Genomic DNA, 56,674 nt, shown 5'->3' on the forward strand with positions numbered 1-56,674 from the left:
TGCGTCAGACCGCGCCCGGCGGTGGCCAGATCCCCGGTGAAATGCTGATTGCCGTTCAAAAAGGGGTCGATGAGGATGACGGACGTGCCCGTTTCGATGCGGAACGCCGAGTGACCGAAATAGGTGATCTTCATGGAAACGATGTCCTTGGCTGACGGGAAGGCTCGCGAGGGGCTATGACCCGGCGCGTCTTCGCGCCTATGTGAGCCGACGGCGGGCCGGGTCAAGCCGCGTCGTCAGGGATACAGGGTTTTCGGACCGCGGCATCCGCGGCAGGGAGAAGCGCGATGGCGATTGTGGACATCACCGAACTCAGGGCGCTCGTCCCAGCCGGCAGCATCGTCGCGGGTCTCGATCTCGGGACCAAGACGATCGGCATCGCCGTCTCTGATCTCGGCCTGCGGCTGGCGACGCCCCGAAAACTCATCCGGCGCAGCAAGTTCGCCGCCGATGCCGAAGCGCTGCTGGCGATCCTTTCGGCAGAGCGCTGCGGCGCCATCGTCATCGGCATGCCGCTGAACATGGACGGATCGGAAGGGCCGCGGGCGCAGTCGACGCGCGCCTTCATCCGCAACTATCTCCGGCTCGATTCCCGCCCGATCGTGTTCTGGGACGAGCGGCTGTCGACGGTGGCCGCCGAGCGCTCGATGATCGAGGCCGACGTCTCGCGCAAGAAGCGCGCTGACCGAATCGATTCGGCGGCGGCTGCCTTCATTCTGCAGGGTGCGCTCGACCGGCTCTCTTCCATTCGGTCCGCCGAAGCCAGCTGAGGCCGCGCGTCCGGGCGTCTGCGCACCAGACCAGCAGTCGTCGCCGCCGCCGGAAGGCGAGAATGCCGAGGACCAAGAGACCGTCGAGCGCGAAAGCTTCGGCGAAAAGCCGGGGAACACGCGTAGGCTCGACGCCGAGGGTCCAGCCGTAGACTGCCATGATCGCATCGTGGAAATCGCGCGAGAGGACGAACAGGCCGAGGCTGGCATCGTGCAGTGACACGACGAACCAGAGCCAGAAGGCCGCCGTCGCGCCCAGCCAGAGGAAAACGAGCTTCACCGGCCCGCCCGCTCGTTATACGGGGGCGTATAGAGCCGCGTCTGGCGCACCATCGCCTCGGTCACCGCTGCGAGGCCGGCATCGAAGGACTCCCAGTCGCCCTCCTCCTCCTCCTCGTCGACCGTGATCGCCCGGTCGACGAGGACTGCGAGCACCGAGGCCAGCACCATGAAGACCGTGGTCGTGGCCGATGCGGGCGGGCCGGCAGGTCCGGCCCCGAGCAGGAGAAACAGGCCGGACAGTGCGAGCGCGCCGAGGCTCACACCTTCGGCGATCGCGACGGCACGGGCACCTTGCGTAACGTGCAGCAGGAAGAGCGCGGCGCCGAAGAGCCCAGCCATCGCGAGAAAGCCTGTGGCGGCGATTTCGGCCGCGATGAAGGCGGGCAGTGTCTCGGCTGCCCCGCCGTCACGCGCGACTGCAAAGGCCCCGGCGGCAAGCGTGCCGGCCGACACGGCGCAGTAGCCGAGCCACGCCGCCAGCGTCACGGTCGTCAACAGACGCTGCATCACCAGCTCCCATGCTTAACAAAGCGTTCACGCCAATCTGGACCGGTGATGCCCGGTTAGCAATCGCTACGTTCCGTTAAGCTTAATTGCGGGGTCAGCGGATCGGTGGATAGAGCGCGTCGAGGATACCGCGGGCGTCGCAGCGCAGGTCCAGCATGCCGTAGCTGTGGCGCCAGACGCCGCCAAGGCGGGTTTCGATGAAGGCGTCGGCGACGGTTTCGAGCCCCAGGCGGCCGAGCTCTGCCGCCGCACCCGCCATCGCCAGCTGTTCGGTGAGGAGCCGGGCGGCGCCATCGTCGGCCGCGGCCATGGTCAGTGCCGCCCTGAGGACATCGACCGTCCGGTCGGCGGCGGCGCCGAGATCGCCGGCAATGGAATCGATGGCCGATTCGAAAGCTTCGGGCGACCGCTTGAGGACGCGCACGACGTCGAGCGCTATGACGTTGCCGGACCCTTCCCAGATGGCGTTGACCGGGGCCTCGCGGTAGGCGCGGGCGAGCCGGCCCTCCTCGACATAGCCATTGCCGCCGAGGCACTCCATCGCCTCGTAGACAAGGGCGGGTGCGAGCTTGCAGACCCAGTATTTCGTCGCCGGCGTCATCACCCGCGCCCAGGCCGATGCGGCCGCGTCCGCGCCGGCCCGGTCGAAGCTGCGGGCGAGGCGCAGCGCCAGAGCGCTGGCGGCGGCGACGTCCAGCGCCATGTCGGTGAGAACCCGTACCATCTGCGGCTGATCGATCAGGGGGCGGCCAAAGACATGGCGCTCGCGGCAGTGATGCACCGCCTCGCCGAGCGCGCCGCGCATCAGCCCGGCCGAGGCGACCGCGCAGTCGAGCCGGGTCAGCGTCACCATTTCCAGGATGGTACGCACGCCCCGCCCCGCTTCGCCGATCATCTCGGCGCTGGCGCCCTGCAGCTCGATCTCGGACGAGGCGTTCGAGCGGTTGCCGAGCTTGTCCTTCAGCCGCTGCAGATGAATGCCGTTCAGCGCGCCGTCGTCGAGGCGGCGCGGCACGAGGAAGCAGGTCGGCCCCTCGCCGGTCTGCGCCAGCATCAGGAAGGCGTCGGACATCGGCGCCGAGAGGAACCATTTGTGCCCTTCGAGACGCCAGCCGCCTTCGCCATCCGGTTCGGCGCGCGTCGTGTTGGCGCGCACATCCGTGCCGCCCTGCTTTTCCGTCATGCCCATGCCGAGCGTCACGCCCGACTTCAGGCGCGGCGGTCGCGCCGACAGGTCATAGCTGCGGCTGGCGATCTGCGGCAGCCAGGCCGCCCCGACGGCCGGCGTCGTCGCCAGGGCCGCGACCGAGGCATTGGTCATGGTCAGCGGGCAGAGATGGCCGCACTCGAACCCGGCCGTCAGGTGGAACCGGATGGCCCGCGTCTCGTGCCGCACGTCCGCCTCTTCGGCGGGTCCGGCAAAGGAGGAGCCGGCAAGACCCGCGGCGACCGAGCGGCGCATCAGGGCGTGATAGGCAGGATGATAGTCGACCTGGTCGATGCGCCGGCCCTTCTCGTCGAAGCGCCGGAGTTTCGGCACTTCGGTGTTGGCGAGCCGGGCGAGATCCTGTGCCTCCGCCGAGCCCGCAAAGTGTCCCATCCGCGCGAAATCCTCGCGCAGCCCTGGCGGCAGGGCCTCCGCCACCAGGCGCAACAGGGGATCGTGGCCGAAGGCGTTGAAGCCGGAATAGTCCGACGACTGGTTCGGCACTTCGACATGCGCATGGCGACGCTCTGACATTCTCTGCTCCCTTGCCGGCTTCGCTCCCTGCCGGCCTCATCTTTTTCTGGGGGAAGGCGGTGCCCGGCCCGCGCGAGCTTGCCGGCCCGGCCGCTTTCTCCTATACGCCCGCTTTAACATGAACGCGCCCGACAACCCCCCGGTCTTTCCGCATCGCCACCTGCTTGGGATGGCGAACCTGTTGCCGCACGAGATCGAGCAGTTGCTGGATCTCGCCGAAGCGGAGGTCGAGGTCAGCCGGCGCCGCGACAAGAAGAAGAGCGTCCTCAAGGGACGCACGCAGATCAACCTCTTCTTCGAAGCCTCGACCCGCACCCAGGCCTCTTTCGAGTTGGCCGGCAAGCGGCTCGGCGCCGACGTCATGAACATGTCGGTCGCCAATTCCTCGGTGAAGAAGGGCGAGACCCTCCTCGATACGGCGATGACGCTGAACGCCATGCGGCCGGACGTGCTGATCGTGCGCCATCACGCCGCCGGCGCCGTGGCGCTTCTGGCGCAGAAGGTCGGCTGCTCCGTCATCAATGCCGGCGACGGCGCGCACGAGCACCCGACGCAGGCCCTTCTCGACGCGCTGACCATCCGCCGCCACAAGGGCCGCATCGCCCGGCTGACGGTGGCGATCTGCGGCGACGTTCTGCACAGCCGCGTCGCGCGCTCGAACATCCTTCTCCTCAACGCGCTGGGAGCCCGCGTGCGCGTCGTCGCGCCCTCGACGCTGCTGCCCGCGGGCATCAGACAAATGGGCGTCGAGGTGTTCCGCGACATGCGCGAGGGGCTGAAGGACGCCGACGTGGTGATGATGCTGCGGCTGCAGCGTGAGCGCATGGCCGGCTCCTTCGTGCCGTCGGTGCGCGAATATTTCCATTATTTCGGGCTCGACGCCGAAAAGCTCTCCCATGCCAGGCCCGATGCCCTCGTGATGCATCCCGGCCCGATGAACCGGGGCGTCGAGATCTCGTCCGAGGTCGCCGACGGGCCGCAGAGCGTCATCGAGGAGCAGGTCGAGATGGGCGTCGCGGTGCGCATGGCGGTGATCCAGGCGCTGCTGCCGGGTCTCGGGAGCAACCTATGACGCGCCCGCTGGTCCTCGAAGGCATCCGCATCGTCGATCCCGACCGCGGCATCGACACGACGGGGACGATCATCGTCATCAACGGCGAGATCGCCGCGTCCGGTGCCGATGCGCTCGGCCAGGGGCATCCCGAGGGCGCCGAGGTCGTTGACGGACGCCGGCTCACTGCCCTGCCCGGCCTGATCGATGCGCGCGTCTTCATCGGCGAGCCGGGCGGCGAGCACCGCGAGACGATCCGCTCGGCGAGCCGCGCCGCGGCGGCCGGCGGCGTCACCTCGATCCTGACCATGCCGGACACCGATCCGGTGGTGGACCACGTCGCGCTGGCCGAATTCGTCATGCGCACGGCGCGCGAGACCGCCGACATCAACGTCTTTCCCGCCGCGGCGCTGACGCGCGGCCTGCTCGGCCAGGAGATGACCGAGATCGGGCTTCTCGGCGCCGCCGGCGTCCGGGCCTTCACGGAAGGGCGCAAGACCATCGCCAACCCGGCGCTGCTGCGCCGGATCATGACCTATGCCCGCGATTTCGACGCGCTCGTCATGCACGAGACGCAGGATGCCGACCTCACCGGCTCGGGCGTGATGACGGAAGGGCTGCTCGCCTCCTGGCTCGGCCTGCCCGGCGTGCCGCGCGAGGCCGAGGTGATTCCGCTGGAGCGCGACCTGCGCCTGGCCGAACTCACGGGCTGCCGCTATCACGCCGCCAAGATCTCGGTCGCGTCCTCGGCCGATGCGATCCGCCGGGCGAAGCAGCGCAGCCTGGCCGTCACCGCCGGCGTCTCGATCAACCATCTCTCGCTGAACGAGAACGACATCGGCGAGTACCGCACCTATTTCCGCCTGTCGCCGCCGCTGCGCAGCGAGGACGACCGCGTCGCCATGGTCGAGGCGGTCGCCGACGGGACCATCGACATCATCGTCTCCTCGCACGATCCGCACGACGAGGACGGCAAGCGCCATCCCTTCGCCGAGGCCGAAGTCGGTGCCATCGGGCTGGAGACGCTGCTGGCGGCAGCGCTGCGCCTGCACCATTCCGGCGACTTGTCGCTCCTGCGCGTCGTCGAGACGCTGACTTCGGCACCGTCGAAGCTCTTGAAGCTCGACCGCGGCACGCTGCGGCCCGGCCGGCCGGCGGACATCGCGATCGTCGATCTCGATGCGGCCTTCATCTACGGCAAGGCGGAAATCCGCTCGCAGTCGAAGAATACCGCCTTCGAGAACGCGCGCTTCCAGGGCCGGGTCTTGCGCACCGTCGTGGCAGGCCGCACGGTGTTTGCGCGGGACGGCGGGGGGAGCTGACGATCGGCATGCTGGAAGACCATGGCAGCTGGGTGGCCATTTCGGGACTGTTCGTCCTCGGCTATTTCTCCGGCACGATCCCTTTCGGCCTCCTGCTCACGCGGCTTTTCGGCCTCGGCGATCTGCGCAGCATCGGCTCGGGCAATATCGGCGCGACGAACGCGCTGCGCACCGGCAACAAGCTTCTCGCGGCCCTGACGCTCGTCGGCGACGTGCTGAAGGGGACCGTCCCGGTGCTCATCGGCTGGCAGTTCGGCGAGTTGCCCGCCGCCGCGGCCGGCCTCGGCGCTTTTCTCGGACACCTCTTCCCGGTCTGGCTGGGTTTCAAGGGCGGCAAGGGCGTCGCCACCTATATCGGCATCCTTCTCGGCTTCGCGCCGATCGGTGTTGCGGTCTTCGCCGTCGTCTGGCTGGGTATGGCGGCGATCTTTCGCTATTCCTCGCTGGCCGCACTGGCCGCGACGCTCGTCGTGCCCATCGCCTATCTCGCGCTCGGCAACCAGCCGGCGGCGCTGCTGACGGGGCTTTTGACGCTGATCGTCTACGTCAAGCACCGCCCGAACATCGAGCGCCTGCTCAAGGGAACGGAAGGCAAGATCGGAGCCAAGGGTTGAACCCGCCGGATGCCCCACCCCCGGGCATCCGGCTCGGCCCCGAGCAGCGCCTCGCCTGGCTCCGCCTCATCCGCAGCGAGAATGTCGGGCCGGTGACCTTCCGCGCCCTGATCAATCGCTTCGGCAGCGCGCAGGAAGCGCTGGAGGCCCTGCCCGCACTGGCACGCCAGGGCGGCTCGACACGGGCCGTCCGCGTCGTCGGTCTCGAGGCGGCCGAAGCGGAAATGGGGCTGGCCGAGCGCCTCGGGGCCCGCTTCGTCTGCCTCGGAGAGCCCGACTATCCCGCTATCCTGCGCGCGGCCGATGCGCCGCCGCCGGTCCTGGCCATCATGGGCGACGCCGCCGTGCTCAACCGGCCGACGGTCGCCATTGTCGGCGCCCGCAACGCCTCGCTCGCCGGCATCAAGTTCGCCCGCCACATCGCCGCCGAGCTCGGCCGCGCCGGCTTCGTCGTGGTCTCGGGCGTCGCGCGCGGGATCGACGCGGCGGCGCACGAGGCGAGCCTTGACAGCGGCACGATCGGCGTCTTCGCCGGGGGGCTGGATCGCCCCTACCCCCGGGAGAATCGCCCGCTGATGCGACGCATCGTCGACTCCGGCAGTTGCCTCGTCTCGGAAATGCCGTTCGGCTGGGAACCGCGCGCCATCGATTTCCCCCGCCGCAACCGGGTCGTTGCGGGCCTCGCCCTCGGCCTCCTCGTCGTCGAGGCGGCTTCGCGCTCGGGCTCGCTGATCAGCGCCCGGCTGGCCGCCGAGATGGGGCGGCTGGTTTTCGCGGTGCCCGGCTCGCCGCTCGATCCCCGGGCGGGCGGCACCAATCAGCTGCTGAAGGAAGGCAGCCTTCTGGTGACGGAGGCGTCCGACATCATCGATGTGCTCCGGCCCATGGACGGGCGGCTCGGACTGCGGGCCGGGCACGATATCGAGGAGGGGGAGGAGGAGATGATGGGCGCGGCGCCGACCGACAGCGAAAGACAGCGCATCATCGAGGCGCTCGGCCCGACGCCCGTCGCCGTCGACGATCTGATCGAACACACCGGCGCTTCGCCGGGCACGGTACATCTGACGCTGCTCGAACTCGATCTTGCCGGACGGCTGGAACGGCATTCAGGGGGACGCGTGTCGCTCCTCGCCTGAGATCATGATTTCGTTGCGGCGAAGTTTCTCTGCGGCCTCCTCACGGGCCAGGTCGATCAGGTAGACGAGAAAGGGTCCTCCCTCGGCGCCGGCCACCACCGCAAGCTGCCCCAACATGTCACGCACGTATCTCAGATTGTGGCAATCTCCGCGCGGTATGTGTGGCATGGGTTCCGACTCTGTGGGTTCGATCGGATGCGGCGACGTCGACGGCAGGTCCTCCGCCCCCTCGCCACAGGAGAGCATGATAATATATATGCCTCTCCTGGTTGCAATACCCGAATGGGTGGACTGCGCCGGGGGTTGACCCCCCGGCTTTGGCTGTCCATGTGTGGGCTTGCTGTGGCGCAGCGAGGTGACCCCCGTCCCGCGAGCCTGCTCCCCGTCATCAAACTCTAGGACCGCCTGCATGGATCTGGTCATCGTCGAGTCGCCGGCAAAAGCGAAGACGATCAACAAGTATCTCGGCTCGAACTTCAAGGTTCTGGCCTCCTATGGCCATGTCCGCGATCTGCCGGCCAAGGATGGCTCGGTGCTGCCCGACGACGACTTCTCGATGAGCTGGGATGTCGACAAGGCCTCGCAGAAGCGGCTGACCGAAATCGCTCAGGCGATGAAGGGAGCCGACAGGCTGATCCTCGCGACGGATCCGGATCGCGAGGGCGAGGCGATTTCCTGGCATGTGCTGGAGGTCCTTCGGCAGAAGAAGGTCATCGGCACCAAGCCGGTCAGCCGCGTCGTCTTCAACGCCATCACCAAGAAGTCCGTGCTCGACGCGATGGCCAATCCCCGGCAGATCGACGAGCCGCTGGTCGACGCCTATCTGGCGCGCCGCGCGCTCGACTATCTCGTCGGCTTCACCCTCTCGCCGGTGCTGTGGCGCAAGCTTCCCGGCACCCGTTCGGCAGGCCGCGTACAGTCGGTGGCGCTGCGCCTCGTCTGCGACCGGGAGTCGGAGATCGAGCGCTTCAAGCCCGAGGAATACTGGAACATCGGCGCGCGGCTCGCGACGCCGCGCGGCGACGAGTTTTCCGCCCGCCTCTCCGTCTTTGACGGCGACAAGATTCAGCGCCTGACCGTCTCCAACGGCGAGCGCGCGGAAACCATCCGCGCCATGCTGGACGGCGCGAGCTTCAAGGTCGCCTCGGTCGAGGCCAAGCCGACCAAGCGCAATCCCGGCCCGCCCTTCACGACCTCCACCCTGCAGCAGGCGGCCTCCGCCAAGCTCGGCTTCTCCGCCTCGCGCACCATGCAGGTCGCGCAGAAGCTCTACGAGGGCATGGACATCGGCGGCGAGACCGTCGGTCTCATCACCTATATGCGGACGGACGGCGTGCAGATCGCGCCGGAAGCCATCGAGGATGCGCGCGCCGCCATCGGCACGACCTTTGGAGCCAAATACGTTCCCGAGAAGCCGCGCATCTACACGAGCAAGGCGAAGAACGCCCAGGAGGCGCACGAGGCAATCCGGCCGACCTCTTTTGCCCGGCTTCCCAAGGACGTCGAGCAGCATCTCGACCGCGACCAGGCGCGGCTCTACGACCTGATCTGGAAGCGCACCATCGCCAGCCAGATGGCGTCTGCCGACATCGAGCGGACCACCGTGGACATCGCGGCCCGCAACGGCGACAAATCGGCGACGCTGCGCGCGACCGGCTCCGTCGTCCGGTTCGACGGCTTTCTCGGCGCCTATGTCGACCATCGCGACGATGGCGTTGTGGCTGTCGAAGGCGACGACGACGATTCGGCCCGCCTGCCGCTGATCGAGGCGAACGAGACGGCCGAGAAGCGGGCGATCGAGGCTTCGCAGCACTTCACCGAGCCACCGCCGCGCTATTCCGAATCCTCGCTGATCAAGAAGATGGAAGAGCTCGGCATTGGCCGACCCTCGACCTACGCCGCGACGCTGCAGACGCTGCAGGACCGCGAATACATCATCAACGAGAACCGCCGCCTGATCCCCGATTCCAAGGGACGGCTGGTGACGGCCTTCCTGCACAACTTCTTCGAGAAATACGTCGAATACGATTTCACCGCCGATCTCGAGCAGCAGCTCGACCGGATCTCGGCCGGCGAACTCGCCTGGAAGGACGTGCTGCGCGAATTCTGGAAGGATTTCTCCGCCCAGGTCGACGGCACCAAAGAGCTGCGCGTCACCGACGTGCTCGACGCGCTGAACATCGAGCTCGCCCCCCTCGCCTTCCCGCCGAAGGAGGACGGCACCGAGCCGCGCGCCTGCCCGCGTTGCGCCAATGGTCAGCTCAGCCTGAAGCTCGGCAAGTTTGGCGCCTTCGTCGGCTGCTCGAATTATCCCGACTGCAACTTCACCCGCCAGCTCGGCAGCAAAATGCAGGCCGAGGGCGCCGGCGATGCCGGCCTGGACGAGCCGAAGGTCATGGGCGACGATCCCGACAGCGGCGAGCCGATCACGCTGCGCTCGGGCCGTTTCGGCCCCTATGTCCAGCGCGGCGAGGGCAAGGAGGCCAAACGCTCGTCCCTGCCCAAGGGCTGGCTGCCGGCGGAGCTCGATTTCGAGAAGGCCCTGCAGCTGATCCGGCTGCCGCGCGAAGTCGGCCTGCATCCGGAAACGGGCAAGCCGATCCTCGCCGGTCTCGGCCGCTATGGGCCTTTCCTGCAGCATGACGGCGCCTACGCCAATCTCGAGACGATCGAGGACGTGTTCACCGTCGGCCTCAACCGGGCGGTGACCGTGATTGCCGAGAAGAAGGATCGCTTTGCCTCCCGCGGCACGCCGGCGGCGCTGGCGACGCTCGGCGAGCATCCCGATTTCGGCGGCCCCATCACCGTGCGCGAAGGCCGCTTCGGCCCCTATGTCAACGTCGCCAAGATCAACGCCACCCTGCCGAAGGGCAAGGATCCGGCGAGCGTGACGCTCGAAGAAGCAATCATCCTCCTCAACGAGCGCGCCGAAAAGGCCGGAAAGACGCCGAAGAAGGCGCCCGCCAAGAAGGCGCCCGCCAAGAAGGTCGCGGCTGAAAAGGGCGCCAAGGCACCCGCCAAGAAGGCGGCGGCCAAGAAGCCCGCGGCGAAGAAGGCCGTCGACGGCGAGACCAAGCCGAGCGCGCGAGCCGTTCCTAAGCCCGCAGCCGCAGCACCGGCCAAGGCCCCGGTCGTGACCACGCTGATCAAGGCCCCGAAGAAAGTCGCCAAGCCGGCGGCAGAGTAGACGGCATGGCGAAGCGCGCAAAACCTTTCGACATCAGCACCGTGCTGACACGGGAGGCGGTGCTGCGCTTCATCGCCGACAATCCGGAGAGCGCCGGCAAGCGCGAGATCGCCAAGGCTTTCGGCGTCAAGGGCGACAGTCGCCTTCTCCTGAAGGACATCCTCGCCGATTTGCAGGCCGAGGGCCTTCTCGCCGGCGGCCGCAAGCAGTTCGTGCGTCCCGGCGCCCTGCCAGAGGTCACCGTGCTGGAAATCCGCCAGCGCGACGACGATGGCGGTCTCCTCGCCGTGCCGCTCGGCTGGGACAATGCGCTCAACGGCGATCGTCCCTCCTTCCTGGTGCGCCAGACGCCCAGCGCCGGCCCCGTCGCGGGCATCGGCGACCGCATCCTGGCCAAGCTCGACCGCAGCGACCCCGATGCCCCGACGGCCTCCGTCGTCCGGCTGCTCGAGCGCAAGAAGACGCTTGCCCTCGGCGTGTTCAGGCCGATGCCCGGCGGTGGCGGCCGCATCGAGCCGGTCGAGCGTCGCCAGCTCGAATACAAGGTGGCGCCGGATGCGACCATGGGCGCCAAGGAAGGCGACCTCGTCGAGGTCGAGCCGTCTGAACGCTCGCGTGTCGGCCTGCCCATCGCGCGCGTCACGACGATCATCGGCTCGCTGCAGACCGAGAAGGCGATCTCTACGATCGCGCTGCACGCCCACGACATCCCGCATGTCTTCCCGCGCTCGGTGCTCGACGCTGCCGAGGCCGCGCCGGACAGCGTCGGCCTGAAGGATCGCGAGGACTGGCGCGACCTGCCGCTCGTCACCATCGATCCGATCGACGCCAAGGACCACGACGACGCCGTGCACGCGCGGCCGGACGTCGATCCGGCCAATCCCGGCGGCATGGTCCTCACCGTCGCGATCGCTGACGTCTCCTGGTACGTCCGCTCGGGTTCGCCGCTCGACACCGAGGCGCGGCTGCGCGGCAATTCGGTGTATTTTCCCGATCGCGTTGTGCCGATGCTCCCCGAGCGGATCTCCAATGATCTCTGCTCGCTGAAGCCGGACGTCGACCGCCCGGCGCTCGCGGTGCGCATGGTTATCTCGGCCGATGGCGAGAAGCGCCGTCACACATTCCACCGCATCCTGATGCGCAGCCATGCCAAGATCGCCTATGCCGAGGCACAGGCAGCCATCGACGGCGAGCCGTCGCCCGTCTCCGCGACGATCCTTGCCGACGTGCTGCGGCCCCTCTGGGACGCCTATGCGCTGCTGAAGGACGCCCGCCATCGGCGCCAGCCGCTGGACCTCGACCTGCCCGAGCGCAAGCTCATCCTCGGGGCCGACGGCAAGGTCGAGCGCGTGATGGTCCCCGAGCGGCTCGATGCGCACAAGCTCATCGAGGAGTTCATGATCCAGGCGAACGTCGCCGCGGCCGAGACGCTCGAAGCCAAGAAGCAGTCGCTGATCTACCGCGCGCACGATGCCCCTTCGCTCGCCAAGCTCGAATCGCTGCGCGATTTCCTGCGCACGCTCGACATCGCCCTCGCCAAATCCGGCGCGCTCCGGCCCTCGCACTTCAACGGCATTCTGTCGCAGGTGCGCGACGGCGAGCATGAGAGCCTTGTCAACGAGGTGGTGCTGCGCTCGCAGAGCCAGGCCGCCTACTCGCCGGACAATATCGGTCATTTCGGTCTGAACCTGATGCGCTACGCGCATTTCACCTCGCCGATCCGGCGCTACGCCGACCTTATCGTCCACCGCGCACTGGTGACGGCGCTGGGGCTCGGCGAAGGCGGCCTCACCCGCGAGGACGAGGAACAGCTGGAAGCCACGGCCGAGCAGATCTCCAAGGCCGAGCGCCGGGCCATGGCCGCCGAGCGCGACACGGTCGACCGGCTCATCGCCCATCATCTGGCCGCCCGCATCGGCGAGGAATTCGACGGACGCATAGCCGGCGTGACAAAGGCTGGGCTTTTTGTTCAGCTTCCGGCCTTTGGCGCGGACGGATTCATCCCCATATCCAGCCTCGGAAACGAGTATTTCAACTATGACGAGGTCAGCCACTCCCTCGTCGGCAGCCGCAGCGGCGGCGGATATCGCCTCGGGGACAGCGTCCTCGTGAAGCTGGTCGAGGCCATTCCTCTGGCGGGCTCGATGCGTTTCGAGATGCTGACGGAACCGCGGCCTCTGCCCGCGTCGTCCGCCTCGTTCCACAAGATGCGCGTGCGCCCCTCCGGCCGTCCCGGCCGGTCCAAGAACGTCGCGGCGAAAGTGAGAAAGAACCGATGACCCTCGAAAACACCGATGTCGCGACCTTCCACGGCGCCGCCGACAAGCCTGCCCGGCCGCTCTGGCGCTCCATCGGGCGGGGTTTCCTCTGCCGTTGCCCGAACTGCGGCGAGGGCAAGCTGTTCCAGGGCTACCTCAAGAGCGTCGACCATTGCGCCGTCTGCCAGGAGGAGTATTTCCACCACCGCGCCGACGACCTGCCGCCCTACCTCACCGTCTTCATCGTCGGCCACATCGTCGTGGGGCTCTACATGGCGATGGAGGAGATTACGCCGGCGTCGCTGCTGGTACAGCTCGCCATCTGGCTGCCCGTCACCCTGGTGATGTCGCTCGCTCTGCTGCGCCCCTTCAAGGGGGCGACGATCGGCCTGCAATGGGCGATGCGCATGCATGGTTTCGGCGGTCTGTCCGACGCAGCGGACCACTAGGCCTTGCCGGACAGCGCGGGTGCGGCAGGCAGCCTGAGTCGCGTCGCCCCGCCATCGGCACGTCGACAACTCATCCGACCGGCGGCCACGCTCATTCTTCTCGACGAGACCGGCGCCTCCCCTCGGATCATGATGGGGCGGCGCTCGCCGAAGCTGGCCTTCATGCCAGGTAAATACGTCTTTCCCGGCGGCCGTATGGAGGCGAGCGATCTTCGTCTCGCCCGGCAATTCCAGCTTCCCGCCGACGTCGAAAACCGTCTCTTGGCGGCTACGCCCGCCAGGTTCGGTGCCCGCCAGGCGGTCGGACTCGCCTTGGCGGCGATCCGCGAGACCTTCGAGGAAGTGGGTGCCATGCTCGGAACACCCGGCGCGCTCGGCGACGGGGATGCCGGGTGGAGCGGCTTCTCGTCCGCCGGCATCGTTCCCGACCCGGCCAGCCTCATGCCGGTGGCCCGTGCCATCACGCCGTCCGGAATGCCCCGGCGGTTCGACACCCGCTTCTTCTGCGTCTCGGCCGACAGGATCGTGTCCACCCTGCCCTTTGCCGAAAGGCCCGATCCCGAATTCGATTCGCTCGGCTGGTTTTCCCTGGATGAGATTGCCGCGCTTGATCTTCCCGCGATAACGCGTCAGGTGCTGTCTGACATCGAGGACAGGCTGCGTGACGGCAGCTGGCGCGACGGTAGCCGGCCCATGCCGTTCTACCGCTTCCTGCGGGGTCGCAGCGTTCGGGAAATGATCTGACCGACATGAACAATCATGAGCCGTCCGAACTCGTCGCCGAGATGAAGCGTGAAGCCGGTGCCATCGACTGGTGGGCGGCGGGCGCCGCGATCGCCTCGATCAGCGCCGTCGGCGTGGCGCTGGGTCTCGGCCTGCCGCTTCTCAGCGTGATCCTGGAGCAGCGCGGCATCTCGCCGACGATGATCGGCGCCAATACCGCCGTCGCCGGTGCCGCATCGCTGCTCGCCGCGCCGCTGGTGACGCCGATCGCCCGGCGCCTCGGCGTGCGGCTGACGATGGCGCTGGCGATCGTCGCCGCCGCCCTCTCGGCGCTCGGCTTCTATTTCTTCGTGCCGTTCTGGACCTGGTTTCCGCTGCGCCTGGTCTTCCATTTCGCCATCACCGCCCTGTTCATCCTGTCGGAGTTCTGGATCAATGCCGCGGCGCCGCCGGGCAAGCGCGGCTTTATCCTCGGCATCTACGCCACCTTCCTGTCGCTCGGCTTCGCCTTGGGGCCCTGGCTGTTCTCGCAGATCGGCTCGCAGGGATTCCTGCCCTTCGGCATCGGCGCCGGCGTCATCCTCGCCGCTCTCGTGCCGCTGATTCTCGCCTGGGACCGCCAGCCCGTGATCGGCACGGCCACGCATGGCGGCTTCTGGCGCTATCTCTATATCGTGCCGACGGCGACGGCGGCCGTGCTGATCTTCGGCGCCGTCGAATCGGGCGGCTTCGCGCTGTTTCCGATCTACGGCCAGATGGTGAACTTCAGCGAGGCGAGCGCGGCGCAGCTCCTCACGGCGATCGGCCTCGGCAACGTGCTGCTGCAGATCCCGATCGGCCTCTACAGCGACCGCGTCAAGGACCGCCGCAAGCTGCTGCTCTTCTTCGCCGTCGTCGGCTGCGTCGGCTCGCTCTGCCTGCCCTACCTCGTCGAGGACTGGTGGCTGATGGCCGGAACGCTGTTCATCTGGGGCGGCGTGGTCGCCGGCCTCTACACGGTCGGCCTCGCCCATCTCGGCGCCAAGCTCGAGACCTCGGAACTGGCCCCGGCGAACGCCGCCTTCATCTTCTGCTACTCGGCCGGCATGCTGATCGGGCCGCAGACGATTGGCGGCGCCCTCGACCTTTTCGGCCCCGACGGCTTCGCCTGGTCGCTGGCCCTGTTCTTTGCCGCCTACCTCGTGCTGACCCTCGTCCGCCTGACGTCCAGCAAAAATCACGCTTGACTTCAGGCCTTGCTCGGCTAGTGTCCGCGGCGAAAGCAGGGTCGGATGCTGCATCCGTCATGCCATGGCGTTGGCGGGTCGTACGCTCCCTCGGGAGGCATCCTGCTTCGGACCAGGCAGGCCGGCCAGTTTCAATTCAATGCCGCAAGCCGCGAGGAACCGTATCCGGGTCGTCGTCTTGCAGAGCTTCACACCGCAAGGCGATGGAATACCGATATGGCGAAGGCTACCACGATCAAGATCAAGCTGCTCAGCACCGCTGACACCGGCACGTTCTACGTCACCACCAAGAACAGCCGGACGATGACCGACAAGATGACCAAGACCAAGTACGACCCGGTCGTGCGCAAGCACGTCGAGTTCAAAGAGACCAAGATCAAGTAAGATCGGTCGCTTCGACCCCGGTCGACGAGATGCAGCGCCGCCCTTCAGGGCGGCGTTTTCGTTTGGGCTGGACTGGCCGCAAGGGACCGCAGGAGCCGCCGCACCCGTCTCACTATCGGTGCATGGCGACTTGATCGGCAGGGAAGGCCCCTGCTGCCAACGTCATCAGGAAGCTCTGGCGGTGACGACAATCGGCTGTGTGGCGGGCGGCGGGTTGGCGACCGGTACCCGGCGGCGGTGCGAGGACACCGTATTGGCCTGGATACCGGTCGCCGGCCCCACGGGACCCAGGAGTTGCGGCGGACCCGAGCACTCCATGGGGTGTCTCTGACGCCGGACATTCCGGCAGTTCACCCTAGGGCAAGGTCCCGCGAATCGCGCGGCTTTGCAATGGCGAGCTCAGTCGCCTCGTGACAATCTTTACGTTTGGTTAATCAGCTTGGGCGGCGCCAGTCTACGGCTCAGGCAGCGAGCGCGACGACCTGATTGCGGCCGTTGCGCTTGGCTTCGTAGAGACCGCGGTCGGCCCGTTTCAGCAGGCTCTCCCAGTCGTCCGTCGCCGGATCGAGGACCGCGATCCCGGCGCTGACGGTGACCAGGATGGCCTCTCCGGCGACGTCGAAGGGCGCGTCCGCGACGAGCGATCGGAGGCGCTCGGCGATGATCTGGGCCGTGCGGCCGTCGGCCTCGGGCATCAGGATGACGAATTCCTCGCCGCCGAACCGGCAGGCGAGGTCGCTGGCCCGAAGGCTGTCCTTCAGCCGGGCCGCGAACTCCTTCAGCACCGCGTCTCCAGCATCATGGCCCCACCCGTCGTTGATGCGCTTGAAATGGTCGATGTCGGCGATGAGGACGGAGAGCGGCTTGGCGTCGGTCCTCGCGCGCTCGATCACCACCGGCAGATGGCTTTCGAGGAACCGTCGGTTGTTCAGCCCGGTCAGCGAATCGGTGACGGCAAGGGCGATGGTTTCGCGCAGCGACTGCCGCAGCCCGTCGTCGTAGCGCTTGCGCTTGATCTGGGTGCGCACCCGCGCCAGCAGCTCGTTGCGGTCGAGGGGGCTGGCGAGATAGTCGTTCGCTCCGAGCTCCAGGGCCTTGGCCGTCCGCACGTCGTCGGCGAAATCGCTGACGAGGAGAATCGGCACCTGCCGCAGAAGGTCGCTCGAGCGGACCTGCGAGCAGAGGCGCAGGCCATCATAACTCGCCGTCGCCAGATTGACGACGAACAGATCGTAGGCTGACGATGCCTCGTCGTGAAGAACGGCAGCCGGCTCCCGCGTCGCTTCCACCACGTGCTCGGTCTTGAGGATTCGCTTGATTCGGCTGGCAAGGCCCGTGTCATCGTCGAAGACCATCAGGCGCCCGGATGGGGCGCGCCCGGCCAGTTCGGCCATCACATCGTGACGCGCGACGAGGCTGGCCGTCGTCTCGGTGCGGATCCGCAGCTCGTCGGTCAGGATTTTCAGACGCACGAGGCTGCGCACGCGGCTGAACAGCTGCAGGTCGCGCACCGGCTTGGTCAGGAAGTCGTCGGCCCCCGCCTCGAGGCCCGCCACCCGGTCGGCCGGTTGGTCGAGCGAGGTGATCAGGACGATCGGCAGGTGACGCGTCCTGGCGTTTCCCTTGAGACGTCGACAGACCTCGTAGCCGTCCATATCCGGCATCATCACGTCGAGCAGCACGAGGTCGATGGTCTCGCGCTCGCAGATCGCGATCGCGTCGGCGCCGCTCGTCGCCGTCAGAACTTCGAAATACTCCGCCGTCAGCCGCGCCTGCATCAGGCGCAGATTGACGTCCATGTCGTCGACGATCAGGATCCGGGCGGTCATGGGTGCTCTCAGGCATCTCCGAGGAAGGACTTGATGGTCTCGATGAACTTGGTGACGGAGATCGGCTTGGAGATGTAGGCCTCGCAACCGCCCTGGCGGATGCGCTCCTCGTCGCCCTTCATGGCGAAGGCCGTCACGGCAATGACGGGAATCTTGTAGAGATCGTTGTCGGCCTTCAGGTTGCGCGTGACCTCGAGCCCCGAAATTTCCGGAAGCTGGATGTCCATCAGGATCAGGTCGGGTCGGTGCTCGCGCGCCAGATCGACGGCTGCCAGGCCGCTGCGGGTCTGAACCGTCCGGTAGCCGTGCGCTTCGATCAAGTCGCGAAACAGCTTCATGTTCAGCTCGTTGTCTTCGACGATCATCACGGTCTTCGGCATTCACCCGTCTCCACTTTCCGACTATGCGACCCGGACAACGGCGAATTCGTCGGCGGATGCATCGAGACATAACCGAATTTGATTTAAGAATTGGGAATCGATCGAACCGAGTGTGAAGGACATTATCCTTGTTGAAAACAGGACGAGGCACTTCGACTGAAGAAGCCGAGGCGGCTGCACTGGAGATCGGGGTGCAGGCATTGACGTTCATTGCCGGCGACCCGGAACAGATGGAGCGCTTTCTGGCCCTGTCGGGGATGGAGGTCGGACAGGTCCGGGCCGCCGCGCGCGACCCGGCCTTCTTCGCCGGTCTTCTCGACTTTCTGCTCGGACACGAGCCGACGCTGCTCGCCTTCGCCGCGCAGGCCGGCCTTTCGCCCGAGTCTGTCGGACAGGCGCGGGACCGGCTGGGCGGCGCCTTCGGGGTGGACCCGTGGTGAGCCGTCCGCTCGTCACCGCCGGGCCCGCCATCGCCGACATCGCCCGGGACCGGTCGGCGCTGCTGGTGCTGGATATCGACGAGGTCGTGCTGCACTTCATCGCGCCCTTCTGCGCCCTTTTGGAAGAGAGCGGCGCGCGGCTCCACGCCGAGAGTTTTCACCTGACCGGCAATGTCCGCTCGATCTCGACCGGGGCGGCGCTCAGCGGCGGCGAACTCGATCAGGTGACGACGCGCCTCTATGCCGAACAGGAGACCCGCCAGCTGCCGGTCGAGGGGGTCGCTGCCGCGCTGCAGCGCCTTTCCGCGGCGGCCGACATCGTCTTTCTTACCGCCATGACCCCGGCCTATTACCCGCAGCGTCGCCGGCTGCTGGATGCTGCTGGGCTCGGTTTCCCCATGATCGCGACCGAGCGGTCGAAGGGCGCGGTGGTCGCGGAGCTCGGCGAGCGCTGGAGCGGGCCGCTGGTGTTTGCCGACGACCTGCCGCCGAACCTCGTTTCGGTCGGGCGCAGCCTGCCGCGGGCGCGCCTCGTGCATCTCATGGCCAACGCGGTGTTTCGCCAGCATTTGCCGCCGCTGCCCGCGGGCGCGGAGGAGGCGCGCAACTGGGCCGAGGCGGAGCCGATCATGGCCCGGCTTCTCGGCGGCTGAAAACGTCCGGCCCGGCATTCGGCGCTTGCGGCCCGGGGCCCCCTGCCCTTAGATCAGGCCATGGCGACGCCCGAGTCCGCTGACCTCCCGCACCCCAGCTTTTGCCGGGACTGCCTCTCCCGGCAGAGCGCCGGCGTGCGCCGCTGTCTGGCCTGCGGCAGCCCACGCGTGCTGCACCATCCCGAGCTCTTTTCGCTCGCCATCGCCCATCTCGACTGCGACGCCTTCTATGCCGCGGTGGAGAAGCGCGATCGCCCGGACCTGGCCGACAAGCCGCTGATCATCGGCGGCGGTCGCCGCGGCGTCGTGACGACGGCCTGCTACATCGCCCGGATCACCGGCGTGCGCTCGGCCATGCCGATGTTCAAGGCGCTGAAACTCTGTCCCGAGGCGGTCATCATCCGCCCGGACATGGCGAAATACGCGGCTGTTGGCAAGGAGGTGCGCGAGCGCATGCGCGCCGTCACGCCGCTGGTCGAGCCGGTGTCGATCGACGAGGCCTTCCTCGATCTTTCCGGCACCGAACGCCTGCACGGCGAGCCGCCAGCGATGACGCTGGCGCGGCTTGCCACTTCGATCGAGCGGGACTTGCGCATCTCCGTCTCGATCGGCTTGTCGCACAACCGGTTCCTCGCCAAGATCGCCTCCGATCTCGACAAGCCGCGCGGCTTTTCCGTCATCGGCCAGGCCGAGACGCTGGATTTCCTCAGGGACAAGAAAATCACGCTTCTTTCCGGCGTCGGCCAGGCGACCGAGGCGGCGCTGGCGCGCGACGGGCTGCGGCTGATCGGCCAGCTGCAGGGCATGGACGAGACGGCGCTGATGCGCCGCTACGGCGTCATGGGCCAGCGGCTGTCGCGCCTCTCGCGCGGCATCGATCCGCGTCCGGTCGAGCCGCACAGCGAGATGAAGAGCATCTCGGCCGAAACCACCTTCAACGACGACCTCTGGCGCCGCGAGGAGCTGATTCCGATCCTGCGCACGCTCTCGGAAAAGGTCGCTCGACGCCTGAAGGCGACGGATCTTGCCGCCGCCACGGTGGTGCTGAAGCTGAAGACCCAGGACTTCAAGATCCGCACCCGCAGCCGCAAGCTGCTGCGGCCGACGCGCCTTGCCGACCGGATCTTCGAGGCCGGGCGGCAGCTGATCGAGGCCGAACTGGACGGGACGCGCTTTCGCCTCATCGGCATCGGCTGCCATGATTTCTCCGCCGCCGCGCTGGCCGACCCGGCCGATCTCGTCGACCCCCTGGCGGAAAAACGCGCCAAGGCGGAAGCCGCACTCGACCGGCTGCGCGACAAGTTCGGCAACGCCGCGATCGAGACCGGCTACACCTTTCGCGCCAAGCCGATCGACGCGCCCGACTCGTCCCTGCGCAAGCTGGAAGAGACGCCAGAACGTCAGTCTCCCGAATCGCTTAAGCCGGTTCGCTGAGAGAGTGATTCATGGCGCTCAGTCGGTCAGGGTGCAGGAAGCGTTCAGCAGGGGCCATCGAGCGATCGACGCGCCCGACGCGTCGCTGCGCAGGCTTGCCGGGGCAACGGAACGTCAGCGGCCCGAACGGTTTAGGACGGTGCGCTGACAAGGCGATTCCGGCGCCCGGCGCCCCGACGCGATCAGCGGGGAAGACCGACGTGACCGCTCGCGATTGCCGACGCGCGCCGGCCCCCATCGGCGTGACAGCCCCCTGCCCGCCGGTCGGAGCCGCAGCCCTTTATGTCAGCTCCACCTCGAGCACACCGGGCGCCGCCTTGATCGCGCTCGCCATCTGCGGCGACACCCGGTAGCGGCCGGGCAGCGAGATCTCGATCTCGCGCTCGCCCCCGGACTGGATCAGCACGAAGGAAACCTCCGCGTCGCCGGCGTCGCGCAGCTGGTTGCGGAACACTTTCAGCGGGCCGGCGTCGCGCATGAAGACGCGCAGCGCCTTCTGGTTGCGCACCGCCTCGTCCTCCAGCGACTGCACGCCCTGCACCCGCAGCGAAATGCCCTCGGGCCGCTCCTCGGCGCCGACCATCAGGATCACCGATGAACCCGGCTCCAGCAGTTCGCGGAACTGCGTCAGCGCCTCGGTGAACAGCACCACCTCGTACTGGCCGCTCGGATCCGACAAAGCGATGATGCCGAGCTTGCCGCCGCTCTTGGTCTTGCGCTCCTGGCGCGAGGTGACCGTGCCGGCGAGCCTGCCGGCACTCGCCCCGCGCTTCACGCTCGCCACCACCTCAGCATGGGTCTGGACCCTTAGCCGCTTCAGCGTGTCCTTATATTCGTCGAGGGGATGCGCCGAAAGGTAGAAGCCGATCGCCTGGAATTCGCGCATCAGCTTCTCCGTCGACGTCCAGCCCGGCGCGTCGTTGAGATGCAGCCGCTCGGGCTCGCCGGAGGCGGCGCCGAACATGTCGTTCTGGCCGGAGATGCGTGCCTCGTGCAGACGCAGGGCATAGCCCGACAGGATGTCGAGATTGGCCGAGAGCTGCGCCCGGTCGTAGCCGAAACAGTCGAAGGCGCCGGCGGCGATGAGGTTTTCGAGCGTGCGCTTGTTGACGATCTTCGGATCGATGCGGGCACAGAAATCCTCCAGCGTCGCATAGCCCTTGGTGCCGCGCTGTTCCACGATGTGCTCGACCGCCTGTTCGCCGACGCCCTTGATCGCCGCCAGCGAATAGAAGATGCGGTTCTCCTCGACCTCGAAGGCGCGGTGCGAAGTCTGCACCGAGGGCGGCACCACGGCGATGCCGAGGCGCGTCGCATCGAGGCGGAAATCGTTCAGCTTGTCGGTATTGCCGATATCGAGCGTCATCGACGCCGCCAGGAACTCGGTCGGGTAGTTCGCCTTGAGATAGGCCGTCTGATAGGCGACCAGCGCATAGGCGGCGGCATGACTCTTGTTGAAGCCGTAGTCCGCGAATTTCGCCAGGAGGTCGAAGATCATGTTCGCCTGGGGCTTGGTCAGGTCGTTCTTCAGCGCGCCCTCGACGAAGCGCACGCGCTGCTGGTCCATCTCCGCGCGGATCTTCTTGCCCATGGCGCGCCGCAGGAGATCAGCCTCGCCGAGCGAATAGCCCGACAGGATCTGGGCGATCTGCATCACCTGTTCCTGGTAGATGATGACCCCTTGAGTCTCCTTCAGCACCACCTCGATCATCGGGTGGATGTAGTCGGCCTTTTCCTCTCCGTGCTTGCGGGCGTTGTAGGTCGGGATGTTCTCCATCGGGCCCGGACGGTACAGCGCGACGAGGGCGATGATGTCCTCGAAGCGGTCGGGGCGCATGCCGATCAGCGCCTTGCGCATGCCGATCGATTCCACCTGGAACACGCCGACGGTCTCGCCGCGCGTCAGCATGTCGTAGCTCTTCTTGTCGTCGAGCGGCAGGCTGCCGAGATCGATGTCGATGCCGCGCCGCGCGATCAGGTCGACCGCCGTCTTCAGCGTGGTCAGCGTCTTCAGGCCGAGAAAGTCGAACTTGACGAGGCCCGCCTGTTCGACCCACTTCATGTTGTACTGCGTCACCGGCATGTCGGAGCGCGGGTCGCGGTACATCGGCACCAGCTGCGACAGAGGCCGGTCGCCGATGACGATGCCGGCGGCGTGCGTCGAGGCGTGGCGGTAGAGGCCCTCGAGCTTCAGCGCGATGGTGATCAGCCGGTCGACGATCTCCTCCTTCTCGCGCTCCTCCTGCAGCCGCGGCTCCTCGACGAGGGCCTGCGCCAGCGTCACCGGATTGGCGGGGTTGGCCGGCACCATCTTGCAGAGCTTGTCGACATGGCCGTAGGACATTTCCAGCACGCGGCCGACGTCGCGCAGGCAGGCGCGCGCCTGCAGCGTGCCGAAGGTGATGATCTGGCCGACCTGCTCGCGGCCGTATTTGTCCTGGACGTAGCGGATGACCTCGATGCGCCTGTCCTGGCAGAAGTCGATGTCGAAATCCGGCATCGAGACGCGGTCGGGATTGAGGAATCGCTCAAACAGCAGCGAGAAGCGCAAGGGATCGAGATCGGTGATGGTCAGGGAGTAGGCGACGAGCGAGCCGGCGCCCGAACCACGGCCGGGCCCGACCGGAATGCCCTGGACCTTGGCCCATTTGATGAAGTCGGCGACGATCAGGAAGTAGCCGGGAAACTTCATCCGCTCGATGACGTCGAGCTCGAAGGCGAGGCGCGCGCGGTAGACCTCGACGGTCTGGCCCTCGCAGGGACCATGCGCGGCGAGACGCGCCTCCAGCCCCTCCTCCGCCTGGCGGCGAAGCTCGAGCACTTCCGCCACCTCGGCCTCGGCCGCGTCGACGTCGGCGCCGGCAAAACGGGGCAGGATCGGCTTGCGCGTGCGCGGGCGGAAGGCGCAGCGCCGCGCCACCTCGATCGTGTTCTCCAGCGCTTCCGGCAGGTCGGCGAAAAGAACCGCCATTTCCGCCTGCGACTTCAGATAGTGGTCGCGCGTCAGCCGCCGGCGATCCTCGTGGCTGACGAGACGGTTGCTCGCCACCGCGATCAGGGCGTCGTGGGCGTCGAAATCCTCGGGGACGTAGAAGAAGGGCTCGTTGGTGGCGACCAGCGGCAGTTCCAGTTCGTAGGCCAGCACGATGGTCTCGCTCTCGATGCGGCGGCCGCGCTGGCCGTGGCGCTGGAGCTCGACATAGAGACTATCGCCGAAGATGCCCCGCAGTGTTTCCAGGCGCTGGCGCGCGATCGCCCCGCGACCGGCCTGGATCGCGGCGCCGATCGGACCGAGCGGCCCGCCGGTGAGCGCGATGATTCCCTCCGAGCGGGTCCGCAGCCAGTCGAGCAGGACATGCGGCCGGACATTGCCATCATGTTCGAGATAGGCGAGCGAGACGATTTCGACGAGATTGGCATAGCCCTTCTCGGTCGCGGCGATGAAGACCATGGGCGCATGCGGCTCGGGCGCGTTGCGTTCGCGCTGCGAAACGCCCGCCTCCGGATCGGCGTCGCCGAAGTCGACTTCCAGCTGGCAGCCGGTGATCGGCTGGATGCCGGCCTTGGCCGCCTTCTCGGAGAATTCAAGCGCGCCGAAGAGATTGCCGGTGTCGGCGATGCCGATGGCCGGCATGCCGTCGGCCTTGGCGTGCTTGACGATCTGGTCGATGCGCAGCGCGCCTTCCAGAAGCGAAAAGGCGCTGTGGCAGCGCAGATGCACGAACTTCAGTGCCGGCGCCGCTGCGTCCGGCTTGGTGGCGCCCGCCATGCCGTTCTCCCCTGTCGCTGATGTGGCCGCACTCTCCTCCGGGCGGCCCGTCCTGTCGAGTTCGGCCAAGCGAACTCAACAGGAAATCGGACGTCAGATCGAGTGAATGACCAAAGCGAAGCTGGTGACGAACATGGCGACGGCGGCGAGCGAGGCGAGGTCCTTGACGAGATACAGCATGTCTTCGTTCCCTGTCTGTTCCTATGTTTCTGTTTTGTTCCTTTTTCGGAGAAAGGTCAAGCGCGATCGAACCCGCAGCGCTCTTGGCTCTGCGGGTTCGATGAAATCTGGTTAATGGCGCGGGGTCGGTCGGCTTTCAGCCGATGAGGTAGGGCACGATCTTGCCGGCCTCGAGCGTGATCACCCGGTCCATGCGCCCGGCGAGCTCGTGGTTGTGGGTGGCGATGAGGGCGGCGACGCCCGACTGCCGGACCAGGGCCGTCAGCGCGTCGAAGACGTAGCCGGCGGTGGTCGGGTCGAGATTGCCGGTCGGCTCATCCGCCAGGAGAACATGCGGGCTGTTGGCGACGGCTCTTGCGATGGCGACGCGCTGCTGCTCGCCGCCCGAAAGCTCGGCCGGACGGTGCGCGGCACGCGGGCCGATCCGCATGTAGTCGAGCAATTGCCGCGACCGCTCGGCCGCCTCCTTGTGCTCGAGGCCGGCGATCATCTGCGGCAGCATGACGTTTTCCAGCGCCGAGAACTCGGGCAGGAGATGGTGGAACTGGTAGACGAAGCCGATCGACTGGCGCCGCATCAGCGTGCGCCGCTGGTCGTCGAGGCTGCCGCAGGCCTCGCCGTCGATATAGACCTCGCCGGCGTTCGGCTTCTCCAGAAGCCCGGCGATGTGCAGGAGTGTCGACTTGCCCGCGCCGGACGGCGCGACGAGCGCCACCATCTCGCCGGGAAAGATCTCGAAGTCGGCGCCGTCGAGAATGGTCAGTCGCTCCTCGCCCTGGGCGAAGAAGCGCTCGACCTTGTCGAGGCGGAGGGAATGGGTGGGAACGGTCATTCGTAGCGCAGAGCCTCGACGGGATCGAGTGTCGACGCCTTCCACGAAGGGAAGATCGTCGCGAGGAAGGAGAGGCCGAGCGCCATGGCGGTCACCAGAACGACCTCGCTGACGTCGATCTCCGCCGGCAGCCGGCTGAGGAAGTAGAATTCCGGATCGAACAGGCTCCGTCCCGAAATCCAGGAAAAGAACTGCCGGATGTTCTCGATGTTCAGGCAGAACAGGACGCCGAGGAGGAGCCCCGCCAGCGTGCCGGCGGTGCCAATCGAGGCGCCGGTGATGAAGAACACCCGCATCACCGAGCCGCGCGTCGCACCCATGGTGCGCAGGATGGCGATGTCGCGCCCCTTGTCCTTCACCAGCATGAACAGGCCGGAGATGATGTTCAGCGCGGCAACGAGGACGATCAGCGTCAGGATGATGAACATGACGTTGCGCTCGACCTGCAGGGCCGAGAAGAAGGACTGGTTGTCCTGCTGCCAGGTCGACGTGTAGTTCGGCCGCCCGGCCGCCTGCTCGATGGACGGCTGCAGGTCGCGGACGGCATCGGGACGGTCGGCAAAAATCTCGATCGACTGCGCCTGATTCTCGGCGTTGAAGAACAGCTGCGCCTCGGCGAAGGGCATGTAGATGTAGGCCGCATCGAAATCGGAGAGGCCGATCTCGAAAATCGCGGTAATCGGATAGGATTTTACCCGCGGCACGGTGCCGAGAGGCGTCGTGTCGCCCTCGGGCGCGATGAGAGTGATGCTGTCGCCGAGCGCGAGGCCCAGGGTCTGCGCCAGGCGGCTGCCGACGGCCACGCCCCCGGACGTGTCGAATTCGCCGATGGTGCCGAGGATGATGTTCGAGGCGACCGGTTTCAGCTTCAACAGGTCGGCGCCGCGCACGCCCTTGACCAGCGCGAAGGAGCGCGCCTCGCCCTTGCCGCTGACCAGCGCCTGCCCCTGCACCAGCGGCATGGCGTTGGTCACGCCGGGAACCTTGACGATCCGCTGGGTGACGGCGTCGAAATCTGTGAGCGGCGTGTCCATGGCGCGCATGACGACATGGCCGTTGACGCCGAGGATGCGCGTCAGGAGTTCGGTGCGAAAGCCGTTCATCACCGACATCACGATGATGAGGGCGGCCACGCCGAGGAGAATGCCGACGAAGGAGAAGCCGGCGATGACCGAGACGCCGGCATCGCGGCGGCGCGAGCGCAGATAGCGCCCGGCGATCATCCACTCGAAGCGCGAAAACGGCTTCGTCCCGGGCACGGGCGGCGGCGTGACGGCGGCCTGAGCCGGCTCCGTGGCGCTCATGCGGACAGTCGCCCGACGATCTCGGCGAGCGGCACCGCTGTGCGCTCGCCCGTGGCGCGGTTCTTCAGCTCGGCCTCGCCGCTCTTGGCGCCGCGCGGCCCGACGATCACCTGCATCGGCAGGCCGATCAGGTCCATGGTGGCGAACTTGGCGCCGGCGCGCGTGTCCTCGTCGTCGTAGAGCACGTCCTGGCCTGCGGCTGTCAGCCCGGCATAGATCGCCTCGCAGGCCGCGTCGCAGTCGGCATCGCCCGGCTTCATGTTGATCAGCCCGACATCGAAGGGCGCGACCGACTTTGGCCAGATGATGCCGGCCTCGTCATGCGAGGCCTCGATGATCGCGGCGACCAGGCGGCTCGGCCCGATGCCGTAGCTGCCCATGAACACCGGCGTATCCTTGCCGTCCGGCCCGGTGACGACGGCGTTCATCGGCTCGGAATATTTCGTGCCGAAATGGAAGATGTGGCCGACCTCGATGCCGCGGGCGGCGATGCGGTCGGCCTCCGGCAGGGCATCGAACGTTCCCGCCTCGTGCATGTCCTCGGTCGCGGCATAGGGCGTCGTCCAGGTCTCAACGACCTTGGCGAGGCCCGCGGCGTCGTTGAAATCGACCCCCTCGCCCGGCGTCTCCATCTCGAGATAGTCGCGGTGCAGGAACACGCCGCTCTCGCCAGTCGAGGCGAGGATCAGGAATTCGTGGCTAAGCTCGCCGCCGATCGGGCCGGTATCGGCCCGCATCGGGATGGCCTTCACGCCGAGACGCTGGAAAGTCCGGAGATAGGCGACGAACATCCGGTCGTAAGCGGTCTTGGAGGATTCGTAGTCGATGTCGAAGGAATAGGCGTCCTTCATCAGGAACTCTCTGGAGCGCAAGACGCCGAAGCGGGGCCGCACCTCGTCGCGGAACTTCCACTGGATGTGGTAGAGGTTCAGCGGCAGGTCCTTGTAGGACCGGACCGAGGACCGGAAGATGTCGGTGACCATTTCCTCGTTGGTCGGGCCGAACAGCATGTCGCGGCCGTGCCGATCCTCGATCCGCAGCATCTCCTTGCCGTAGTCGTCATAGCGTCCGCTTTCGCGCCAGAGGTCGGCCGATTGGATGGTCGGCATCAGGATCTCGTTGGCGCCGGCGCGGTTCTGTTCCTCGCGAATGATCGCGCAGACCTTGTCGAGAACGCGCTTGCCGAGCGGCAGGAAGGAATAGGAGCCCGCCGCCTGCTGGCGGATCATGCCGGCGCGCAGCATCAGCCGGTGCGAGACGATCTCCGCCTCTTTCGGGGTTTCCTTGAGAATCGGCAGGAAGAAACGCGACATGCGCATGCTGGACCGCACTTTCAGGGCTTCGGCCGGCCTGCAGCCTTTTGCGGGCGGGCGGCAAGGCCGGTTCGGGAATCGTACAACTCTCGGCCTGTCCTGGGACGGATGCGTTCCCGCCCGGCAGGCCCTGCTGCGGTCTTAGACGTTTGCCCTGGCCTTGAAAAGGGATGCCACGCATGCCTGAGATTTGAGCGCGCCATGCCATTTATCGCAGCGCAGCATCAGAAATTTGTCACAATCCTGATATTTTCCGTGACAATGAGCAGCGCAGAGGTTAGCGTTCCAGACATAAACACGGGTGTCCTTAAGACATTCGCATCGCGGTCTAGTCTCGGGAGGACGTGGTTTTCGGCGCACTTCGGTCGCGGCCCCGGACAATGTATCCGGTTTGAAAACCCAGATCTGCAATCTGAAAATGCAAGACTTCGGTCTTGCATTTTTTTTGTGCATTTTTCCCGCGGCATTCTGGCGGACGGCGGTTTGGACGGCGCAATCAGGAGCCGAGGCGAAGGCCCGTCCGCCTCGCCGCCGACTATTCTGGTATCTGACCGGAATACGCCGGACCGCCTCGCTCTTCCGGCCGCGCCGGTCGCGTCCCGGTCTGCGGGCACTGCCACGGCCGTTTTACGGACGACCGGGGCCGTCCCTCACACAGCCTTCAGCGGATCCCCGGCAGAAAATTGGGAAAGCTGTTGAGGCCGACGCCGAGGATCTCCGTCACGACGTAGTAGGCGCCGATCACCAGCAGCGAGATGCCCGTCGTCCACGACCAGATCCACAGCGGGCGAAACCGCGTCGGCGCGCTGGGATCGGTGCCGAGCACGACATGGTCGTCATCGCTCTGCGAGCGCATGCCGATGGGCAGGACGATGAAGAGCACCGTCCACCAGATGAGGAAATAGAGGGCGAGGAGGGTGATCCAGTTCATGGGCTTACTTCCTCCAGTTCGATCAGCGTGCCGAACATGTCGCCAGGGTGGATGAAGATCACGGGGCGGCCGTGGGCGCCGATCTTCGGTGTGCCGTCGCCAAGGATGCGCGCGCCCGACTCGACCAGCCGGGCGGTCGCGGCAGGAAGGTCGGTCACCTCGTAGCAGATGTGGTGCATCCCGCCTTTTGGGCTCTTGGCGAGGAAGGCGGCGATCGGCGATGCCGGCCCGAGCGCCTCGAGCAATTCGATCTTGGTGTTGGGCAGTTCCACGAAGACGACCGTCACGCCGTGTTCGGGGAGCATCAGCGGCACCGAAACCGTCGCCCCCAAAGTCTTCTCATAGCTGCGGATCGCCGCGGCGAGGTCGGGAACCGCCAGGGCGACGTGGTTGAGACGACCGAGCATTGCACCCTCCCCTTGACGCCAGGATCACGTCGTCGACGAGCCGGCAGGCCGTCGGCGTTGACCGGTCCGGTGTTCGCCGTGGCGAACGTCCGCTCTAGTCCCAGCAATTCGCCGGAATTGCAGCGGAGAGGGCTAAAAGCCTTGCCCGCGTCGCGAACCACCAGGCCGGCTCGAGAGCCGGCCTGGTCTTATCGCAGCCTCAGGACTGCGTGACAAACACCGTCACCAGCGGCTTCTTGCCCCAGGCGGAATAGGCGGCCGCGCGGGTGGCGCGACGGGCCGACTCGCGAACGAGCTCGAGGTCCTTGCGGCGGGCGCGCGGGATGCTCTCGATCGCGCCGGCGACGGCGTCGATCAGGACCTCTTCCATGTCCTCGCCGGCAGCGTCCAGCTTCGGCATGCCGAGGCAGACGACGTCCGGATCGTGCCGCAGCTCCAGCTTGCCGCTAAGCTCGACCAGCACCGTGACATGGCCGACCTGGGCGACGCGGCGACGCTCGCCGATGCCCATTTCCTCGACCGTGCCGATCAGCCTGCCGTCCTTGTAGAGACGGCCGACGGGGACCTCGTCGATGATCCGCGCGGCGCCGGGCGCCAGGAGCACCATCTTGCCGTTGCGGGCTTCGACGACTTCCGGGACGTCCAGGCTGCGGGCCAGGGCCGCATGCGCGGAGAGATGGGCCGACTCACCGTGCGCGGGGATCGCGATCTTTGGCTTGACCCATTCATACATCTGGCGGAGCTCGCTGCGCCGGGGATGGCCGGAGACGTGCACCAGCTTGTCGTGATCCTCGACGATGAGGATGCCGCGGTCGATGAGGCCGTTCTTGACCTCCAGGATGCCGCGCTCGTTGCCGGGAATGGCGCGCGAGGAGAACACCACGGTGTCGCCCTTCGACAGAGCGACCGTCGGGTGCTCGTCGCGCGACAGGCGCGACAGCGCTGCCCGGGCTTCGCCCTGGCTGCCGGTCAGGATGATCACGGCCTTTTCGCGCGGGATGTAGCCGAAATCCTGCTCCTCGAGAAATTCGGGGATGCCTTCGAGATAGCCGAGTTCGCCGGCGACGTCGGCGACGCGCTTCATCGAGCGGCCGAGCAGCAGAACCTGGCGACCCGCATTGTGTGCGGCGACGGAGATCGAGCGGATGCGGCCGACATTGGACGAGAAGGTGGTGACGGCGACGCGCCCCGAGGCCTCCTGGATCACCTCGGTCAGCGACTTGGTGACGTCGGCCTCGCTCGGCGAGACGCCCTCGCGCATCGCATTGGTCGAGTCGCAGATGAGGGCCAGAACGCCCTTCTCGCCGATCTCGCGCAGCCGCTTTTCGTCGGTCGGCTTGCCGAGCGCCGGGGTCTTGTCGATCTTCCAGTCGCCGGTGTGGACGACGGTGCCGAGCGGCGTGGTGATGGCAAGCGCCACCGGCTCGGGGATCGAGTGGGTGACGTTGACCGCCTCGATCTCGAACGGGCCGACGCGGAAGGTGTCGCCGGCCTTGTAGATCGTGACCGGGATCTTCGGCGCACCCGGCTCGCCTTCGCGCTTGGCCTGCAGCAAGGCGTTGGTGAAGGCGGTGGCGTAGACCGGCGCCTGCAGGCGCGGCCAGAGGTCGAGCAGCGCGCCGTAATGGTCCTCATGCGCGTGGGTGATGATGATCGCCTTCAGCGACCCCTTTTCCCGCTCGATGAAGCGGATGTCGGGGAAGACGAGGTCGACGCCGGGAAACTCGGGCGTGGCGAAGGAGACGCCGCAGTCGACCGCGATCCACTCGCGCTGGTGTTCCGGCCCATAGCCGTAGAGGGCGAAATTCATGCCGATTTCGCCGATGCCGCCGAGCGGCAAAAATACTAACTGATCCAAGGTGTTTTCACTTCATCTTCCTAGGGCGATTCCGCCGGTTCACATCACGCATTCACATTCGGCGCCAAACGCCGACAATTCTTTCGAGCCGCTCCACGTCCCGCGCCGCGCTATCGCGCGTCGCCCGGGGCACCGAGCAGAAACAGGTCGCCTGCCGAAATCGACCGGCGGGTGCCGCCCGCCTCGGCGAGGATCAGACGGCCGGTGTCGTCGAGATCGACGAAAACACCTTCGAGGACCGCGTCGGTCCCCCGGACCGTGCACGGCAGACCGATGCCCGCGGCATGATCGATCCAGGTCTGCCGGATGGCAGCAAAGTTTCGTCCCCGCTGCCACACGGCCAGGGCGGATTCGACACCGCCGGCGAGCGCGGCGAAGACGTCGGAGACGCCGGCGCTCAGCCCTTCCTTCCGCAGGCCCGTCACCGGATAGGGCGTCTCGGTCGGCACGTTCTCGACATTCACGCCGCAACCGATGACGGTGGCAAAGCGCCCGTCCGCAAGCCGCTCGCTCTCCAGCAGAATACCGACGCATTTGCGTCCGTTCACGAGGATGTCGTTCGGCCACTTGATATTGATGTCCAGCTGGCCGGCTCCCTTCAGGGCCGCCAACCCGTTCCGGACACCGACGGCGGCGACCAAAGGCAAATTCTGCAGATCGCCCAATGCCGCGGCGTCGATCAGTAGTAGCGACGCATATAGGTTGCCGCGCTCGGAAACCCAAGGCCTGGCGCGTCTGCCGCGACCGGCCGCCTGACGCTCGGCCGTCACCCAGAGCGGCCCGGGATCGCCGGCGCGCGCGGCGTCCAGCGCGACGGAATTGGTCGATCCGACCTCGTCCAGCGCGAGATGTCGACGCGGCAGTCGGGGCGCCTTCACCCTAGAAGAAGGTCGCCGCCGCAGCTTCGGCGGCCGCCAGCAGCGACGGACCAACGAAGAGGTAGACCGGGAAGACGAAGAGAGCGGCCACGGCCAGCACGGCGCGCAGCTCGATGGTCATCGGCAGGAACCCTTCCGCCGGGGCGTCGAACCACATCACCTTGACCACGCGCAGGTAGTAGAAGAGGCCGATCGTCGAGGCGATGACGCCGATCACCGCCAGCGGCACGAGGCCGGCGCCGACGGCCGCCATGAACACGTAGTACTTGCCGATGAAGCCGACGAGCGGCGGCAGGCCGGCGAGCGACAGCATCAGGACGGTCAGGCCGAGCGCCATCATCGGATTGGTCTGCGACAGGCCGGAGAGCTGGTAGATGTCCTCGACCTGGCCGCCCTTGCGGCGCATGGCGAGGATCACCGCGAAGGTGCCCGCGGTCATCGCGACATAGGTCGCCATGTAGATCAGGACGCCGCGCACGCCGGCGGCATCCGCCGCCGCAAGGCCCACCAGGGCATAGCCCATGTGGCCGATCGACGAGTAGGCCATCAGGCGCTTGATGTTCTTCTGGCCGATGGCGGCGAAGGCGCCGAAGCCCATGGAGGCGATGGAGATGAAGATGATGACCTGCTGCCAGTCGGCCGTCAGCGGCGCAAAACCCTGGACGGTGAAGCGCGTCAGAAGCGCCATCGCCGCGACCTTCGGGCCGGCGGCGAACAGCGCCGTCACCGGCGTCGGCGAGCCCTCGTAGACGTCCGGCGTCCACATGTGGAACGGCACGGCCGAGATCTTGAAGGCCAAGCCCGCGAGGACGAAGACCAGGCCGACGACGAGACCGACGGAACGGCCCTCGGCCGTCATCGCCCGGGCGATCTCGGCAAAGCCGATTTGGCCGGTGAAGCCGTAGATCAGCGACGCGCCATAGAGCAGCATGCCCGAGGACAGCGCGCCGAGGACGAAGTATTTGAGGCCGGCTTCGGTGGACCGTTCGCTGTCGCGGTTGAAGGCGGCGAGCACGTAGAGGGCGAGCGAAGAGAGCTCGAGGCCGAGATAGAGGGCGATGAGGTCGCCGGCGGACACCATCAGCATCATGCCGACGGTGGCGAGCACGACGAGGACCGGAAATTCGAAGCGGTCGAGCCGGTCGCCGCCGGCGGCGCCGCGCGAAATGACGATGGCCACGGCCGAGCCGATCAGCACCAGCACCTTCATGAACTTGGCGAAGGCATCGGAGATGAAGGAACCGCCGAAGCCGACGCCGTCGGGCGTGCCCAGGACGAGCCAAAAGCCGGCAAAAACCAGCAGCACGACGGAGAGCATGGCAACGAGTCGCGAGCTCCCCTCGCCGATGAACACGCCCAGCATCAGAAGCGCCATGCTGCCGACCGCAAGGATCATTTCGGGCGCGAGGAGCGGCAGGCTGGCGGAGAGGAAGTCGGGTGTCATCATCGTCTCCGGCTACTGCGCCATCGCGAGGGATTGGGCGGCCTCGATGGCGGCGGAATAGTTCGAGACCAGGGCCTGAACGGAGGCCGCGGTGGCATCCAGAACCGGTGCCGGATAGACGCCGAAGAAGATCGTCAGCACCGCCAGCGGGTAGAGCAGCACCTTCTCCCGGCCCGTGAGGTCGAGGATCTGCTTCAGGTTTTCCTTCTCCAGCGCCCCGAAGATCACGCGGCGATAGAGCCAGAGCGCGTAGCAGGCGGAAAGGATGACGCCGGTCGCGGCGAAGATCGCGACCCAGCTGTTGGCCTGGAAGACGCCGAGCAGGGTCAGGAACTCGCCGACGAAACCGGAGGTCCCGGGCAGGCCGACATTGGCCATCGTGAACAGCATAAAGATCGTGGCGTAGGCCGGCATGCGCGTGACCAGACCGCCATAGGCGTCGATCTCGCGGGTGTGCATGCGGTCGTAGACGATGCCGACGCACAGGAACAGCGCGCCGGAGACGAGGCCGTGCGAGAGCATCTGGAAGATCGCGCCCTGGACGCCCTGCTCGTTCGCCGCGAAGATGCCCATGGTGACGAAGCCCATGTGCGCGACCGACGAGTAGGCGATCAGCTTCTTGATGTCGGTCTGCATCAGCGCCACCAGCGAGGTGTAGATGATGGCGACGACCGAGAGCGTGAAGACCAGCGGCGCGAAGTCGGCCGAGGCGAGCGGGAACATCGGCAGCGAGAAGCGCACGAAGCCGTAGCCGCCGAGCTTCAAGAGAATGCCGGCGAGGATGACGGAGCCGGCGGTAGGCGCCTCGACATGGGCGTCCGGCAACCAGGTGTGGACGGGCCACATCGGCATCTTCACCGCGAAGGAGGCGAAGAAGGCGAGCCAGAGCCAGGTCTGCATCGAGGCCGGGAACTGGAAGGCCAGAAGCTCGGGGATCGAGGTTGTCCCCGCCGTCCACGACATCGACATGATGGCGACGAGCATCAGCACCGAGCCGAGGAAGGTGTACAGGAAGAACTTGTAGCTGGCATAGACCCGGCGCTTGCCGCCGAACACGCCGATGATCAGGAACATCGGGATCAGGCTGCCCTCGAAGAAGACGTAGAACAGCACGATGTCGAGCGCGCAGAAGACGCCGACGACCAGCACTTCCAGAAGCAGGAAGGCGATCATGTAAGTCTTCAGCCGCTCGGTGATGGTCTCCCAGCTGGCCAGGATGCAGATCGGCATCAGGAAGGTGGTGAGGATCACGAACAGCATCGAAATGCCGTCGACGCCCATGTGGTAGCCGATGCCGCCGACGCCGAGCCACTCGACGTCCTCGACCATCTGGAAGCCGGGATTGGCGTTGTCGAAGCCCGTCCAGATCAGCAGCGAGACCAGGAAGGTGAACACCGTCGTGCCGAGCGCGATGCGGCGGATGTTGGTGCGTGCAGCCTCGTCGGCATCGCCTGTCAGCGCGATGAGCGCCACACCCACCAGCGGCAGGAAGGTGACGACGGAGAGAATCGGCCAGTCCATCAGTTTGCTCCTCCGACCATCATCCACGTCACCATGGCCGCCACGCCGATCAGCATGGCGAAGGCATAGTGGTAGAGGTAGCCGGTCTGCACCCGCACGATCCGGCCGGTGACGTCGACGACGCGCGCCGAAATGGCATCCGGGCCGTAGCGGTCGATGGTGCCGACATCGCCGGTCTTCCAGAAGTAGTTGCCGATCGCCTTGGCCGGGCGGACGAAGACAAGATCGTAGAGCTCGTCGAAGTACCACTTGTTCAGGAGGAACTGGTAGAGGCCGCGGTGCTGGGTAGCGAGCCGGTTCGGCATGTCCGGCGAGCGGATATAGAAGACGTAGGCGAGCGCGAAACCGATCGCCATGGCGACGGTGGGCGAGAAAGCGGCCCAGAACGGCGTCTCGTGGATGTCGTGCAGGATATGGTTCTCGGCGCCGGTGAAGAGTGCGGCGTTCCAGAACTCCTGATAGCCCTCGCCGATGAAGTAGGGCTCGAAGACGATGCCCGCCAGCAGCGCGCCGACGGCAAGGACGTAAAGCGGCACCAGCATGACCGTTGGCGACTCGTGGATGTGGTGCATCACGTCGTGCGAGGCCCGCGGCTTGCCGTGGAACGTCATGAAGATCAGCCGCCACGAGTAGAAGCTGGTCAGCAGCGCGGCGAGGACCGTCAACACGAAGGCATAGCCGGCCCAGGCATTGTGCGCGGCGAAGGCGCTCTCGATGATCGCATCCTTGGAGAAGTAGCCGGCGGTGAAGGGGAAGCCCGTCAGCGCGATCGTGCCGATGATCATCATCCAGTAGGTCTTGGGGATGTGCTTGCGCAGGCCGCCCATGTTCCGCATGTCCTGCTCGCCCGAGACGGCATGGATCACCGAGCCGGCGCCGAGGAAAAGCAGCGCCTTGAAGAAGGCGTGCGTGAACAGGTGGAAGACGGCGGGGCCATAGGCGCCGCAGCCAAGCGCCACGAACATGTAGCCGAGCTGCGAACAGGTGGAGTAGGCGATGACGCGCTTGATGTCGGTCTGGACGAGGCCGATCGTGGCCGCGAAGATGGCGGTCGTCGCGCCGATGAAGGTGACGAAGGTCAGCGCCGTCGGCGACAGCTCGAAGATCGGCGACATGCGCGCCAGCATGAAGACGCCGGCGGTGACCATGGTCGCCGCGTGGATCAGCGCCGAAACCGGCGTCGGGCCTTCCATCGCGTCCGGCAGCCAGGTGTGCAGGCCGATCTGGGCGGACTTGCCCATGGCGCCCATGAACAGGAGCAGGCAGATCACCGTCAGCGCCGCGCCGAGTGGCAATCCATAACCGGCAAAGTTCAGCACCGAAGCCCCTGCCCCAGTTGCGACGGCCTCCGCCGCGCCCGCGGCATGCTCGCCGCCCGCGCTGCCGAGCTGGCCCGCCATGTCGGCGGCGCCGGCGAAGATGGTGTCGAGATTGGCCGAGCCGAACAGAGCGAAGACGCCGAAGATGCCGAGGATGAAGCCGAAGTCGCCGACGCGGTTGACGATGAAGGCCTTCATCGCCGCGGCGCTGGCCGAGGGCTTCTTGTACCAGAAGCCGATGAGCAGATAGGAGGCGAGACCGACGCCCTCCCAGCCGAAGAACATCTGCACGAGGTTGTTGGCCGTCACCAGCATCAGCATGGCGAAGGTGAACAGCGACAGATAGGCGAAGAAGCGCGGCTGGTGCGGGTCATGCGACATGTACCCGATCGAGTAGACGTGCACGAGCGCAGAGACGGTGTTGACGACGACCAGCATCACCAGGGTCAGCCGGTCGATCCGGAGCGACCAGGAGACATCGAAGGTGCCGGACTGGATGAAGGTGAGGAGCGGAATCCGCATCGTCTCGCCCTCGCCGAAGCCGAACGAGATGAAGCCGATCCAGGACAGCACGGCCGCGACGATGAGAAGGCCCGTCGTGATGTATTCCGACATCTTCGCGCCGAGCGCGTTGCCGAAGAAGCCGACGACGAGGAAGCCGACGAGCGGCAGGAGGACGATCGCTTGATACATCGACGATCAGCCTTTCATCGCGTTGACGTCTTCGACCGCGATCGAGCCGCGGTTGCGGAAGAAGACGACGAGGATTGCCAGACCAATGGCCGCTTCCGCGGCGGCGACGGTCAGAATGAACAGGGCGAAGACCTGGCCGACGAGATCGTTGAGGAAGGCCGAGAACGCCACGAGATTGAGGTTCACCGCGAGCAGGATCAGCTCGATCGACATCATGATGGTGATGATGTTCTTGCGGTTGAGAAAGATGCCGAAGACGCCGGTGACGAACAGGATCGCGCCGACAGTCAGGTAGTGTCCGAGACCGACTTCCATGGTGTTTTTCCTTGCCTCGAACCTACCGGAGACCCTGGCCGCTCTCGACCTTGCGGATCTCGATGGCTGTCGCCGGGTTGCGCGCCACCTGCTCCGGGATCGACTGCCGCTTGATGCCGACCTTGTGGCGCAGCGTCAGGACGATCGCCCCGATCATCGCCACGAACAGGATCAGGCCGGCGACCTGGAAGAAATAGACGTAGCGGGTGTAGAGAATGAAGCCGAGCGCCTCGATATTGGACGTGACCGCCAGCGGCGGCGTCGGATAGGCGGTCGTGGTGGTCTGGCTCGGCGTGTAGACATTGCCGGTCACCGCGACGACGAGCTCGGCCAGCAACACAAGACCGATGATCGCGCCGATCGGCGCATATTCGAGCGCCCCCTTCTTCAAGGCGGCAAAATCGACGTCGAGCATCATCACGACGAACAGGAAGAGCACCGCCACGGCGCCGACATAAACGACAATGAGGATGAGCGCGAGGAACTCGGCCCCGGTCAGAAGGAACAAGCCCGCCGCGCTGACGAAGGTCAGGATCAGGAACAGCACCGAGTGCACCGGATTGCGCGAGAGCACGACCATGATCGCCGAAAAGACGGTCACGATCGAAAACATGTAGAAGAACAGTGCCTGCAGGCCCAGCATCGTCGGGCTCCCTCGTCTGGTCGGTCGTCGTCTGCGAGCCCATGGCCGGCGAGCGGCGCGAGATCTTGGCGGGCGGTCGGTTCAGTGAATCAGCGGCTCGGCGAGACGCCTTGCGGCGAGTCCCCCGCTCGCTGACGGATTAGCGGTAAGGCGCGTCGAGCGCAATGTTACGGGCCAGTTCCTGCTCCCAACGGTCGCCGTTGGCGAGCAGACGCTCCTTGTCATAGTAGAGTTCTTCGCGCGTCTCGGTCGAGAACTCGAAGTTCGGGCCTTCCACGATCGCGTCGACCGGGCAGGCTTCCTGGCAGAAGCCGCAATAGATGCACTTCACCATGTCGATGTCGTAACGCACCGTGCGGCGGGTGCCGTCGTTGCGGCGCGGGCCGGCCTCGATGGTGATGGCCTGCGCCGGGCAGATCGCCTCGCACAGTTTGCACGCGATGCACCGCTCCTCGCCGTTCGGGTAGCGTCGCAGGGCATGCTCGCCGCGAAAACGCGGGCTCTGTGGGTTCTTCTCGAAGGGATAGTTGATCGTCGCCTTCGGCGCGAAGAAGTAGCGCATCGACATGCCAAAGGCTTTGACGAACTCGACCAGGAAGAGGGACCGGATGGTCTGGGTGACGGCGCTCATGGATCAGCCTCCAAGGCTGGAAGGAAAAAGGCTCGTCGCGACGATCGGGCCGACGAACCAGCCGACGATCGGAAACACGACGAGCGACATCAGACGAATGAAGCGCAAGGCTCCGCCGCGGCTGGCGCCGCCGTTGCGGGCCGCGGCACCGAGGACGACGAAGTCCGCAATGCCGATGAGAAGGCCCACCACCGCGCCGATGACCGCGGCCGAGATCATGCCGGACCCCAGCCCGTCAGCTTCAGGACGAAGGCGACGATGACGACCATGCCGAGCGAGATCGGCAGGAACACCTTCCAGCCCAAGCGCATCAGCTGGTCGTAGCGGTAGCGGGGCACGAAGGCCTTGACCATCGCGAACATGAAGAAGACCAGCGCGACCTTGGCGAGGAACCAGATGACGCCCGGCACCCAGGTGAACGGCGCGAAGCCGAACGGGGGCAGCCAGCCGCCGAGGAAGAGGATCGTCGTCAGGCAGCACATCAGGGTGATGGCGGCATATTCGCCGAGCATGAACATCATGTACGGGGTCGAGCCGTACTCGACCATGAAGCCGGCGACGAGCTCGGATTCGGCCTCTGGCAGATCGAAGGGCGGCCGGTTCGTCTCGGCGAGCGCCGAGATGAAGAAGATGACAAACATCGGGAACAGCGACAGCCAGTGCCAGTCGAGGAAGGTGCTCGGCAGGCCGATCATGGTGCCGGGGCCGTCGATCTGGGCCAGGACGATGTCGGTGAGGTTCAGCGAGCCGACGCAGAGGAGCACGGTGACGATGACGAAGCCGATCGAGACCTCGTAGGACACCATCTGCGCCGCCGAGCGCAGCGCGCCGAGGAAGGCGTATTTCGAGTTCGACGCCCAGCCGCCCATGATCACGCCGTAGACCTCGAGCGAGGAGATGGCGAAGATGTAGAGGATGCCGATGTTGACGTCGGCGATCACCCAGCCGTCAGCGACCGGGACGACCGCGAAGGTCGCCAGTGCCAGCGTCACCGCGACGAGTGGCGCGAGGAGGAAGACCGCCTTGTCGGCCGAAGCCGGGATGATCGGCTCCTTGAGCACGAATTTGAGAAGATCGGCGAAGGACTGGAACAGGCCCCAGGGACCGACGACATTCGGCCCGCGGCGCATCTGCACCGCCGCCCAGATCTTGCGATCGGCGAGCAGGATGTAGGCGATCAGCACGAGGAGCACGACCAGGAAGAGCAGGCTCTGGGCGAGAATGACAATCCCCGGCCAGGCGTAGAGGGTGAAGAAATCCGACACGTCCGGCCTTCCTATTCCGCAGCTTCGAGATGTTCGGCATGGGCGAGGCGCGAGCACTCCGCCATCACCTTGGACGCCCGCGCGATCGGGTTGGACAAGTAGAAGTCACCGATCCCCGATGCGAAGGCACCGCCGGTCAGCGCGCCGGCGCGGTCCGCCAGCGTCGTGATGACGGACGCGTCGGCCGCGATCACGCCGTTCGACCGGAAATGCCCGTGCGACTGGTACATCTCCTGCCGCAGCGCGGCAAGCGAGTCGAAGGGCAGCGTCTTGCCGAGCACCGCAGACAGGGCCCGGAAGATCGCCCAGTCCTCGCGGGCGTCGCCGGGCGGGAAGGCGGCCCGGCTGCCGGTCTGCGCCCTGCCCTCGACATTGACCCAGGTGCCCGACTTCTCGGTATAGGCCGCCGCCGGCAGGATCACGTCGGCGCGGTGGGCGCCCTTGTCGCCATGCGTGCCGATGTAGACGACGAAGGGACCGGCCGCGACGTCGATCTCGTCGGCGCCGAGGTTGAACAGGAGATCGACGCCGCCGCCGGCCATGTCGGCTGCCGACAGACCGCCCTCGCCCGGCACGAAGCCGATGTCGAGGCCGCCGACGCGCGAGGCGGCGTTGTGCAAGACGTTGAAGCCGTTCCAGCCCTCGCTGATGGCGCCGATCTCGCGGGCGAGCGCGGCGACGGAGGCGAGCACCGCGGCACCATTGACACCGGAGAGAGCCCCCTGCCCGACGATGACCATCGGCCTCGTCGCAGCCTTCAGCGCCTCGTAGAAATCGCGGCTGGCGCCCTCGATGTCCGAGAGCGTTTCCGTGCCAGCACCGAGATAGACGGCGTCGTAGCGCAGGTCGGAATTTTCGCCGATGACGCCGATGGGGAAGCCGCCGAGACGCCAGCGCTTGCGGATGCGGGCGTTGAGGACGGAGGATTCGAAGCGCGGGTTGGCGCCGATGATGAGGAGCGCATCGGCATCCTCGATGCCGGCGATGGTGGTGTTGAAGAGGTAGGAGGCGCGGCCGTCGGCGGGGTCGAGCTTCGCCCCATCCTGCCGGCAGTCGAGGTTCGGCGTGCCCAAGCCCTGCATCAGCCGCTTCAGCGCCCACATGTCTTCGACCGCAGCGAGATCGCCGGCGATGGCGCCGATGCGGCCCGGCGCGGTCGCGTCGACCTTCGCCTTGATCGCGGCGAAGGCTTCCGGCCAGGAGGCCGGCTGCAGGCGGCCGTCACGGCGAACATAGGGCTTGTCGAGGCGCTGCGTGCGCAGGCCGTCCCAGACGAAGCGTGTCTTGTCGGAGATCCACTCCTCGTTGATCGATTCGTTGATGCGCGGCAGGATGCGCATGACTTCGCGGCCACGCGTGTCGACGCGGATGGCAGAGCCGACGGCGTCCATGACGTCGATCGTCTCGGTCTTCGACAGCTCCCAGGGCCGCGCCTGGAAGGCGTAGGGGCGCGAGGTCAGAGCGCCGACCGGGCAGAGGTCGATGACGTTGCCCTGAAGCTCGGAGGTCATCGCCTGCTCGAGATAGGTGGTGATCTCGGCATCCTCGCCGCGGCCGATGAGGCCGAGCTCCGAAATGCCGGCGATCTCGGTGGTGAAGCGGACGCAGCGGGTGCAGTGGATGCAGCGCGTCATGATCGTCTTGACCAGCGGGCCGATGTACTTGTCCTCAACGGCGCGTTTGTTCTCGCGGTAGCGCGAGGAGTCGACGCCGAAGGCCATCGCCTGGTCCTGCAGGTCGCACTCGCCGCCCTGATCGCAGATCGGGCAATCCAGCGGGTGGTTGATCAGGAGGAATTCCATCACGCCCTCGCGGGCCTTCTTGACCATCGGCGTGTTGGTGAAAATTTCCGGCGCCTCGCCGTTCGGGCCCGGCCTGAGGTCGCGCACGTTCATGGCGCAGGACGCTGTCGGCTTCGGCGGTCCGCCCTTCACCTCGATCAGGCACATGCGGCAGTTGCCGGCGATCGACAGACGATCGTGGAAGCAGAAACGCGGAATCTCGACGCCGGCCTCTTCCGCCGCCTGCAGCAGTGTGAAGTGATCGGGAACCTCGATCTCGGTGCCGTCGACTTTAAGTTTGGCCATCAGCTTCTTCTCAATGTGTCGCGTCTGTCAGTTCAAAGCGCCGCTCGATCCGCTGGACCCGCTCGTCCAGCCGATCGATCCGGCGGTGAACGCCAGCCAAATTCTCTTCCACGGCCGTCAGCCGCACCTTGACGCCGTCGATCTCTTCCAAGCCGCGATCCAGCTTGATGTCCATCCGACGCAACATTGCCAGGACCGGATTGTCGGGTGTGTCGCTCACGATAGCACCTCCTTCTCCGGTCATTTCCCTAAGCCTTCGCTGGCCTTGCCGCGGCTTGCGCGGCCAGCAGCGCCGCGATGTCGACGCCGTTGATCGTCATGCCGTCGATGTTGACGTTCTCGAACACGGCGTCGGTGAGGTTCGCGTTGACGAACCGCGCCTCGGTCATGTCGACGTCGCTGAACACGATCTCGGCGAGGTCGGCATTCGCAATCTCGGCCCCGGACAGGTCGACATTGGTGAACCGGGACTCCGACAGGTCGGCGTCGGAGAACAGCGAGTTCGAGATGTCGGCCTTCTGGACCGTGAGGACGTCGGCCTTGCCGATGATCTCGGTCATGCCCTACTCAGCCGCTTCGAGGAGCATCGGACGGTTCACGCCCGGCGTCTTGTTGGCCGAAAACTCGTCGATGCGCCGCTCCACCTCGGCGCGGAAATGGCGCATCAGGCCCTGGATCGGCCAGGCCGCGGCGTCGCCGAGGGCGCAGATGGTGTGGCCCTCGACCTGCTTGGTGATGTCGAGCAGCATGTCGATTTCGCGCTTCTCGGCATTGCCGACGACCATGCGCTCCATCAGCCGCCACATCCAGCCGGTGCCTTCGCGGCAGGGCGTGCACTGGCCGCAGCTCTCGTGCTTGTAGAAATAGCTGAGGCGGGCGATGGCGCGGACGATGTCGGTGGACTTGTCCATGACGATCACCGCGGCGGTGCCGAGCGACGTCTTGATCTCTTTCAGGCCGTCGAAGTCCATCTTGCAGTCGATGATGTCGGCCGCCGGCACCAAGGGCACCGAGGAGCCGCCGGGAATGACGGCGAGGAGATTGTCCCAGCCGCCGCGGACGCCCCCGCAATGCGTCTCGATGAGCTCACGGAAGGTGATGCCCATCTCCTCCTCGACCGTGCAGGGACGGTTCACGTGGCCGGAGATGCAGAAGAGCTTGGTGCCGGTGTTGTTGGCGCGGCCGAGCGCGCCGAACCAGGCGCCGCCACGGCGCAGAATGGTCGGCGCGACGGCGATCGACTCGACGTTGTTCACGGTGGTCGGGCAGCCGTAGAGGCCGACATTCGCCGGGAAAGGCGGCTTCAGCCGCGGCTGGCCCTTTTTGCCCTCGAGGCTTTCGAGCAGCGCCGTCTCCTCGCCGCAGATATAGGCACCCGCGCCGTGGTGGACGTAGATGTCGTAGTCCCAGCCGCACTTGTTGTTCTTGCCGAGGAGACCGGCGGCGTAGCACTCGTCGATGGCGAGCTGCAGCGCCTCGCGCTCGCGGACATATTCGCCACGGACGTAGATGTAGCAGACATGCGCCGCCATCGAGAAACCGGCGATAACGCAGCCCTCGATCAGCGTGAACGGGTCGTTGCGCATGATGTCCCGGTCCTTGCAGGTCCCGGGCTCGGATTCGTCGGCATTGACGACGAGATAGTGCGGACGGCCGTCGGATTCCTTCGGCATGAAGGACCATTTCAGGCCGGTCGGGAAGCCGGCGCCGCCGCGGCCGCGCAGGCCCGACGCCTTCATCTCGTTGATGATCCAGTCGCGGCCCTTGGCGATGATCTCGCCGGTGCCGTCGAAATGGCCGCGGCTCATCGCGCCCTTCAGGCTCTTGTCCTTCAGGCCGTAGATGTTGGTGAAGATGCGGTCCTTGTCCTGAAGCATCTAGATTCTCCTGGTCCGTCTCTGCATCGCCATCACTTCGTCTCCGCCCGGGCCACGAGCAGCCCCGCCTGACGCACCCAGTTCTCCCGGATCGCACGGCCCCGGAAGTTCAGGTAATTGTCGATCCAGACGAGGTTCATCGGCGTCCAGGCGGCGATCTGGCGGAAATGGAAGACGCCGAGATCGTTCAGCTTGCTCTCGATCACCGGGCCGATGCCGCGGATGACCTTGAGATCGTCCTTCTGGCCATCGGCCAGGGCGAGGAGCCCGGCCGGCTTCTCTCCGGCCGCATGCGGACCGTCGGTCTCGAGGGTCGAGCCATCTGTGCCAGCCGTCGGGACGTTGCCGCCCGCGGAAGCAGCCTTGGCGTCACTTCCGGTATCCTGGCCGGCCTCGAAATGATCGGTTGCCGCCGGTCCCGGCAAGACATCGGAGCTGGTCCGGTTGGCTTCGATCTCGTCCGGGGGCGTCGTCGGCGGTGTGGCGACGCGCGGATCGGTCCCGGGCCGGCTGCGGTCGGGAACGACCGCCGCCTCGGCGGCCGCTTCCGTAGCCTGCAGCGGGCCGTCCCGGCGGACGGTGTCGCCGTCGCCGGACGTGCGGGAAGAATCCTCGCGGCCGGCTTCCTTGTCGGCGGCGCCGCTCGCGCCTTCGCTGGTGCCACCGGTCGAGCCGGCATGCGGCTGACGCGCGCCTGCGGCCGGATCAATGCTGGCGTCGGCTTCCACCGCGGGATCGGTATTGGCATTCGTCGCCTTGCCGGGGCCGGCGATCGTCGGATCGGTCTCGGGCGCCGAGGTCTTCGGGCGGCCGGCATAGGAAACGGTGGTGTCTGCACCTGCGCCCGCCCCTTGAGGCGCGGCGCCCTCGGCGGGACCGCCCTGGTCCGGTGCGGGGGCCGTGTCCGAGGACGTCAGCGAGGTCAGCCCCCCTTCCGGCGCCGACAGATGGCGGTCGATCTGCGGGCCGACCGGAATGCTTTCGCCCCTCTCGAAACCGTCGATGATGGCTTCCAGGCGCTCGGGCGTCAGATCCTCGTAGGTGTCCTTGAAGACCATGATCATCGGCGCGTTGACGCAGGCGCCGAGGCACTCGACCTCTTCCCAGGACAAGGTGCCGGAGGCGTTCTGGTGGAACTGCTCGGGATGGATCTTCGACTTGCAGACCCGCATCAGTTCGTCGGATCCGCGCAGCATGCACGGGGTCGTGCCGCAGACCTGGATGTGCGCCCGCGTGCCGATCGGCTTCAGCTGGAACTGCGTGTAGAAGGTCGCCACTTCCAGGACACGAATCAGCGGCATCTGCAGCATGCCCGCGACATGCTCGATCGCCGCCTTGGTCACCCAGCCGTCCTGCTCCTGCGCGCGCATCAGCAAGGGAATCACCGCCGACTGCTGGCGGCCTTCCGGATACTTCTGGATGGTGTGCTGGGCCCAGTTGGCATTATCGGCCGAAAAGGCAAAGCCGGCGGGCTGGACGCTATCTTCCGCGAGACGTCTGACGGACATCGGACCTCGGCTTCTCTGGTTTGTTTCTAAATCGCATTGCTGCGCCGCGTTCTAACATAGGATCGGCAAAAGGCCAGTGGCCTAAGGCCGCAGGTTACGGTGCCGGGACACTGCCGGGACCGGGATCGACGAAGAAATCCGCCGCCGCGACGCGAAGGCCGGGCGGCGATAGGTCGAGCACCGCATCCCGACCGAGAATCCGCGTCTCGATCGCCGCACCGGCGGCCGATCGGAAGTGGTGAACGACTCGCCCGTCGTCGCCGTAGACGATCAGGTAATGGAGGATCGAGGGCACCGAAAAGTAGTCGATCAGCTTCCGGTCGACATCCGTCTTGACGCTCGACGGCGAGATCACCTCGACGACGACGACCGGATTGGGCGCAAACATCTTGTCGCTGTCGTACGGACCGCAGTGGACCAGCGCATCCGGCTCGCGCACCGAGCGGTCGCTGACCCGGACGCTGACGCCTTCCGGAAAGGCGCGGCATTCGACCCCCGCCATCCGGATTGCGTCTCCCAGCGCGATGACGACTGCCAGCTTTGTCTCCGCGTGGCTGATCGTCTCCGACTGCAGCCGATAGGCCAATCCGTTAACGAGCTCGTAGCGCTCCCCCTCGCCCCAGATTTCGGCCCAGGCAAAGAAGTCTTCGGCGGTCATCCTGTCGGCTCGGGCGGGGGTCGAGGTCATGGTGTCATCCTACCATAGTCCCGTCCCGCCCATCGAACCTACCGGTCCACCTCGCCGAACACGATGTCGAGCGAACCGAGGATCGCCGAGACGTCGGCCAGCATGTGTTTGCGGCACAGGAAGTCCATCGCCTGGAGATGGGCAAAGCCCGGCGCCTTGATCTTGCAGCGGTGCGGCTTGTTGGTGCCGTCGGCGACGAGATAGACGCCGAACTCGCCCTTGGGCGCCTCGACCGCGGCATAGACTTCGCCGGCGGGCACGTGGAAGCCCTCGGTGTAGAGCTTGAAGTGATGGATCAGCGCTTCCATCGACCGCTTCATCTCGCCCCGCTTCGGCGGCACGATCTTGCCCTCCGTCGAGGCGACGGGCCCTGTCCGCTCCGTTCCCGACAGGCGCTCGACGCACTGCTTCATGATCTTCACCGACTCACGCATCTCGACCATGCGGATGAGGTAGCGATCGTAGCAGTCGCCGTTCTTGCCGACGGGGATGTCGAATTCCATCTCGTCGTAGCACTCATAGGGCTGCGACTTGCGCAGGTCCCAGGCAGCGCCCGAACCGCGCACCATCACGCCGGAAAAGCCGAGGGCCCAACAGTCGTCGATCCCGATGACGCCGATGTCGACATTGCGCTGCTTGAAGATGCGGTTCTCGGTCAACAGGCTGTCGATGTCGTCGAGCACCTTCAGGAACGGATCGCACCAGGCGCCAATATCGTCGACGAGCTTCTGCGGCAGGTCCTGATGGACGCCGCCGGGGCGGAAATAGGCGGCGTGCATGCGCGAGCCGGAGGCCCGCTCGTAGAACACCATCAGCTTCTCACGTTCCTCAAAACCCCAGAGCGGCGGCGTCAGGGCGCCGACGTCCATGGCCTGCGTGGTCACATTGAGAAGATGCGAGAGGAGACGCCCGATCTCGGAATACAGGACGCGGATCAGCTGCGCGCGCTTGGGCACCGTCACTTCCGTCAGCCGCTCGATGGCCAGACAGAAGGCATGCTCCTGGTTCATCGGCGCGACGTAGTCGAGTCGGTCGAAATAGGGGATCGCCTGGAGGTAGGTCTTGGCCTCGATCAGCTTCTCGGTGCCGCGGTGCAGCAGGCCGATGTGCGGGTCGACGCGCTCGACGATCTCGCCGTCGAGCTCCAGCACGAGGCGCAGCACGCCGTGCGCTGCCGGATGCTGCGGGCCGAAATTGATGTTGAAGTTGCGGACGTCGATTTCAGCCATTGTTACGTCCCCTCGCCGGCAAAGGCCGCGATGAATTCTGCGCCCGTCATCTTCTTCGTCGGATTGGCAAAGCCGTAGACGTCGGGCTTGTCGTCGATGAAAATCTCGCTGGCGAAGGTGAAGCCCGTGGGCTTGTCCAGCGCCTGGTAGGAAACGACCGCCGCGCTGCCGTCCTGCATCCGCCAGATCAGACTGGAGCCGCAGGTCTTGCAGAAGCCGCGCTCGCCGTAGTCGGAAGAGCGGTAGATGCCGAGCGCGCTCTCGTCCTCGATTGCCAGGCTCTCGCACTCGACCGCCAAGAAGACGCCGCCCGACCAGCGGCGGCACATCCCGCAGTGACAAGCGCCGAATTCGTGCTTGGCGATGACCGCCTTGAAGCGGACGGCTCCGCAGAGACACCCGCCGGAAAGGTCTGAACCCGCCTCGCTCATCTCTGCCTCAGTTCGCCTTTGCCTTCTCGTCGCCCGGCAGCACGTAGTCCGTGCCTTCCCAAGGCGAGAGGAAGTCGAAGTTGCGGAACTCCTGGCGCAGGGCCACCGGCTCGTAGATCACCTGCTTCAGCGCCTCGTCGTAGTGCACTTCGACGAAGCCGGTCAGCGGAAAGTCCTTGCGCAGCGGATGCCCCTCGAAGCCGTAGTCGGTGAGGATGCGGCGGAGGTCCGGATGGCCGGTGAAGAGGATGCCGTAGAGGTCGTAGGCCTCGCGCTCGAACCAGTCGGCCCCGGAATACACCGCGGTCGCCGAAGGAACCGGATCGTCCTCGGTGGTGCGCAGCTTGACGCGGATGCGTTTGTTCTGGCGCGGCGACAGGAGGTGATAGACCACCTCGAAGCGCTGTTCGCGCTGGGGATAGTCCGCGCCGCAGATGTCGACGAGGGCGACGAATTCCTGGCCCGGCGCATCGCGCAGCGCCGTCAGCACCGCGATGATGTCCTCGGCTTCGACGATGACGGTCAATTCGCCGAAGGCGATGATCGACTCGCCGAGCTTGTCGCCCAGAAGGTTTTTTATGGTCTCGGCGAATTCGTTCATCGGACGCGCGATGCCCCTTGTCTCTTGATGCGGCGCGATCAGCGCTCGATCGTCCCGGTACGCCGGATCTTCTTCTGCAGCAGCAGCACGCCGTAGAGCAGCGCCTCGGCCGTCGGCGGGCAGCCCGGGACGTAGATGTCGACGGGCACCACGCGGTCGCAGCCGCGCACCACGGAATAGGAATAGTGGTAGTAGCCGCCGCCATTGGCGCAGGAGCCCATGGAGATGACGTAGCGCGGCTCGGGCATCTGGTCGTAGACCTTGCGCAGTGCCGGGGCCATCTTGTTGGTCAGCGTCCCCGCGACGATCATCACGTCCGACTGGCGGGGTGAGGCGCGCGGCGCGAAGCCGAAACGCTCGGCGTCATAGCGCGGCATCGACATCTGCATCATCTCGACGGCGCAGCAGGCCAGACCGAAGGTCATCCACATCAGCGAGCCAGTCCGGGCCCACTGGATGAGATCGTCCGTCGAGGTGACGAGAAAGCCCTTGTCGGCCAGTTCGTCGTTGATGTCGGTCAGGAAAGGATCTGGGGCGCGCGGAACCTGCAGCGCGCTCGAGCGGCTGCCGGCCTCGACCGAGGCGGCGCGCAGGAAAGTCTCTCTGTCGGTCAGTCCCATTCGAGGGCGCCTTTCTTCCACTCGTAGATGAAGCCGATGGTCAGGACGCCGAGGAACACCATCATCGACCAGAAGCCGAACCAGCCGACATCGCCGAACGAGGCGGCCCAGGGGAACAGGAAGGCCACTTCCAGGTCGAAGATAATGAACAGGATCGACACCAGGTAGAATCGCACGTCGAACTTCATGCGCGAATCGTCGAAGGCGTCGAAGCCGCATTCGTAGGCGGAGAGTTTCTCGTCGTCCGGCGCGCGAAAGGCGATCAGGAAGGGCGAGACCAGCAGCGCCAGGCCGATGAACAGCGCGACGCCGACAAAGATGACGATCGGCAGGTAGGAAGCGAGAAGTTCGGGCATCGGCGATCCCATGAGGCGGCGGCGACGGTCTCGAGCCGCGCTGGCGGCTGGTCGACCCGGCAGAATCCTTGTCGGCACAGCGGCAGGTAGGCGTCCGCACACCGAGGCACAATGCGCAATCGGGTCGCACCGACCGTCTCTTGCATCGCGGCGAGGACTAGACCGTTCGCCCCGCCAGCGCAAGCCGAACCCATGGTCACAGCTGCCGGTCCGGCGTTGCTTCGCAGAGAGTTGAGCGCCTGAAGCGGCCTCGCGCCCGGCCGCGACCGCCGCGGCCGGTGCGCTGCCCTCGTGCGGAGGCTGCCGGCATCGCGTCTGCCAAACGCGCCGCCCCCTCTTGTCCTTCGGTCCCGGGGCTGAATAGCTCCGGGGCGGGACAACAAAGCGGCGCGCGATCGTGCCCGCTGGCGAGAAGGGCGAACCGGCGCCTGGAGGCCGAAGGACTGGCGCCGGCTCGCGGGAGGAGCGACGAATGGCATTGCTACGGGGTGGCCTGATCGGCTGCGGATTCTTCGCCTCGAATCATCTGAATGCGTGGCGCGAACTGGCGCGTCACCCCGATGGCGCCGAGATCGTCGCTTTGTGCGACCGCGATCCGGCGCGCCTGGCAGCGGCTGCGGCCGAGTTCGGCGTGGCGCGCCGCTATGCCGATGCGCAAGCCATGCTGGCGGCCGAAAAGCTCGACTTCGTCGACATCGTCACCACCGCCCCGGCCCACCGGGCCCTCGTGGAACTCGCCGCCCGCCACGGCGTCGCGGTGATCTGCCAGAAGCCGATGGCGCCCGACATCGCCGATGGCCGCGCCATGGTCGAAGCCTGCGAGCGGGCGGGCGTCGCGATGATGGTGCACGAAAATTTCCGCTGGCAGGCGCCGCTTCTGGCGGTGCGCGCCGTGCTCGATTCCGGCGTGATCGGAAGACCCTTCTGGGGCCGGGTCTCGTTCCGCTCGGGCTACGACGTCATTGCCGGCCAGCCCTATCTCGCCGAGGGCAAGCGCTTCATCATCGAGGATCTCGGCGTGCATGTCCTCGACACCGCACGGTTTCTGTTCGGCGAAGTGGCGCGGCTGACCGCCTCGACGACGACGGTGAACCCGGCGATCGCCGGCGAGGACGTCGCGACCATGCTGCTCGTGCACCGGGACGGCGTGACCGCGGTCGTCGACTGCAGCTATTCCAGCCGGCGCGCCCGCGAGCTGTTTCCCGAGGTTCTCGTCGACATCGAGGGCAGCGACGGATCGCTGCAGCTCGATGCCGGCTATGCCCTCACCGTTCGTTCGCCGGCGGGAATCGAGCAGCGCGACGTCTCGCCGACGCTCCTGCCCTGGGCGCAGGTTCCCTGGCACGGCGTGCAGGAGAGCGTCCTCAACATCCAGCGTCACTTCATCGACTGCCTGCGCGCCGGCACCGCGCCGGCGACGGCCGGAAGCGACAATCTGAAGACCTTTGCTCTGGTCGAGGCCGCCTATGGCAGCGCAGCGACGGGCGAGACGGTGGACCCTGCGCGGTTTGCCTGAATCGGCCTGTCCCTCGCCTGGCGTTTCCGCCGATCGATTCGGATCGCCGTGGATCCAGGCTCCGTCCGCCGCGCGGGATGAAGGCGACCCGATGCGGCCTCTGGCTCCGGCACCACGAGCGAGCGTCTTGGTGTCGGCGCCAGACGGGCCGCCAGGACGGATGCCGTCATCGCGGGCCGATCCGGGCGACGTCCGCGTGGCCGACACAGCACGATGCGGACCCAAAGCCGGACACGCTCTCGGACGCAGGATGGCGGTGGCTGACTTGAATCACTTGAGCGGGGGCCGGATTCGCCAAAGGGCCCGCCACTCGGCCCGCGCCTCGACAGGCTCCGACACAATAATACAGGCACAAAAATGTGCAGCGCAGAGCCCGGCAATCGCCAGACCCTGCACCACACATATAATGTTCGATGTCGCAAGAATGAACTTGTCAAAGTTCAGGAGCTTCAGTCTACTTCCATTGCCGGTAGTGACAATGGAAGTAGACTGGCGCGAGTGACGGGGCTCGAACCCGCGACCTCCGGCGTGACAGGCCGGCACTCTAACCAACTGAGCTACACCCGCGCTCCAGGCCGCTTGCGGCGGCTTGTGACGGTGATTTACGAGACGCCCCCTGCCCTGTCAAGCGCGATATCGGCAAATGCGACAGGCCCTGACGCTTTATCGAAAGCGGGCGAAATCGCGGGGGATTTTGCGTCGCACGCGTCGTCCCCGGCTTGATTTCGCAGCTGTCGGAAACTAGGCGGGCGTGCCGACGCGCGAGAGCATAGCGTCGACCAGCGCCGGACGTCAGCGCGTCGATCGAAGCGCCATGGCTATAGAATCGCTTCCCTTCCGGGCTCCAATTAATGCACCGACGCGGTGGTCCGGCGAGGTTTCCGGCAATGCCGTCACGCCCGGCCGACCCGCAGCGCGCCCCCCGCTGGCCCGCGTTTGCTCCGGGCGCCTCGGAAGCGTTGTCGCCCGTCGCCGCCCCTCGGCCGAGCCGTCCCCCAGAAGCCCGTCCCGAACCGGGTCGCGCGTCGCTACCTCTTTTTACGGCTTGCGCCCGAAGCGCGCATTGCCTATCTGGACCTCACCCTGGAAGGGCGATTAGCTCAGTTGGTAGAGCGCCTCGTTTACACCGAGGATGTCGGCAGTTCGAGCCTGTCATCGCCCACCATGCAATATCAGGGACTTAGCCGATTCCTGTCATCCCCTTCCGGGTCCTTGCGGGGGAAACTGCGGAGGAAACTCCTTCGATGCCACGTGATCTGATCTCCCGTGGCACTCGCGACGAGTTCCGAGAAACACTATCCGGCTTCTTCACGCTCCGCACGATCGTCGACGCTTTCGCCGCCGGCGGCATCGCCTATCGTGACGTCGAGGGATGCCAAGTAATGGGACAAAGGCGTGGGCTGGTAGAGGGCTACTACGCGTCCGTCGACTTCCAGAATGCCGACCACATCGCCGATCTCCTTCTTGTCTATGAAGAGATCGTCTTCAAGCTTGAACGGGAAGGAACCCCCGAGAGCCGGAGGGCGAAGGAGGCCCTTTTGCTTCGGATGAAGCGAGATGGATTCGACCATGTCGACGGCCGGTTCACGTCGCCGAAGCTCGACGTCAGGACGGTGAACGTTGGGGACCTCACCTCCGCCACGGAAGCGGCTGTTCATGAGCACATTGAGAAGGCGAATGCGCACCTGGCGTCCGGCGAGTACGCCGATGCCATCATCTATTGCTACACGCTGGTCGAGCAGCTCCTGAAGATCATTCTTCGTGATCGGGGAGTGACCTTCAAGGCCGAGGAAGGCGACATACGGTCTCTGTATCGCCTGGTCGCCGAGGAGCTGAACATGCTCGCTTCGAGCGAGACGATCGACCGCCCGCTCAAGCCGATCCTCGACGGTCTGCAGAAGCTCGTCGGCGGGATTTACGAAGTCGCGAACAAAGCCAGCAATCGCCACGTGAAGGCCTACTCGCCGGCTCGACGTCACGCAAAACTCGCTATCAACGCCTCTCTGGCACTGTGCGATTACGTCGTCGAGAGCGCGGCGTTTCAGGCCAAATCGGGGGCCGACGTAGGCTCGAAACCGTAACCTGCATAGCCGGTTTCCCTGAGCTTCCTTACTAATCCACGATCGTCCAAATCCTCGAGGTTTAAGAAAACTCGACGTTAAGGACATCCGCGGTTCGGGGCTTCTCGAGCGGACTCAAGGGGTTCTAGACTCCACAACATCAGCATGACACCCGCCCCTGAGGGCCACCAGCTCGACGCCACCCGTCGCGCAGGATCGAGGAGTCGTGCCCCTTTTGGAGCCTCCCTATGGACGACACGACGATGACGCTGCACGACGTATTCATGCGTCACAAGCTCTATAAAGCCCCTGCCGAGGACGCGGAGGCGTCTCTGCGCGGTGAGAAGATGACGTTCATCCACGACCTTCTCCGTGGTGCCGCGCCGGCCTGCGGTGATTTGCGGACCGACATCGGTCTGTGGCACTCGGATCTGCAGTCTCGCGGCCTCCGCCACGAAGGAGATGCCGGAATGTGGGCGTCAATGTCTGCAGCGAGTCCCGACATCGTGTGGCTCGAACCTCTCCTGTCGGTATTCGCTTATCGTCCCGACGTCCTGCGGTGCCGGTACTATATGGCTGTTCTCGGTCACGTCGGCAGCGCGAGGTACTTGTCGCGGGTCTCAGAGCGCGATCATGACCTGACTGGGGCGTTTGCGCACGGCATGCACCTGCACGCGAAAAAACTCGAACGGATCGGGTCGTCGTACAAGTGGTACCCCGGCGTTGAGATCGCGATCCTCGTCGAGGGTTGCCGTCGGCTTGTCGGCATCGACGGCGGCGATAAGACTGTCATGCCCCTGATTAGTTGGTGGAATCAGACCCGGCGAGACCGGAGCCGCGCTCGCGATGACGGCGAGCGTCAGTACCTGACCGCGCTCGTCACTGAGAGTCAGGTGCGCTCGATGATGAGGAAGGCGGTTGACGAAGGGAGGATTGCCGACCCGGATGAGTTTCGGACGAAGACCGCTGACGACAGGTTCGAGTTCGGCAACGACACCGATGACGACGGCGGCGTCGATGCCGAGGCCGTCGCGGACAGCACCGAAGAGTCGGTGCCCCGTACCCACGACACGTTCGCTTCGGTCGCCGCTGCGGTCGACGCCAAGATCGCCGCCCTGAAATCCCCCGTTCGCCCTCCCGCATCGGCGCAGCGCGGCCACCTGGTCCTCGCCGATATCCCGTCGAAGAAGAACGCCGTCCGTCATAGCGAGGGAGACCTGGAGGCGTCCCTCTCCGGGATCACCGGCCGCTGGATGGAGCAGGTCCTGGTGTCCAACGAACTCCCCGAGATCGCATCCGAGCTTCGGGCGGAGTGGCCTCACTCTGTCGATCTTATCAACCGCGTCCTCGGAGACCTGCGCGTCGGCGAGCCTGTCCGCTTCCGGCCTACTCTCCTCGTCGGCTCGCCGGGATCGGGGAAGACGTCGTTGATGAAGGCCATCGCGGGAAGCCTCCTTATGCCGTCTGTCGTCTTCCCCTGCGCGTCGGTCAGCGACGGGTCGTTCGGTGGCACCCCGAGCCAGTGGTCCACGCGCCGCGCCTCGACGCCGCTTGAGTTGATCCGGTCTTCGGATCGAGCGAATCCCATCGTGATCCTCGACGAGATCGAGAAGTCGGGCACGTCGGGACACAATGGCTCCCTGGTTTCAGCTCTGTTACCCATGCTGGAGCGTGGGACCGCCTCGGCATATTTCGAGATCGGCATCGAGCGCAACGCCGACCTCTCCGCCGTCAGCTTCTTCGCGACCGCAAACGATGTGACCGGGATCCCGATGCCTCTGCGCGACCGGTTTCGCATCCTCCGCATGCCGGATCCCGAGCCCGCGCATATTGGGAGCCTGACCAGGAAGATCATCTCCGATCTCATCTACGAGCGCGGCTTGGACGAGAGGTGGACGCCCCCGCTCGCGCCCGACGAGATCGACATCATCAAAAAAGCATGGGGTGGCGGCAGCTTGCGCCGGCTCCGTCGAGCCGTCGAAGCGACGCTTGCGGCTCGCGAAACGGCGATGACGAACGGGAGGGCCATGTAGATGGTGATCGCGTTCCCGTCGGACGTCCTCGCTCGTCTTCGTCACATCGAAAGAAGCGAGGGCGTGCCCGTTTTGGACGTCGTCCACCAGGCGGTCGCGGTATTCAGCTACCTCGACGTCGACGAGAGGCAGCGCCTCGGGCAGGTCGCCTTAGGCCTCGTCGTCGAACGCATGAAAGGAGGAAACGCATGAGCGAAGCCGATGAAGTGTGGTCGAAGCTCCGCAAGACTGAGCAGATCTTCCTGCGGAACCTCGTCGCCGCTCCCGACGACCCAGGGCGGATACTGCGTGTGATCTCCTGCCTCGCTCGCCGGCTGCCGTATTGCGCGACTCGCAGACAGATCGATCGGCTAGCGCACGCCGGAATCGGTCTGCATGCGTTCGGCCGTCTCGTCGAAACGCCACCGGATGGTTCAGACGAGAAAGACGGACTATGAACCTATGGGGATCCGCAGCGATCTCCACGACCGGACCATCGCTGCCGGTTCACGAATCGGTGCCGGGTGCAACGCCTCGTGCTATCCGGTCGTCATGCCGCAGACTCGCGACCCACTCCAGCCAGGCCTAGCGCACCGCTCTGGTACGAAGCGAGGCACATGGTACCTCAGGGTCGCGCATGGCGGTCGGCTCGTGCAGTTGCTCCTCGGCGGCGATGACGAGATGCCGGTACAGGTGGCGCGGGAGATCGTACGCCAGGGGATCGCAGATCTCGATCGGGGGATCACGCCGGACAAGCGTTGGGTCGCCGAGGCCAGACGCGCACATGCCGATCGCATCGGGCGGACCGAGGCGGCGCCCGTACAGGCAGTGTGGACCTGGGGGTGGAGCCAGCGCGAATACCTCGACGATCTGAGGCGAAAGGGGCGATCGGACCGGACCGTCGATGACTATGCCGGGATCCTGAAGAATCTCTCGGTTTTCGACCCGCACCTGGTCGGCGCTCTGACGATCGACGATTTTCGCCGGTTGCTTGCCGCCATAGCCATCGAACGGCCCTCGACGGCATTCCGCGCAACGGAGGTAGCAAGATCGGTATCGCGGTGGCTCTCGGCCTCTGGCCGTGGCGACGACTTCCTTGCCGACCTCAAGCCGCCTCCTGGCGCCGCTCGGTCAACAGGCAAACAGGAGAGGCCGCCATCGACCATAGATGAAATCGTCGAGATCGTCCGCCGATGCCGCGATGGATCCATGTCGCCGTCCGTCGCCGGTGCGATCGAAACCGTGTGCCTAACCGGCCTCCGCGTCCGCCAGGTCGTGGGGGCGCGTCCATCTGATGTCAGGGAGGGCGTCTGGCACATCGCGCCCGGCGGGAAGCGCGGCGGGTTCAGCCTGCCCCTCACGCCGCGCCTCCGGACCCTGCTCCACGCTTCTGATGAGTGGTTATTCCCCGAGGTCTATACCCGCGATCCTAGCCAGATCGGCCCTGTCACTGAGGCTGCGGTCATCATTGCCCTACGTCGCATCGGCGCGACGACTGCTACCGGGATCCGAACGGCGATAGCCGGCGCCCTTGCAGACGACGGCTATTCCAATGACGAGATCGAGGGCTTGCACGGCCGGGTGTCCGACGACCCCATCGACGAAGCCGACGCGACCGCTCGTCGGGGCCAGATGCTCCGGACCTGGGGCGAGGTCGTCGAAAGGGAAATTGGTTTCCCCACACTTTTGGGCGAAGTTCCCCCAATCCTCCCCACACCCTAAGCGCTTGCCATTGCTTGACTATCGTTCAGAACGCGCTCGATCTGGGCTGGAAGGAAACCGGTTTTCCTCGCAATCCTACTTGGGGCCCAGCCTTCCTGGCCGAGACGGAGGATGAGTTCTCTCTCAACGTTCTTCGGACTCGTCCTCAATCCGTGACGGGACAGGGCGGACAAGATAGATCCACGGGTCGTCCCCATCGCGGCCGCGATTTGGTTCGGCAGGAGCCCCTCGCCCACGTGAAATCGCAGGCGCGAGACTGTCTCTTCATTCCAGACGAT

Annotated in this window: 53 protein-coding genes, 2 tRNA genes and 2 pseudogenes (2 of these 57 cut by a window edge); 21 read left to right on the forward strand and 36 right to left on the reverse strand. The window is 66.1% G+C overall.

Annotation, left to right across the window (positions count from 1 at the left end):
- Positions 1-134, reverse strand: partial view of a metal-dependent hydrolase gene (locus IEX88_RS15310; RefSeq protein WP_188852211.1) — the start only. The gene continues 568 nt to the left of window position 1, outside the view; the window shows 134 of its 702 coding nt (coding positions 1-134); the start codon lies at positions 132-134; its stop codon lies beyond the left edge, outside the window.
- Positions 135-287: 153 nt separating this feature from the next.
- On the opposite strand from IEX88_RS15310, the gene ruvX reads away from it, so the two are divergent.
- Entirely contained in the window at positions 288-770 is a 483-nt protein-coding gene (ruvX, locus tag IEX88_RS15315) for a Holliday junction resolvase RuvX (RefSeq protein ID WP_188852213.1), read from the forward strand.
- Here the strand turns inward: ruvX and IEX88_RS15320 are convergent.
- From IEX88_RS15320 to IEX88_RS15330, 3 genes are all read right to left on the reverse strand, one after another.
- Positions 712-1,050: a DUF6105 family protein gene (locus IEX88_RS15320; RefSeq protein WP_188852215.1), complete on the reverse strand. Its 339-nt coding sequence runs from the start codon at positions 1,048-1,050 to the stop codon at positions 712-714. The genes ruvX and IEX88_RS15320 overlap by 59 nt on opposite strands.
- Positions 1,047-1,559: a hypothetical protein gene (locus IEX88_RS15325; protein WP_188852217.1), complete on the reverse strand. Its 513-nt coding sequence runs from the start codon at positions 1,557-1,559 to the stop codon at positions 1,047-1,049. The genes IEX88_RS15320 and IEX88_RS15325 overlap by 4 nt, the downstream gene beginning before the upstream one ends.
- Before the next feature lie 94 nt (positions 1,560-1,653).
- Positions 1,654-3,300 (reverse strand): acyl-CoA dehydrogenase family protein, encoded by a 1,647-nt coding sequence (locus tag IEX88_RS15330; RefSeq protein WP_188852218.1) that lies wholly within the window; start codon positions 3,298-3,300, stop codon positions 1,654-1,656.
- Positions 3,301-3,418: 118 nt separating this feature from the next.
- Here IEX88_RS15330 and IEX88_RS15335 point away from each other — a divergent pair, with 118 nt between their 5' ends.
- The 10 genes from IEX88_RS15335 to rpmG all read left to right on the forward strand — a co-directional run bounded on the left by IEX88_RS15335 (position 3,419) and on the right by rpmG (position 15,650).
- Positions 3,419-4,372, forward strand: a complete 954-nt coding sequence (locus IEX88_RS15335) for an aspartate carbamoyltransferase catalytic subunit (RefSeq protein ID WP_188852220.1) — start codon at positions 3,419-3,421, stop codon at positions 4,370-4,372.
- A complete protein-coding gene (locus tag IEX88_RS15340; protein WP_188852222.1) occupies positions 4,369-5,673 on the forward strand; it encodes a dihydroorotase in 1,305 nt (434 codons plus the stop codon). The genes IEX88_RS15335 and IEX88_RS15340 overlap by 4 nt, the downstream gene beginning before the upstream one ends.
- Before the next feature lie 8 nt (positions 5,674-5,681).
- Positions 5,682-6,287 (forward strand): glycerol-3-phosphate 1-O-acyltransferase PlsY, encoded by a 606-nt coding sequence (gene plsY / locus IEX88_RS15345; RefSeq protein WP_188852224.1) that lies wholly within the window; start codon positions 5,682-5,684, stop codon positions 6,285-6,287.
- Positions 6,284-7,423 carry a DNA-processing protein DprA gene (gene dprA / locus IEX88_RS15350; RefSeq protein WP_188852226.1) on the forward strand — a complete coding sequence of 380 codons (1,140 nt, stop codon included), beginning with the start codon at positions 6,284-6,286 and terminating at the stop codon, positions 7,421-7,423. The genes plsY and dprA overlap by 4 nt, the downstream gene beginning before the upstream one ends.
- A gap of 409 nt (positions 7,424-7,832) precedes the next feature.
- Positions 7,833-10,610 carry a type I DNA topoisomerase gene (gene topA / locus IEX88_RS15355; protein WP_188852228.1) on the forward strand — a complete coding sequence of 926 codons (2,778 nt, stop codon included), beginning with the start codon at positions 7,833-7,835 and terminating at the stop codon, positions 10,608-10,610.
- A 5-nt stretch (positions 10,611-10,615) separates the two neighbouring features.
- Positions 10,616-12,889, forward strand: coding sequence for a ribonuclease R (rnr, locus tag IEX88_RS15360; protein WP_188852232.1), 2,274 nt, complete (start codon positions 10,616-10,618; stop codon positions 12,887-12,889).
- Entirely contained in the window at positions 12,886-13,317 is a 432-nt protein-coding gene (locus IEX88_RS15365) for a DUF983 domain-containing protein (RefSeq protein ID WP_188852234.1), read from the forward strand. Before rnr ends, IEX88_RS15365 begins: the two co-directional genes overlap by 4 nt.
- A gap of 3 nt (positions 13,318-13,320) precedes the next feature.
- On the forward strand, positions 13,321-14,061 hold the full coding sequence (locus IEX88_RS15370) for an NUDIX hydrolase (RefSeq protein WP_188852236.1): 741 nt from the start codon (positions 13,321-13,323) through the stop codon (positions 14,059-14,061).
- A 5-nt stretch (positions 14,062-14,066) separates the two neighbouring features.
- Complete coding sequence (locus IEX88_RS15375) at positions 14,067-15,266, forward strand: MFS transporter (RefSeq protein ID WP_188852239.1); 1,200 nt, start codon at positions 14,067-14,069, stop codon at positions 15,264-15,266.
- A 216-nt stretch (positions 15,267-15,482) separates the two neighbouring features.
- A complete protein-coding gene (gene rpmG / locus IEX88_RS15380) occupies positions 15,483-15,650 on the forward strand; it encodes a 50S ribosomal protein L33 (protein ID WP_188852241.1) in 168 nt (55 codons plus the stop codon).
- Positions 15,651-16,111: 461 nt separating this feature from the next.
- Here rpmG and IEX88_RS15385 read toward each other — a convergent pair whose 3' ends face one another.
- Together IEX88_RS15385 and IEX88_RS15390 are read right to left on the reverse strand one after the other, a co-directional pair.
- A complete protein-coding gene (locus IEX88_RS15385; RefSeq protein WP_188852243.1) occupies positions 16,112-17,479 on the reverse strand; it encodes a PleD family two-component system response regulator in 1,368 nt (455 codons plus the stop codon).
- A gap of 8 nt (positions 17,480-17,487) precedes the next feature.
- Positions 17,488-17,859: a response regulator gene (locus IEX88_RS15390; RefSeq protein ID WP_188852245.1), complete on the reverse strand. Its 372-nt coding sequence runs from the start codon at positions 17,857-17,859 to the stop codon at positions 17,488-17,490.
- Between the two features lie 128 nt (positions 17,860-17,987).
- On the opposite strand from IEX88_RS15390, the gene IEX88_RS15395 reads away from it, so the two are divergent.
- Genes IEX88_RS15395 through IEX88_RS15405 form a run of 3 tightly spaced genes read left to right on the forward strand, consistent with a single transcriptional unit; the run spans position 17,988 to position 20,386 of the window.
- Complete coding sequence (locus IEX88_RS15395) at positions 17,988-18,299, forward strand: DUF3572 domain-containing protein (protein ID WP_188852246.1); 312 nt, start codon at positions 17,988-17,990, stop codon at positions 18,297-18,299.
- Complete coding sequence (locus tag IEX88_RS15400) at positions 18,296-18,952, forward strand: hypothetical protein (RefSeq protein ID WP_188852248.1); 657 nt, start codon at positions 18,296-18,298, stop codon at positions 18,950-18,952. The genes IEX88_RS15395 and IEX88_RS15400 overlap by 4 nt, the downstream gene beginning before the upstream one ends.
- A gap of 60 nt (positions 18,953-19,012) precedes the next feature.
- Positions 19,013-20,386 carry a DNA polymerase IV gene (locus IEX88_RS15405; protein ID WP_188852251.1) on the forward strand — a complete coding sequence of 458 codons (1,374 nt, stop codon included), beginning with the start codon at positions 19,013-19,015 and terminating at the stop codon, positions 20,384-20,386.
- 280 nt (positions 20,387-20,666) lie between these two features.
- Here IEX88_RS15405 and dnaE read toward each other — a convergent pair whose 3' ends face one another.
- The 28 genes and pseudogenes from dnaE to IEX88_RS15540 form a co-directional block, all read right to left on the reverse strand.
- Entirely contained in the window at positions 20,667-24,155 is a 3,489-nt protein-coding gene (dnaE, locus tag IEX88_RS15410; RefSeq protein ID WP_188852253.1) for a DNA polymerase III subunit alpha, read from the reverse strand.
- Positions 24,156-24,471: 316 nt separating this feature from the next.
- A complete protein-coding gene (locus IEX88_RS15415; protein ID WP_188852255.1) occupies positions 24,472-25,167 on the reverse strand; it encodes an ABC transporter ATP-binding protein in 696 nt (231 codons plus the stop codon).
- Positions 25,164-26,471 carry a lipoprotein-releasing ABC transporter permease subunit gene (locus IEX88_RS15420; protein WP_188852258.1) on the reverse strand — a complete coding sequence of 436 codons (1,308 nt, stop codon included), beginning with the start codon at positions 26,469-26,471 and terminating at the stop codon, positions 25,164-25,166. The genes IEX88_RS15415 and IEX88_RS15420 overlap by 4 nt, the downstream gene beginning before the upstream one ends.
- Entirely contained in the window at positions 26,468-27,790 is a 1,323-nt protein-coding gene (proS, locus tag IEX88_RS15425; RefSeq protein WP_188852259.1) for a proline--tRNA ligase, read from the reverse strand. The genes IEX88_RS15420 and proS overlap by 4 nt, the downstream gene beginning before the upstream one ends.
- A gap of 655 nt (positions 27,791-28,445) precedes the next feature.
- Positions 28,446-28,715, reverse strand: coding sequence for a DUF1467 family protein (locus IEX88_RS15430; protein ID WP_188852261.1), 270 nt, complete (start codon positions 28,713-28,715; stop codon positions 28,446-28,448).
- A complete protein-coding gene (gene mce, locus IEX88_RS15435) occupies positions 28,712-29,122 on the reverse strand; it encodes a methylmalonyl-CoA epimerase (protein ID WP_188852263.1) in 411 nt (136 codons plus the stop codon). The genes IEX88_RS15430 and mce overlap by 4 nt, the downstream gene beginning before the upstream one ends.
- A 199-nt stretch (positions 29,123-29,321) precedes the next feature.
- Positions 29,322-30,932 (reverse strand): ribonuclease J, encoded by a 1,611-nt coding sequence (locus tag IEX88_RS15440; RefSeq protein WP_188852466.1) that lies wholly within the window; start codon positions 30,930-30,932, stop codon positions 29,322-29,324.
- Positions 30,933-31,090: 158 nt separating this feature from the next.
- A complete protein-coding gene (locus IEX88_RS15445) occupies positions 31,091-31,858 on the reverse strand; it encodes a biotin--[acetyl-CoA-carboxylase] ligase (protein ID WP_188852265.1) in 768 nt (255 codons plus the stop codon).
- A gap of 1 nt (position 31,859) precedes the next feature.
- The gene (gene nuoN, locus IEX88_RS15450) at positions 31,860-33,302 is read right to left on the reverse strand and encodes an NADH-quinone oxidoreductase subunit NuoN (protein WP_188852267.1); all 1,443 of its coding nucleotides are present in this window, start codon (positions 33,300-33,302) and stop codon (positions 31,860-31,862) included.
- Between the two features lie 12 nt (positions 33,303-33,314).
- Entirely contained in the window at positions 33,315-34,826 is a 1,512-nt protein-coding gene (locus tag IEX88_RS15455; protein WP_188852468.1) for an NADH-quinone oxidoreductase subunit M, read from the reverse strand.
- The gene (gene nuoL / locus IEX88_RS15460; RefSeq protein ID WP_188852269.1) at positions 34,823-36,835 is read right to left on the reverse strand and encodes an NADH-quinone oxidoreductase subunit L; all 2,013 of its coding nucleotides are present in this window, start codon (positions 36,833-36,835) and stop codon (positions 34,823-34,825) included. The genes IEX88_RS15455 and nuoL overlap by 4 nt, the downstream gene beginning before the upstream one ends.
- Before the next feature lie 6 nt (positions 36,836-36,841).
- Complete coding sequence (nuoK, locus tag IEX88_RS15465) at positions 36,842-37,150, reverse strand: NADH-quinone oxidoreductase subunit NuoK (RefSeq protein ID WP_188852271.1); 309 nt, start codon at positions 37,148-37,150, stop codon at positions 36,842-36,844.
- Between the two features lie 22 nt (positions 37,151-37,172).
- Positions 37,173-37,793, reverse strand: a complete 621-nt coding sequence (locus IEX88_RS15470) for an NADH-quinone oxidoreductase subunit J (protein ID WP_188852273.1) — start codon at positions 37,791-37,793, stop codon at positions 37,173-37,175.
- Between the two features lie 139 nt (positions 37,794-37,932).
- Positions 37,933-38,424, reverse strand: coding sequence for an NADH-quinone oxidoreductase subunit NuoI (gene nuoI, locus IEX88_RS15475; protein ID WP_188852275.1), 492 nt, complete (start codon positions 38,422-38,424; stop codon positions 37,933-37,935).
- Positions 38,425-38,427: 3 nt separating this feature from the next.
- A complete protein-coding gene (locus tag IEX88_RS15480) occupies positions 38,428-38,643 on the reverse strand; it encodes a hypothetical protein (RefSeq protein ID WP_188852277.1) in 216 nt (71 codons plus the stop codon).
- Positions 38,640-39,689 (reverse strand): NADH-quinone oxidoreductase subunit NuoH, encoded by a 1,050-nt coding sequence (nuoH, locus tag IEX88_RS15485; RefSeq protein WP_188852279.1) that lies wholly within the window; start codon positions 39,687-39,689, stop codon positions 38,640-38,642. Before nuoH ends, IEX88_RS15480 begins: the two co-directional genes overlap by 4 nt.
- A gap of 11 nt (positions 39,690-39,700) precedes the next feature.
- On the reverse strand, positions 39,701-41,776 hold the full coding sequence (gene nuoG, locus IEX88_RS15490) for an NADH-quinone oxidoreductase subunit NuoG (RefSeq protein ID WP_188852281.1): 2,076 nt from the start codon (positions 41,774-41,776) through the stop codon (positions 39,701-39,703).
- Between the two features lie 10 nt (positions 41,777-41,786).
- Complete coding sequence (locus IEX88_RS15495; RefSeq protein WP_188852283.1) at positions 41,787-41,996, reverse strand: hypothetical protein; 210 nt, start codon at positions 41,994-41,996, stop codon at positions 41,787-41,789.
- A 28-nt stretch (positions 41,997-42,024) separates the two neighbouring features.
- A complete protein-coding gene (locus IEX88_RS15500) occupies positions 42,025-42,336 on the reverse strand; it encodes a pentapeptide repeat-containing protein (RefSeq protein ID WP_188852285.1) in 312 nt (103 codons plus the stop codon).
- A 3-nt stretch (positions 42,337-42,339) separates the two neighbouring features.
- Positions 42,340-43,653, reverse strand: a complete 1,314-nt coding sequence (gene nuoF / locus IEX88_RS15505; protein WP_188852287.1) for an NADH-quinone oxidoreductase subunit NuoF — start codon at positions 43,651-43,653, stop codon at positions 42,340-42,342.
- A 32-nt stretch (positions 43,654-43,685) separates the two neighbouring features.
- The gene (locus IEX88_RS27385) at positions 43,686-44,381 is read right to left on the reverse strand and encodes a helix-hairpin-helix domain-containing protein (RefSeq protein WP_505625253.1); all 696 of its coding nucleotides are present in this window, start codon (positions 44,379-44,381) and stop codon (positions 43,686-43,688) included.
- Positions 44,382-44,560: 179 nt separating this feature from the next.
- Positions 44,561-45,161, reverse strand: a pseudogene (gene nuoE / locus IEX88_RS27290) (NADH-quinone oxidoreductase subunit NuoE); the annotation flags it as partial.
- Positions 45,162-45,255: 94 nt separating this feature from the next.
- Complete coding sequence (locus tag IEX88_RS15515) at positions 45,256-45,849, reverse strand: Uma2 family endonuclease (RefSeq protein ID WP_188852291.1); 594 nt, start codon at positions 45,847-45,849, stop codon at positions 45,256-45,258.
- A gap of 38 nt (positions 45,850-45,887) precedes the next feature.
- Positions 45,888-47,078 carry an NADH-quinone oxidoreductase subunit D gene (locus IEX88_RS15520; protein WP_188852293.1) on the reverse strand — a complete coding sequence of 397 codons (1,191 nt, stop codon included), beginning with the start codon at positions 47,076-47,078 and terminating at the stop codon, positions 45,888-45,890.
- 2 nt (positions 47,079-47,080) lie between these two features.
- Positions 47,081-47,509, reverse strand: coding sequence for a GFA family protein (locus IEX88_RS15525; RefSeq protein WP_188852295.1), 429 nt, complete (start codon positions 47,507-47,509; stop codon positions 47,081-47,083).
- A 7-nt stretch (positions 47,510-47,516) separates the two neighbouring features.
- Complete coding sequence (locus tag IEX88_RS15530) at positions 47,517-48,122, reverse strand: NADH-quinone oxidoreductase subunit C (RefSeq protein WP_373289602.1); 606 nt, start codon at positions 48,120-48,122, stop codon at positions 47,517-47,519.
- A gap of 26 nt (positions 48,123-48,148) precedes the next feature.
- Positions 48,149-48,640: pseudogene (locus tag IEX88_RS15535) on the reverse strand (NuoB/complex I 20 kDa subunit family protein); the annotation flags it as partial.
- A gap of 80 nt (positions 48,641-48,720) precedes the next feature.
- Positions 48,721-49,086: an NADH-quinone oxidoreductase subunit A gene (locus IEX88_RS15540; RefSeq protein ID WP_188852302.1), complete on the reverse strand. Its 366-nt coding sequence runs from the start codon at positions 49,084-49,086 to the stop codon at positions 48,721-48,723.
- A gap of 472 nt (positions 49,087-49,558) precedes the next feature.
- Here IEX88_RS15540 and IEX88_RS15545 point away from each other — a divergent pair, with 472 nt between their 5' ends.
- Complete coding sequence (locus IEX88_RS15545; protein WP_188852305.1) at positions 49,559-50,602, forward strand: Gfo/Idh/MocA family protein; 1,044 nt, start codon at positions 49,559-49,561, stop codon at positions 50,600-50,602.
- Positions 50,603-51,092: 490 nt separating this feature from the next.
- On the opposite strand, the gene IEX88_RS15550 is transcribed toward IEX88_RS15545, so the two are convergent.
- Positions 51,093-51,169, reverse strand: a tRNA-Asp gene (locus tag IEX88_RS15550).
- Positions 51,170-51,691: 522 nt separating this feature from the next.
- Between IEX88_RS15550 and IEX88_RS15555 the strand changes: the two genes are divergently transcribed.
- From IEX88_RS15555 to IEX88_RS15580, 6 genes are all read left to right on the forward strand, one after another.
- Positions 51,692-51,767 (forward strand) — tRNA-Val (locus tag IEX88_RS15555).
- A 79-nt stretch (positions 51,768-51,846) separates the two neighbouring features.
- The gene (locus IEX88_RS15560) at positions 51,847-52,683 is read left to right on the forward strand and encodes an abortive infection family protein (RefSeq protein WP_188852307.1); all 837 of its coding nucleotides are present in this window, start codon (positions 51,847-51,849) and stop codon (positions 52,681-52,683) included.
- Positions 52,684-52,910: 227 nt separating this feature from the next.
- Complete coding sequence (locus IEX88_RS15565; protein WP_188852310.1) at positions 52,911-54,695, forward strand: AAA family ATPase; 1,785 nt, start codon at positions 52,911-52,913, stop codon at positions 54,693-54,695.
- Complete coding sequence (locus IEX88_RS15570; RefSeq protein WP_188852312.1) at positions 54,696-54,887, forward strand: hypothetical protein; 192 nt, start codon at positions 54,696-54,698, stop codon at positions 54,885-54,887.
- Positions 54,884-55,132, forward strand: coding sequence for a hypothetical protein (locus tag IEX88_RS15575; RefSeq protein ID WP_188852314.1), 249 nt, complete (start codon positions 54,884-54,886; stop codon positions 55,130-55,132). Before IEX88_RS15570 ends, IEX88_RS15575 begins: the two co-directional genes overlap by 4 nt.
- A gap of 193 nt (positions 55,133-55,325) precedes the next feature.
- Positions 55,326-56,396 carry a site-specific integrase gene (locus tag IEX88_RS15580; protein ID WP_188852316.1) on the forward strand — a complete coding sequence of 357 codons (1,071 nt, stop codon included), beginning with the start codon at positions 55,326-55,328 and terminating at the stop codon, positions 56,394-56,396.
- A gap of 277 nt (positions 56,397-56,673) precedes the next feature.
- Here the strand turns inward: IEX88_RS15580 and IEX88_RS15585 are convergent, their stop codons facing one another.
- On the reverse strand, position 56,674 holds a 1-nt sliver of the coding sequence (locus IEX88_RS15585) for a GcrA family cell cycle regulator (RefSeq protein WP_188852318.1). 950 nt of this gene lie beyond the right edge of the window; a 1-nt sliver of its 951-nt coding sequence is all that appears in the window; its start codon lies off the right edge, out of view; its stop codon straddles the right edge of the window (only 1 of its three bases is visible, at position 56,674).

Source organism: Aureimonas glaciei, from assembly GCF_014643375.1.
GTDB classification, from domain to species: Bacteria; Pseudomonadota; Alphaproteobacteria; order Rhizobiales; family Rhizobiaceae; genus Plantimonas; species Plantimonas glaciei.

Excerpts from the sequence above, each read along its gene's own strand:
- nuoN (WP_188852267.1), bottom strand. The coding sequence starts at position 33,302 with ATGACACCCGACTTCCTCTCCGCCAGCCTGCCGCTCCTCGCGCCCGAA.
- mce (WP_188852263.1), bottom strand. The coding sequence starts at position 29,122 with ATGCTCGGTCGTCTCAACCACGTCGCCCTGGCGGTTCCCGACCTCGCC.
- IEX88_RS15390 (WP_188852245.1), bottom strand. The coding sequence starts at position 17,859 with ATGCCGAAGACCGTGATGATCGTCGAAGACAACGAGCTGAACATGAAG.
- IEX88_RS15565 (WP_188852310.1), top strand. The coding sequence starts at position 52,911 with ATGGACGACACGACGATGACGCTGCACGACGTATTCATGCGTCACAAG.
- rnr (WP_188852232.1), top strand. The coding sequence starts at position 10,616 with ATGGCGAAGCGCGCAAAACCTTTCGACATCAGCACCGTGCTGACACGG.
- nuoL (WP_188852269.1), bottom strand. The coding sequence starts at position 36,835 with ATGTATCAAGCGATCGTCCTCCTGCCGCTCGTCGGCTTCCTCGTCGTC.
- IEX88_RS15545 (WP_188852305.1), top strand. The coding sequence starts at position 49,559 with ATGGCATTGCTACGGGGTGGCCTGATCGGCTGCGGATTCTTCGCCTCG.
- nuoK (WP_188852271.1), bottom strand. The coding sequence starts at position 37,150 with ATGGAAGTCGGTCTCGGACACTACCTGACTGTCGGCGCGATCCTGTTC.
- IEX88_RS15420 (WP_188852258.1), bottom strand. The coding sequence starts at position 26,471 with ATGAGCGCCACGGAGCCGGCTCAGGCCGCCGTCACGCCGCCGCCCGTG.
- dnaE (WP_188852253.1), bottom strand. The coding sequence starts at position 24,155 with ATGGCGGGCGCCACCAAGCCGGACGCAGCGGCGCCGGCACTGAAGTTC.
- IEX88_RS15405 (WP_188852251.1), top strand. The coding sequence starts at position 19,013 with ATGGCGACGCCCGAGTCCGCTGACCTCCCGCACCCCAGCTTTTGCCGG.
- IEX88_RS15500 (WP_188852285.1), bottom strand. The coding sequence starts at position 42,336 with ATGACCGAGATCATCGGCAAGGCCGACGTCCTCACGGTCCAGAAGGCC.
- IEX88_RS15480 (WP_188852277.1), bottom strand. The coding sequence starts at position 38,643 with ATGATCTCGGCCGCGGTCATCGGCGCGGTGGTGGGCCTTCTCATCGGC.
- IEX88_RS15575 (WP_188852314.1), top strand. The coding sequence starts at position 54,884 with ATGAGCGAAGCCGATGAAGTGTGGTCGAAGCTCCGCAAGACTGAGCAG.
- IEX88_RS15335 (WP_188852220.1), top strand. The coding sequence starts at position 3,419 with ATGAACGCGCCCGACAACCCCCCGGTCTTTCCGCATCGCCACCTGCTT.
- IEX88_RS15525 (WP_188852295.1), bottom strand. The coding sequence starts at position 47,509 with ATGAGCGAGGCGGGTTCAGACCTTTCCGGCGGGTGTCTCTGCGGAGCC.
- rpmG (WP_188852241.1), top strand. The coding sequence starts at position 15,483 with ATGGCGAAGGCTACCACGATCAAGATCAAGCTGCTCAGCACCGCTGAC.
- plsY (WP_188852224.1), top strand. The coding sequence starts at position 5,682 with ATGCTGGAAGACCATGGCAGCTGGGTGGCCATTTCGGGACTGTTCGTC.
- IEX88_RS15440 (WP_188852466.1), bottom strand. The coding sequence starts at position 30,932 with ATGAATTTCGCCCTCTACGGCTATGGGCCGGAACACCAGCGCGAGTGG.
- IEX88_RS15570 (WP_188852312.1), top strand. The coding sequence starts at position 54,696 with ATGGTGATCGCGTTCCCGTCGGACGTCCTCGCTCGTCTTCGTCACATC.
- IEX88_RS15365 (WP_188852234.1), top strand. The coding sequence starts at position 12,886 with ATGACCCTCGAAAACACCGATGTCGCGACCTTCCACGGCGCCGCCGAC.
- IEX88_RS15560 (WP_188852307.1), top strand. The coding sequence starts at position 51,847 with ATGCCACGTGATCTGATCTCCCGTGGCACTCGCGACGAGTTCCGAGAA.
- IEX88_RS15515 (WP_188852291.1), bottom strand. The coding sequence starts at position 45,849 with ATGACCTCGACCCCCGCCCGAGCCGACAGGATGACCGCCGAAGACTTC.
- IEX88_RS15430 (WP_188852261.1), bottom strand. The coding sequence starts at position 28,715 with ATGAACTGGATCACCCTCCTCGCCCTCTATTTCCTCATCTGGTGGACG.
- IEX88_RS15330 (WP_188852218.1), bottom strand. The coding sequence starts at position 3,300 with ATGTCAGAGCGTCGCCATGCGCATGTCGAAGTGCCGAACCAGTCGTCG.
- nuoG (WP_188852281.1), bottom strand. The coding sequence starts at position 41,776 with ATGGCCAAACTTAAAGTCGACGGCACCGAGATCGAGGTTCCCGATCAC.
- IEX88_RS15540 (WP_188852302.1), bottom strand. The coding sequence starts at position 49,086 with ATGCCCGAACTTCTCGCTTCCTACCTGCCGATCGTCATCTTTGTCGGC.
- IEX88_RS15375 (WP_188852239.1), top strand. The coding sequence starts at position 14,067 with ATGAACAATCATGAGCCGTCCGAACTCGTCGCCGAGATGAAGCGTGAA.
- IEX88_RS15470 (WP_188852273.1), bottom strand. The coding sequence starts at position 37,793 with ATGCTGGGCCTGCAGGCACTGTTCTTCTACATGTTTTCGATCGTGACC.
- ruvX (WP_188852213.1), top strand. The coding sequence starts at position 288 with ATGGCGATTGTGGACATCACCGAACTCAGGGCGCTCGTCCCAGCCGGC.
- nuoI (WP_188852275.1), bottom strand. The coding sequence starts at position 38,424 with ATGAGCGCCGTCACCCAGACCATCCGGTCCCTCTTCCTGGTCGAGTTC.
- nuoF (WP_188852287.1), bottom strand. The coding sequence starts at position 43,653 with ATGCTTCAGGACAAGGACCGCATCTTCACCAACATCTACGGCCTGAAG.
- IEX88_RS15325 (WP_188852217.1), bottom strand. The coding sequence starts at position 1,559 with ATGCAGCGTCTGTTGACGACCGTGACGCTGGCGGCGTGGCTCGGCTAC.
- IEX88_RS15385 (WP_188852243.1), bottom strand. The coding sequence starts at position 17,479 with ATGACCGCCCGGATCCTGATCGTCGACGACATGGACGTCAATCTGCGC.
- proS (WP_188852259.1), bottom strand. The coding sequence starts at position 27,790 with ATGCGCATGTCGCGTTTCTTCCTGCCGATTCTCAAGGAAACCCCGAAA.
- IEX88_RS15340 (WP_188852222.1), top strand. The coding sequence starts at position 4,369 with ATGACGCGCCCGCTGGTCCTCGAAGGCATCCGCATCGTCGATCCCGAC.
- IEX88_RS15520 (WP_188852293.1), bottom strand. The coding sequence starts at position 47,078 with ATGGCTGAAATCGACGTCCGCAACTTCAACATCAATTTCGGCCCGCAG.
- topA (WP_188852228.1), top strand. The coding sequence starts at position 7,833 with ATGGATCTGGTCATCGTCGAGTCGCCGGCAAAAGCGAAGACGATCAAC.
- IEX88_RS15415 (WP_188852255.1), bottom strand. The coding sequence starts at position 25,167 with ATGACCGTTCCCACCCATTCCCTCCGCCTCGACAAGGTCGAGCGCTTC.